Annotated in this window: 51 protein-coding genes and 2 tRNA genes (2 of these 53 running past the window's edge); 22 read left to right on the top strand and 31 right to left on the bottom strand. The window is 61.1% G+C overall.

Annotation, left to right across the window (positions count from 1 at the left end; translation table 11 throughout):
* Window positions 1-44, bottom strand: the 5' portion of a protein-coding gene (gene ccoO / locus JNO51_RS11965) for a cytochrome-c oxidase, cbb3-type subunit II (RefSeq protein ID WP_215777486.1). 571 nt of this gene lie to the left of the window's left edge; only the first 44 of its 615 coding nucleotides appear in the window; its start codon is at window positions 42-44; the stop codon falls past the left edge of the window.
* Window positions 45-64: 20 nt separating this feature from the next.
* Window positions 65-1,489 (bottom strand): cytochrome-c oxidase, cbb3-type subunit I, encoded by a 1,425-nt coding sequence (gene ccoN, locus JNO51_RS11960; protein ID WP_215777484.1) that lies wholly within the window; start codon window positions 1,487-1,489, stop codon window positions 65-67.
* 403 nt (window positions 1,490-1,892) lie between these two features.
* Between ccoN and JNO51_RS11955 the strand changes: the two genes are divergently transcribed.
* From JNO51_RS11955 to aroC, 5 genes are all read left to right on the top strand, one after another.
* Complete coding sequence (locus JNO51_RS11955; protein WP_215777482.1) at window positions 1,893-3,683, top strand: M61 family metallopeptidase; 1,791 nt, start codon at window positions 1,893-1,895, stop codon at window positions 3,681-3,683.
* A gap of 72 nt (window positions 3,684-3,755) precedes the next feature.
* The gene (gene pepN / locus JNO51_RS11950; RefSeq protein WP_215777480.1) at window positions 3,756-6,383 is read left to right on the top strand and encodes an aminopeptidase N; all 2,628 of its coding nucleotides are present in this window, start codon (window positions 3,756-3,758) and stop codon (window positions 6,381-6,383) included.
* A 91-nt stretch (window positions 6,384-6,474) separates the two neighbouring features.
* Window positions 6,475-7,368, top strand: coding sequence for a DMT family transporter (locus tag JNO51_RS11945; RefSeq protein WP_252346077.1), 894 nt, complete (start codon window positions 6,475-6,477; stop codon window positions 7,366-7,368).
* A gap of 118 nt (window positions 7,369-7,486) precedes the next feature.
* A complete protein-coding gene (locus JNO51_RS11940; protein ID WP_215777478.1) occupies window positions 7,487-8,407 on the top strand; it encodes an alpha/beta fold hydrolase in 921 nt (306 codons plus the stop codon).
* A gap of 75 nt (window positions 8,408-8,482) precedes the next feature.
* On the top strand, window positions 8,483-9,571 hold the full coding sequence (gene aroC / locus JNO51_RS11935) for a chorismate synthase (RefSeq protein ID WP_215777475.1): 1,089 nt from the start codon (window positions 8,483-8,485) through the stop codon (window positions 9,569-9,571).
* Window positions 9,572-9,625: 54 nt separating this feature from the next.
* Here aroC and galE read toward each other — a convergent pair whose 3' ends face one another.
* Window positions 9,626-10,639 carry a UDP-glucose 4-epimerase GalE gene (gene galE / locus JNO51_RS11930; RefSeq protein ID WP_215777473.1) on the bottom strand — a complete coding sequence of 338 codons (1,014 nt, stop codon included), beginning with the start codon at window positions 10,637-10,639 and terminating at the stop codon, window positions 9,626-9,628.
* 192 nt (window positions 10,640-10,831) lie between these two features.
* Here galE and JNO51_RS11925 point away from each other — a divergent pair, with 192 nt between their 5' ends.
* Together JNO51_RS11925 and JNO51_RS11920 are read left to right on the top strand one after the other, a co-directional pair.
* Window positions 10,832-11,089 carry a hypothetical protein gene (locus JNO51_RS11925; protein ID WP_215777471.1) on the top strand — a complete coding sequence of 86 codons (258 nt, stop codon included), beginning with the start codon at window positions 10,832-10,834 and terminating at the stop codon, window positions 11,087-11,089.
* 98 nt (window positions 11,090-11,187) lie between these two features.
* Complete coding sequence (locus tag JNO51_RS11920; RefSeq protein ID WP_215777469.1) at window positions 11,188-11,439, top strand: hypothetical protein; 252 nt, start codon at window positions 11,188-11,190, stop codon at window positions 11,437-11,439.
* Window positions 11,440-11,615: 176 nt separating this feature from the next.
* Here JNO51_RS11920 and JNO51_RS11915 read toward each other — a convergent pair whose 3' ends face one another.
* Genes JNO51_RS11915 through glmS form a run of 6 tightly spaced genes read right to left on the bottom strand, consistent with a single transcriptional unit; the run spans window position 11,616 to window position 17,835 of the window.
* On the bottom strand, window positions 11,616-11,933 hold the full coding sequence (locus JNO51_RS11915; protein ID WP_215777467.1) for a DUF4387 domain-containing protein: 318 nt from the start codon (window positions 11,931-11,933) through the stop codon (window positions 11,616-11,618).
* Window positions 11,930-13,300: an acyclic terpene utilization AtuA family protein gene (locus JNO51_RS11910; RefSeq protein ID WP_215777466.1), complete on the bottom strand. Its 1,371-nt coding sequence runs from the start codon at window positions 13,298-13,300 to the stop codon at window positions 11,930-11,932. The genes JNO51_RS11915 and JNO51_RS11910 overlap by 4 nt, the downstream gene beginning before the upstream one ends.
* Window positions 13,297-14,547 (bottom strand): methylaspartate ammonia-lyase, encoded by a 1,251-nt coding sequence (locus JNO51_RS11905; RefSeq protein WP_215777465.1) that lies wholly within the window; start codon window positions 14,545-14,547, stop codon window positions 13,297-13,299. The genes JNO51_RS11910 and JNO51_RS11905 overlap by 4 nt, the downstream gene beginning before the upstream one ends.
* Window positions 14,544-15,992, bottom strand: a complete 1,449-nt coding sequence (locus tag JNO51_RS11900; protein ID WP_215777463.1) for a methylaspartate mutase subunit E — start codon at window positions 15,990-15,992, stop codon at window positions 14,544-14,546. The genes JNO51_RS11905 and JNO51_RS11900 overlap by 4 nt, the downstream gene beginning before the upstream one ends.
* Window positions 15,993-16,003: 11 nt before the next feature.
* Window positions 16,004-17,395, bottom strand: coding sequence for a methylaspartate mutase accessory protein GlmL (glmL, locus tag JNO51_RS11895; protein WP_215777461.1), 1,392 nt, complete (start codon window positions 17,393-17,395; stop codon window positions 16,004-16,006).
* Window positions 17,392-17,835, bottom strand: a complete 444-nt coding sequence (glmS, locus tag JNO51_RS11890) for a methylaspartate mutase subunit S (RefSeq protein ID WP_215777458.1) — start codon at window positions 17,833-17,835, stop codon at window positions 17,392-17,394. Before glmS ends, glmL begins: the two co-directional genes overlap by 4 nt.
* 246 nt (window positions 17,836-18,081) lie before the next feature.
* Between glmS and gcvA the strand changes: the two genes are divergently transcribed.
* From gcvA to JNO51_RS11875, 3 genes are all read left to right on the top strand, one after another.
* Window positions 18,082-19,065: a transcriptional regulator GcvA gene (gcvA, locus tag JNO51_RS11885; protein WP_215777455.1), complete on the top strand. Its 984-nt coding sequence runs from the start codon at window positions 18,082-18,084 to the stop codon at window positions 19,063-19,065.
* Between the two features lie 101 nt (window positions 19,066-19,166).
* On the top strand, window positions 19,167-19,388 hold the full coding sequence (locus JNO51_RS11880) for a hypothetical protein (RefSeq protein WP_215777453.1): 222 nt from the start codon (window positions 19,167-19,169) through the stop codon (window positions 19,386-19,388).
* A 131-nt stretch (window positions 19,389-19,519) separates the two neighbouring features.
* Window positions 19,520-21,115, top strand: coding sequence for an NAD(P)/FAD-dependent oxidoreductase (locus JNO51_RS11875; protein WP_215777451.1), 1,596 nt, complete (start codon window positions 19,520-19,522; stop codon window positions 21,113-21,115).
* 84 nt (window positions 21,116-21,199) lie between these two features.
* Here the strand turns inward: JNO51_RS11875 and JNO51_RS11870 are convergent, their stop codons facing one another.
* The gene (locus JNO51_RS11870) at window positions 21,200-22,051 is read right to left on the bottom strand and encodes an SDR family oxidoreductase (protein ID WP_215777449.1); all 852 of its coding nucleotides are present in this window, start codon (window positions 22,049-22,051) and stop codon (window positions 21,200-21,202) included.
* 88 nt (window positions 22,052-22,139) lie between these two features.
* Here JNO51_RS11870 and JNO51_RS11865 point away from each other — a divergent pair, with 88 nt between their 5' ends.
* Window positions 22,140-22,556 carry a helix-turn-helix domain-containing protein gene (locus JNO51_RS11865; protein ID WP_252346076.1) on the top strand — a complete coding sequence of 139 codons (417 nt, stop codon included), beginning with the start codon at window positions 22,140-22,142 and terminating at the stop codon, window positions 22,554-22,556.
* A gap of 81 nt (window positions 22,557-22,637) precedes the next feature.
* Here the strand turns inward: JNO51_RS11865 and JNO51_RS11860 are convergent, their stop codons facing one another.
* Window positions 22,638-24,002: an OmpP1/FadL family transporter gene (locus JNO51_RS11860; RefSeq protein WP_252346075.1), complete on the bottom strand. Its 1,365-nt coding sequence runs from the start codon at window positions 24,000-24,002 to the stop codon at window positions 22,638-22,640.
* Window positions 24,003-24,227: 225 nt separating this feature from the next.
* On the opposite strand from JNO51_RS11860, the gene JNO51_RS11855 reads away from it, so the two are divergent.
* Window positions 24,228-25,364, top strand: coding sequence for an alpha-hydroxy acid oxidase (locus JNO51_RS11855; RefSeq protein WP_215777447.1), 1,137 nt, complete (start codon window positions 24,228-24,230; stop codon window positions 25,362-25,364).
* A gap of 38 nt (window positions 25,365-25,402) precedes the next feature.
* Here JNO51_RS11855 and JNO51_RS11850 read toward each other — a convergent pair whose 3' ends face one another.
* The 3 genes from JNO51_RS11850 to JNO51_RS11840 form a co-directional block, all read right to left on the bottom strand.
* Window positions 25,403-26,014 (bottom strand): hypothetical protein, encoded by a 612-nt coding sequence (locus JNO51_RS11850; protein ID WP_215777445.1) that lies wholly within the window; start codon window positions 26,012-26,014, stop codon window positions 25,403-25,405.
* Window positions 26,015-26,112: 98 nt separating this feature from the next.
* Window positions 26,113-28,581, bottom strand: a complete 2,469-nt coding sequence (locus tag JNO51_RS11845; RefSeq protein WP_215777442.1) for an FAD-dependent oxidoreductase — start codon at window positions 28,579-28,581, stop codon at window positions 26,113-26,115.
* A gap of 172 nt (window positions 28,582-28,753) precedes the next feature.
* Window positions 28,754-29,260 (bottom strand): phenolic acid decarboxylase, encoded by a 507-nt coding sequence (locus JNO51_RS11840; RefSeq protein WP_215777440.1) that lies wholly within the window; start codon window positions 29,258-29,260, stop codon window positions 28,754-28,756.
* Between the two features lie 115 nt (window positions 29,261-29,375).
* On the opposite strand from JNO51_RS11840, the gene JNO51_RS11835 reads away from it, so the two are divergent.
* Window positions 29,376-30,275, top strand: a complete 900-nt coding sequence (locus JNO51_RS11835) for a LysR family transcriptional regulator (protein ID WP_215777438.1) — start codon at window positions 29,376-29,378, stop codon at window positions 30,273-30,275.
* Window positions 30,276-30,410: 135 nt separating this feature from the next.
* On the opposite strand, the gene JNO51_RS17400 is transcribed toward JNO51_RS11835, so the two are convergent.
* From JNO51_RS17400 to JNO51_RS11820, 3 genes are all read right to left on the bottom strand, one after another.
* Window positions 30,411-31,145: a peptidylprolyl isomerase gene (locus JNO51_RS17400; RefSeq protein ID WP_215777436.1), complete on the bottom strand. Its 735-nt coding sequence runs from the start codon at window positions 31,143-31,145 to the stop codon at window positions 30,411-30,413.
* Window positions 31,146-31,773: 628 nt separating this feature from the next.
* A complete protein-coding gene (locus tag JNO51_RS11825; protein ID WP_215777434.1) occupies window positions 31,774-32,421 on the bottom strand; it encodes a DUF3885 domain-containing protein in 648 nt (215 codons plus the stop codon).
* 574 nt (window positions 32,422-32,995) lie between these two features.
* Window positions 32,996-33,085 (bottom strand) — tRNA-Ser (locus JNO51_RS11820).
* Window positions 33,086-33,272: 187 nt separating this feature from the next.
* Here JNO51_RS11820 and JNO51_RS11815 point away from each other — a divergent pair.
* Window positions 33,273-33,695 carry a hypothetical protein gene (locus JNO51_RS11815; RefSeq protein WP_215777431.1) on the top strand — a complete coding sequence of 141 codons (423 nt, stop codon included), beginning with the start codon at window positions 33,273-33,275 and terminating at the stop codon, window positions 33,693-33,695.
* Here JNO51_RS11815 and JNO51_RS17560 read toward each other — a convergent pair.
* The 9 genes from JNO51_RS17560 to apbC all read right to left on the bottom strand — a co-directional run bounded on the left by JNO51_RS17560 (window position 33,685) and on the right by apbC (window position 42,446).
* Complete coding sequence (locus JNO51_RS17560; RefSeq protein ID WP_371822933.1) at window positions 33,685-34,179, bottom strand: dienelactone hydrolase family protein; 495 nt, start codon at window positions 34,177-34,179, stop codon at window positions 33,685-33,687. The two genes, JNO51_RS11815 and JNO51_RS17560, sit on opposite strands and share 11 nt — an antisense overlap.
* Before the next feature lie 162 nt (window positions 34,180-34,341).
* Window positions 34,342-35,175 carry a taurine dioxygenase gene (tauD, locus tag JNO51_RS11805; RefSeq protein ID WP_215777429.1) on the bottom strand — a complete coding sequence of 278 codons (834 nt, stop codon included), beginning with the start codon at window positions 35,173-35,175 and terminating at the stop codon, window positions 34,342-34,344.
* 13 nt (window positions 35,176-35,188) lie between these two features.
* Window positions 35,189-36,046 carry a taurine ABC transporter permease TauC gene (tauC, locus tag JNO51_RS11800; protein ID WP_215777426.1) on the bottom strand — a complete coding sequence of 286 codons (858 nt, stop codon included), beginning with the start codon at window positions 36,044-36,046 and terminating at the stop codon, window positions 35,189-35,191.
* A complete protein-coding gene (tauB, locus tag JNO51_RS11795) occupies window positions 36,043-36,831 on the bottom strand; it encodes a taurine ABC transporter ATP-binding subunit (RefSeq protein ID WP_215777424.1) in 789 nt (262 codons plus the stop codon). The genes tauC and tauB overlap by 4 nt, the downstream gene beginning before the upstream one ends.
* 1 nt (window position 36,832) lies before the next feature.
* The gene (gene tauA / locus JNO51_RS11790) at window positions 36,833-37,816 is read right to left on the bottom strand and encodes a taurine ABC transporter substrate-binding protein (protein WP_215777422.1); all 984 of its coding nucleotides are present in this window, start codon (window positions 37,814-37,816) and stop codon (window positions 36,833-36,835) included.
* Window positions 37,817-38,004: 188 nt separating this feature from the next.
* On the bottom strand, window positions 38,005-39,234 hold the full coding sequence (locus JNO51_RS11785) for a dicarboxylate/amino acid:cation symporter (protein WP_215777420.1): 1,230 nt from the start codon (window positions 39,232-39,234) through the stop codon (window positions 38,005-38,007).
* Window positions 39,235-39,610: 376 nt separating this feature from the next.
* Window positions 39,611-40,522: a DMT family transporter gene (locus tag JNO51_RS11780; protein ID WP_215777418.1), complete on the bottom strand. Its 912-nt coding sequence runs from the start codon at window positions 40,520-40,522 to the stop codon at window positions 39,611-39,613.
* 83 nt (window positions 40,523-40,605) lie between these two features.
* Window positions 40,606-41,373: a glutamate racemase gene (gene murI / locus JNO51_RS11775; protein WP_215777415.1), complete on the bottom strand. Its 768-nt coding sequence runs from the start codon at window positions 41,371-41,373 to the stop codon at window positions 40,606-40,608.
* Window positions 41,374-41,375: 2 nt separating this feature from the next.
* The gene (gene apbC, locus JNO51_RS11770; protein WP_215777413.1) at window positions 41,376-42,446 is read right to left on the bottom strand and encodes an iron-sulfur cluster carrier protein ApbC; all 1,071 of its coding nucleotides are present in this window, start codon (window positions 42,444-42,446) and stop codon (window positions 41,376-41,378) included.
* A gap of 320 nt (window positions 42,447-42,766) precedes the next feature.
* Between apbC and JNO51_RS11765 the strand changes: the two genes are divergently transcribed.
* The 4 genes from JNO51_RS11765 to JNO51_RS11750 all read left to right on the top strand — a co-directional run bounded on the left by JNO51_RS11765 (window position 42,767) and on the right by JNO51_RS11750 (window position 46,936).
* On the top strand, window positions 42,767-44,008 hold the full coding sequence (locus JNO51_RS11765; protein ID WP_215777410.1) for an MFS transporter: 1,242 nt from the start codon (window positions 42,767-42,769) through the stop codon (window positions 44,006-44,008).
* Between the two features lie 62 nt (window positions 44,009-44,070).
* Window positions 44,071-46,122 carry a methionine--tRNA ligase gene (gene metG, locus JNO51_RS11760; RefSeq protein ID WP_215777408.1) on the top strand — a complete coding sequence of 684 codons (2,052 nt, stop codon included), beginning with the start codon at window positions 44,071-44,073 and terminating at the stop codon, window positions 46,120-46,122.
* 218 nt (window positions 46,123-46,340) lie between these two features.
* Window positions 46,341-46,526: a hypothetical protein gene (locus JNO51_RS11755; RefSeq protein WP_215777406.1), complete on the top strand. Its 186-nt coding sequence runs from the start codon at window positions 46,341-46,343 to the stop codon at window positions 46,524-46,526.
* A 333-nt stretch (window positions 46,527-46,859) separates the two neighbouring features.
* Window positions 46,860-46,936: transfer RNA gene (locus JNO51_RS11750), tRNA-Met, on the top strand.
* A gap of 125 nt (window positions 46,937-47,061) precedes the next feature.
* Here the strand turns inward: JNO51_RS11750 and JNO51_RS11745 are convergent.
* The 3 genes from JNO51_RS11745 to yaaA all read right to left on the bottom strand — a co-directional run bounded on the left by JNO51_RS11745 (window position 47,062) and on the right by yaaA (window position 51,170).
* The gene (locus JNO51_RS11745; protein ID WP_215777404.1) at window positions 47,062-47,415 is read right to left on the bottom strand and encodes a PqqD family peptide modification chaperone; all 354 of its coding nucleotides are present in this window, start codon (window positions 47,413-47,415) and stop codon (window positions 47,062-47,064) included.
* A gap of 13 nt (window positions 47,416-47,428) precedes the next feature.
* Complete coding sequence (locus JNO51_RS11740; RefSeq protein ID WP_215777402.1) at window positions 47,429-49,357, bottom strand: OPT family oligopeptide transporter; 1,929 nt, start codon at window positions 49,355-49,357, stop codon at window positions 47,429-47,431.
* 1,036 nt (window positions 49,358-50,393) lie between these two features.
* Window positions 50,394-51,170, bottom strand: a complete 777-nt coding sequence (yaaA, locus tag JNO51_RS11735; protein ID WP_215777399.1) for a peroxide stress protein YaaA — start codon at window positions 51,168-51,170, stop codon at window positions 50,394-50,396.
* Between the two features lie 78 nt (window positions 51,171-51,248).
* Between yaaA and dtd the strand changes: the two genes are divergently transcribed.
* Window positions 51,249-51,701 carry a D-aminoacyl-tRNA deacylase gene (gene dtd / locus JNO51_RS11730; protein WP_215782716.1) on the top strand — a complete coding sequence of 151 codons (453 nt, stop codon included), beginning with the start codon at window positions 51,249-51,251 and terminating at the stop codon, window positions 51,699-51,701.
* A gap of 58 nt (window positions 51,702-51,759) precedes the next feature.
* Window positions 51,760-52,521 carry an ABC transporter substrate-binding protein gene (locus tag JNO51_RS11725; RefSeq protein WP_215777397.1) on the top strand — a complete coding sequence of 254 codons (762 nt, stop codon included), beginning with the start codon at window positions 51,760-51,762 and terminating at the stop codon, window positions 52,519-52,521.
* Between the two features lie 59 nt (window positions 52,522-52,580).
* Here JNO51_RS11725 and JNO51_RS11720 read toward each other — a convergent pair whose 3' ends face one another.
* Window positions 52,581-54,440, bottom strand: a complete 1,860-nt coding sequence (locus JNO51_RS11720; protein ID WP_215777395.1) for a LysM peptidoglycan-binding domain-containing protein — start codon at window positions 54,438-54,440, stop codon at window positions 52,581-52,583.
* 416 nt (window positions 54,441-54,856) lie between these two features.
* Window positions 54,857-55,627 carry a hydroxyacylglutathione hydrolase gene (gloB, locus tag JNO51_RS11715; RefSeq protein WP_215777393.1) on the bottom strand — a complete coding sequence of 257 codons (771 nt, stop codon included), beginning with the start codon at window positions 55,625-55,627 and terminating at the stop codon, window positions 54,857-54,859.
* A 21-nt stretch (window positions 55,628-55,648) separates the two neighbouring features.
* Between gloB and JNO51_RS11710 the strand changes: the two genes are divergently transcribed.
* Together JNO51_RS11710 and rnhA are read left to right on the top strand one after the other, a co-directional pair.
* Window positions 55,649-56,380 carry a methyltransferase domain-containing protein gene (locus JNO51_RS11710; protein WP_215777391.1) on the top strand — a complete coding sequence of 244 codons (732 nt, stop codon included), beginning with the start codon at window positions 55,649-55,651 and terminating at the stop codon, window positions 56,378-56,380.
* Window positions 56,377-56,389, top strand: the 5' end (the start) of a protein-coding gene (gene rnhA / locus JNO51_RS11705) for a ribonuclease HI (protein WP_215777388.1). 428 nt of this gene lie beyond the right edge of the window; 13 of the gene's 441 nt are visible here — the first part of the coding sequence; its start codon is at window positions 56,377-56,379; the stop codon falls past the right edge of the window. The genes JNO51_RS11710 and rnhA overlap by 4 nt, the downstream gene beginning before the upstream one ends.

The following is a 56,389-nucleotide window of genomic DNA, read 5'->3' as shown; positions in this document are numbered from 1 at the left end:
AGGAAGCCGACATGTTCTTCGACAAGTTTCTGGATCTTATCCATTTTTTATTCTGCCTTTCCGCTCAGTGGCCTTGGCCAGCCAGCGCCGGGATCTTGGCGTCGACAGCCTTGCCTGCATTGATGGTGCGGAACACGTTGTAACCCATGATCAGCATGCCTGCGAGATAGAACAGGCCGCCGAGCGTCCGGACGATCAGGTACGGGTGAACTGCCTTGACCACTTCCACGAAGGCGTAGGTCAGGGTGCCGTCCGGGTTGATTGCACGCCACATCAGACCTTCGGTCACACCGGCAATCCACATCGAGGCGATGTAGAGCACCACGCCGACGGTGGCAATCCAGAAGTGCACTTCGATCAGCTTGATGCTGAACATTTCTTCACGGTTCCACAGACGCGGGATCAGGTAGTAGATGGCACCGATCGTGATGAAGCCCACCCAGCCCAGCGCACCGGAGTGCACGTGGCCGATACCCCAGTCGGAGTAGTGCGACAGGGCGTTCACGGTCTTGATCGACATCATCGGACCTTCGAAGGTCGACATGCCGTAGAACGACAGCGAAACGATGAGGAACTTCAGGATCGGGTCGGTACGCAGTTTGTGCCAGGCGCCGGACAGGGTCATGATGCCGTTGATCATGCCGCCCCAGCTCGGTGCCAGCAGCACCAGCGAGAACACCATGCCCAGCGACTGGGTCCAGTCAGGCAGCGCCGTGTAGTGCAGATGGTGCGGACCCGCCCACATATAGGTGAAGATCAGCGCCCAGAAGTGCACCACCGACAGACGGTAGGAGTAGATCGGGCGACCGGCCTGTTTCGGGACGAAGTAGTACATCATGCCGAGGAAGGCGGCGGTCAGGAAGAAGCCCACGGCATTGTGGCCATACCACCATTGCACCATGGCATCGACGGCGCCGGAGTAGGCCGAGTAGGACTTCAGGAACGTCACCGGGATGAAGGCGCTGTTGACGATGTGCAGCAGGGCTACCGCCAGGATGAAGGCGCCGTAGAACCAGTTGGCGACGTAGATGTGCTTGACCTTGCGGATGGCCAGCGTGCCGAAGAACACGATGGCGTACACCACCCAGATCACGGCGATCATGATCTTGATCGGCCATTCCAGTTCGGCGTATTCCTTGCCGAAGGTAATGCCGAGCGGGAAGGAGATGGCCGCACAGACAATCACGAATTGCCATCCCCAGAAGGTGAAGGCTGCCAGTTTGTCGGAGATCAGCCGGACGTTGCAGGTGCGCTGAACCACATAATACGAGGTAGCGAACAGGCCACTGCCGCCGAAGGCAAAGATCACCGCGTTGGTATGCAAGGGGCGCAGACGACCGAAGTGGAACCAGGGCCCGAAATTGAGCTCCGGCCACACCATCTGGGCCGCGATAATGACGCCCACCAGCATGCCGACTATGCCCCATACAACGGTCATGATGGCAAACTGGCGCACCACCTTATAATTATAAGTGGATTGCGTTTCCATTTATGGTTTTCTCCAAGGTTGCGAACTCAGAACGTGAAAAACACTGCAACGCCGCAGAAGACATCTGACCGGGATTACCCGCGATCCGATGTCCGGCAGATTCCTCGTTGAGACATATCCCTTGGTTCGCCAAGCAGCGAACCGAATTTATCCCGTAATGCCTATGCCGTTATTCTATTAACATTCGCCAAACACCAGCGAATTTCAGTGGTCATGAAAATCGCAAGGTTCATTGACCCCGGCGGCTTGCAGGCTTGCTTTGTTATTAAACTAATACCAACAACATTTGCAGTATAATGTCATGGTGTCGACATTAGTTGACCTGCATCAATTTCTTTTGGCGCCCAGCACAATGCCATTAGCAATGTTAGAATGCCGTTTTTGCATTGCAGGATGGTTTCTCATGTCGGTGCCCGTTCTCTATCGCATTCGTCTCCTGTCGCCCGAAGCACATCTGTTCGAAGTCTCCCTCACCGTCAGTCAGCCCGCCAAAAAAGGTCAGCTGTTCCATTTGCCAGCCTGGATTCCCGGCAGTTACATGATTCGCGAGTTTGCGCGCCATATCGTGACACTGCGTGCCGAGAGCGAAGGGCAGGCGGTGGCGCTGCACCAGCTGGACAAGCACAGCTGGCAAGCCGATCCGGTCAGCGGACCGCTGACCCTGCACTATCAGGTGTATGCCTACGATCTGTCGGTGCGCGGCGCTTATCTCGATCAGCAACGCGGCTTTTTCAATGGCACCAGCGTGTTCCTGTCGGTCGAGGGCTATGAGCAAAGTCGCTGTGAAGTCGACATCGAGGCCCCGCGCGGCAAGGGCTACCAGGACTGGCGGGTCGCCACCAGTCTCACGCCCCGTGCCGACAAGCAAAAGCGCGGCGGATTTGGCCGTTACCGGGCCGAGAACTACGATGAGCTGATCGATCACCCGGTCGAGATCGGTACCTTCCAGACCGTGTCGTTCAAGGCCTGTGGCGTGCCGCATGAATTTGTCATCGCCGGCCACTTTACCGCCGACTTGAAGCGCCTGGCGCGTGATGTCAAGAAAATTTGCGAATGGCATATCCGTCTGTTTGGCGAGCCGGCCCCCTTCGAGCGCTATGTCTTCATGCTGCTGGCCGGCAAAGAGATCTATGGGGGGCTGGAGCACCGTAGCTCTACCGCGCTGATGGCCGAACGCGATGATCTGCCGCAACCCGGGGTCAAGGCGGTCAGTGATGGCTATCTGCGCCTGCTGGGTCTGATCAGCCATGAATATTTCCACTCGTGGAACGTCAAGCGACTCAAGCCGGCCGTATTCCAGCCCTATGACCTGACACGGGAAAATCACACCCGCCTGCTGTGGGCCTTCGAGGGCATCACCTCTTACTATGACGACCTGGCACTGCTGCGCAGCGGTCTGATCGACCGCGAACGCTATCTCGGCCTGCTGGCTGAAACCATCACCGGCGTCCTGCGCGGCAATGGTCGTACCAAGCAGACACTGGAAGCGTCCAGCTTTGATGCCTGGACCAAGTATTACCGCCAGGACGAGAACAGCCCCAACAGTATCGTCAGCTATTACACCAAGGGTGCCCTGGTGGCGCTGGCACTGGATTTGTTGATTCGCGACAAGACCGGTGGGGCCAAGTCTCTGGACAATGTCATGCGCCACATGTGGGAAAAATGGCTACGGGATGGCGCCGGCATTGCCGAGGATGAGTGGGAAAAACTGGCTGCCGAGGCCACCGGCCTCGACCTGACGGACTTCTTCGAACATGCACTGCGTTCGACGCGGGATCTGCCCCTGGCCGAGTTGCTGGCGACCCAGGGCGTGACGCTCAGCCTGGATCTGGCTGCCTCGCCCTCAGACCGGGGGGGCTTTGGTGCAGCTAAGCCGGCACCGGAAACACCGCGGGCGACGCTGGGCATCAAGGCCACGGCCGACGCCCTGGGCGTGCGTCTGCAGCAGGTTTGGGATGGCGGGGCCGCCCAGGCGGCCGGTCTGTCCGGCGGCGATGTCATCGTGGCCGTTGACGGTCTGCGTGTCACCGATGCCGACAAGATGCAGGCCCGTCTGGTGCCGGGTCAGCGTGTCAGCGTGCATGCCTTCCGTCGCGACGAACTGCTGACGCTGAGCGTGACTCCGCTGGCTCAGCAGCCCGATGTCTGCCGTTTGTCCCTGATGAAAAAAACCGGCCCCTGGCCGGCTCAGTGAAATCCGCAGCATAGCGGATGGTTGGCAGCGCATCTGCCCTGCCGTATCGACCTCGTAAAAGTGAGTTTGAAAATGACACTCCAGCCTCAAGTCAAGTATCGCCATGATTACCGCCCGACCGCTTTTCTGGTAGACCGGGTTGATCTGAAGTTTGATATCGAAGACGAGTTGACGCGGGTTTCCTCGCGCCTGGTGATCAATCGCAATCCGGCGGCCGAGACGGCCGCTGATCTGGTGCTCGATGGTTCGGCACGACTGACCGGCGTGGTTCTGGATGGCCAGGCCCTGGGCGAAGACCGCTATCAGCTGGTCGATGACCAGCTGACCGTCCGCAATGTGCCGGACAGCTTCATCCTTGAAGTCGAAACCGAAATCGAGCCGGCCAGGAATACCAGCCTGATGGGGCTGTATGCCTCGAATGGCAATCTGTTTACCCAGTGCGAGCCGGAAGGCTTCCGCAAGATCACCTACTATCTGGACCGTCCCGATGTGATGGCCAAGTTCACCACCACCATCGTGGCTGACAAGGTCAAGTTCCCGGCCATGCTGTCCAACGGCAACAAGGTCGGCGAAGGGATGGTCGACAAGAAGCGCCGCTGGGTGAAGTGGGTTGATCCGTATCGCAAGCCGTCCTACCTGTTTGCCATGGTGGCTGGCAAGCTGACCGCGCTGAAAGACAAGTTCATCACCATGAGCGGTCGGGAAGTGGCGCTGGAAATCTGGACCGAACCGGCGGATCAGGACAAGGTGCTGTTCGCCATGGAGGCGGTCAAGCACGCCATGAAGTGGGACGAAGAGCGCTTTGGCCTGGAGTACGACCTCGACATCTACATGATCGTGGCCGTGGGCGACTTCAATATGGGCGCCATGGAGAACAAGGGCCTGAACATTTTCAATACCAAGTACGTGCTGGCGCGCCAGGAAACCGCCACCGACTTCGACTTTGAAGGTGTCGAGCGCGTCATTGGCCACGAGTACTTCCACAACTGGACCGGTAACCGTGTCACCTGCCGCGATTGGTTCCAGCTGTCGCTCAAGGAGGGCCTGACGGTCTTCCGTGATCAGGAGTTCGGTGCCGACATGACCAGTCGCGCTGTCAAGCGCATCGAGGAAGTCAAGGGGCTGCGTGCCATGCAGTTCCCGGAAGATGCCGGTCCGACCGCCCATCCGATCCGTCCCGACAGCTATATCGAAATGAACAACTTCTACACCATGACGGTGTATGAGAAGGGTGCCGAAGTGGTGCGCATGTACCAGACCCTGCTGGGCCGTGACGGCTTCCGCAAGGGCCTGGACCTGTACTTCAAGCGCCATGACGGCCATGCCGTGACCTGCGATGACTTCCGCGCCGCCATGGCCGACGCCAACGATGTCGATCTGAGCCAGTTTGCCCTTTGGTACAGTCAGGCCGGCACGCCGGTGCTGACGGTCAAGGGCCAGTATGACGCCGCCGCACGTACCTATCAGCTGGATGTCAGCCAGTCCTGCCCGGCCACCCCGGGTCAGACGGACAAACAGCCGATGCACATTCCGCTGTCGCTCGGCCTGATTGGAACGGATGGCAAGGATCTGCCGCTGCAGCTGCAGGGTGAAAGCACCGCCGGTGCCACCACCCGCGTGCTGGACATCAAGCAGGCCGAACAGCGCTTCGTGTTCATCAATGTGCCGTGCGAACCAGTCCCGTCGCTGCTGCGTGACTTCTCCGCACCGGTGAATCTGCACATCGACCTGACCGATGCCCAGCTGGCCTTCCTGATGGCCAACGATTCCGACGCCTTTGCGCGCTGGGAAGCGGGGCAGACCCTGTCGCAGCGTGTGCTGCGTCAGATGGTGGCCGATCATCAGGCCGGCCGCGCCCTGGTGGTGCCGGAGCACTTTACCGCCGCCTTTGCCGCCGTGCTGAAGGATACCCTGGCCGATCCGGCCTTCAAGGCGCTGATGCTGACCCTGCCGGGCGAGGGTGAAATGCTGGAGTGGTTCGATGGCGCCGACCCGGCTGCCAACCACCACGTGCGCGATTTCGTGCTGCGTCAGCTGGCGCAGGCACTGCGTGCCGAATGGCGCTCGACCTTCGAGCTGAACCAGACCCGTGAGTACCGTCCTGCCGATGCCGGCCGCCGTGCACTGAAGAACCATGCCCTGGCCATGCTGTGCCTGCTGGATGAGGCCTGGCCGCTGGAGGCCGCCAAGAAGCAGTTCCTGGCTGCCGACAACATGACCGACCAGATGGGCGCGCTGCTTGCCCTGCGCGATCGTGACTCGACCGAGCGTACCGACTGCCTGCTGACCTTCTCCGAGCGCTGGATCGATGATCCGCTGGTGATGGACAAGTATTTTGCCCTGCTGGCCAGCAGCCAGATTCCTTGCGCCCTGGAACATGTCAAGGGGGCGCTGGAACATCCGGCCTTCTCGATCAAGAACCCGAACAAGGTCTACTCGCTGCAACGGACCTTCGGCCGCAACATCCAGCATTTCCATGCTGCCGATGGCAGTGGCTATCGCTTCATGGCCGACCAGGTGCTGCAGATTGATGCCCTCAACCCGTCGGTGGCCAGTCGCCTGGTGGCGGCCTTCAACCGCTGGAAGAAGGTCGAGCCGCAGCGTCAGGCCCTGATGAAGGCAGAACTGGAACGCATGGCGGCCGCCAAGCTGTCCAAGGACGTGTTCGAGATCGTGTCGAAGAACCTCGAACAGGCATGATCATGCCGCCCCTGCGGGGGCGGCCATCCGGACGGGCGTGCGCGATCACGCCCGTTTTTTCATTCAATGGCAAAGCTTTTGGGGAGATACCGTGAAAACGCCTTCGCGTGGCGCCAGCCTGATGCTGCTGCTCGGGCTATGGCTGGTGTGGGGATACAGCTGGACGGCCAGCAAGCTGGGCCTGCCCTATATGTCACCTTTGCAACTGGCATTCTGGCGCACCTTGCTTGGTCTGGTGACCCTGGGGTGTGCCCTGTTGCTGACCGGTCGCAGCGTGCGGCCGACCCCCTTCTGGCCGACCTTCTGGCTCGGCATGGGGCAGACTGCCGGCTTCGGCGCCCTGGCCACCATGGCATTGCTGGCCGGCGGTGCCGGCAAGGTTTCGGTACTGGCCTACACCATGCCGTTCTGGACCCTGCTGCTGGCGCGCGTCACGCTGGATGAACGTTTGTCGTCCATGCAGTGGGGCGCTGTCCTGGTGGCTGCCGTAGGTCTGGTGCTGATCATTCAGCCCTGGCATTTGCACGGCAGCCTGCTGCCCGATCTGCTGGCGCTGGCCAGTGGTCTGTCCTGGGCGCTGGCGGCTGTTCAAGCCAAGCTGCTGCGCAAGGCCCACCGGGTCGATACCCTGGCGCTGACCTTCTGGCAGATGCTTTGGGGGCTGATCCCGCTGGGGTTGCTGGCCTGGCTGATCCCGGCACCGCCCGTGCATGTCAGCTGGACACTGGTCGGCCTGCTGCTCTACCTCGGCGTGCTGGCCTCCGGACTGGGCTGGTTGCTGTGGATGGTCTTGCTGTCACGGCTGACGGCCGGTATGGCCGGACTGAATGTGCTGGCGATCCCCGCCGTGGCGGTACTGCTGGCCTGGCTGCAAATGGGGGAGGTCCCCAATCCGCCCGAAGCCTCGGGCATGCTGATGATTGGCGTGGCCCTGGCGCTGCTGTCCTGGTTGACGGCAGGGCGTGCCACGCCGTCGTCCCGCTGAGGCGGCGGCCTACGGCCAATGACCATGGCTTGACGTCAGCCGCTGGCTACGGTAATCATTCAAGCGTTTGCTTGAATTGCCGCGTCAGACGGCGATCGAACTTGACCATGGGATGGCCGTGAACAATTTGCAGCAAGACCTCTACGTGCCGGTGACGGCAGACGATACCCTGCGCATCAAACGGATCTACCGCGAAGGGGCCGGTGCGCCGGTGCTGATGGTGCATGGTGCCATGGCCAACGGCCGGATCTTCTATTCCAGCTCCGGCAAGGGGCTGGCGCATTACCTGGCGCGAGCCGGTTACGATGTGTTCGTGCTCGACCTGCGCGGTCGCGGGGGCAGCACCCCGCGGATTGATGCCCGGGCGCGCCATGGTCAGACCGAAAGCATCCGTGATGATATCCCGGCGGCACATCGGGCCATTCGTGCCATCAAGGGCCAGGTACCGGTTCACTGGATGGGGCACTCCTGGGGCGGGGTGCTGATGCACAGTGCGTTGCTGCGTGCCCCGGCGCTGATCGACGATGTCGCCTCCTGTGTTTACTTCGCCTCCAAGCGCAGCGTGCGTGTGCGCAATCTTCAGCGCTATCTCAAGGTGGATCTGTTCTGGAACTATCTGGCGCGTGCCATCGTCTCGGTGGTCGGCTATCTGCCGTCACGCGCCATGGGGCTGGGGCCGGATAACGAGAGTGCCGCCAGCCATGGTCACAGCAATCGCTGGGTTCAGGATGATCGTTGGGTCGATCCGGTGGACGGCTACGATTACGGCGCGGCGGCGGCACGACACACCCTGCCGCCCACCCTGTATTTCGCTGCGGCCGATGATCCCTGTCTGGGGCACCGCGACGATGTGCGACGTTTCCGCGATGAGTCCGGGCCGCACCTGTCCCGTCTGCATCTGCTCGGCCGGGAGACCGGCTACCGCCATGATTATGACCATGCCTCCCTGCTGACACATCCCGACGCGGTCGAGGAACATTTCCCCCTGGTGCTGCACTGGCTGGCCGGCCGCCACGACCAGGTGGCGGAGAATCTGTAAAGATTGCCGACAGGTGTGTGCCGCTCTGCATGCTAGAATCGGCTGAAAACAGATTTGAATCATGGAGAAACCAGGATGTCGGGAAACACCTTCGGCTTGTTGTTTACAGTCACCTCCTTCGGCGAGAGCCATGGTCCGGCCATCGGCTGCGTCGTCGATGGCTGTCCGCCGGGCATGGCGCTTGGCGAGGAAGATATCCAGCTGGAACTGGACCGGCGCAAGCCGGGCACCAGCCGCCATGTGACCCAGCGCCGCGAAGAAGACAAGGTCGAAATTCTTTCCGGTGTCTATGAGGGCAAAACCACCGGGACCCCGATTGCCCTGCTGATTCGCAACACCGATCAGCGCTCGCGCGATTACGGCAATATTGCCGATACCTTCCGCCCGGGGCATGCCGATTACACCTACTGGCACAAATACGGCGTGCGCGATCCGCGTGGCGGCGGGCGTTCTTCTGCGCGTGAAACCGCGGTGCGCGTCGCCGCCGGCGCCATTGCCAAGAAGTGGTTGCATGAACAATACGGCATCGTGATTCGCGGCCACATGACCCAGATCGGTGACATCGAGATCCCGTTCACCGACTGGTCTGAAGTGGCGCGCAATCCGTTTTTTGCTGCCGATAGCGCCACGGTTCCCGCGCTGGAGGCCTACATGGACAGTATTCGCAAGCGTCTGGATTCGGTGGGCGCACGCTTGCGGGTGGTGGCCGAGAAGGTCCCGGTGGGTTGGGGTGAACCGGTCTACGATCGGCTGGATGCCGAGATTGCCTATGCCATGATGAGCATCAATGCCGTCAAGGGGGTGGAGATCGGTGCCGGGTTTGCCAGCGTTGCCCAGCTGGGCAGCGAGCATGGCGACGAGCTGACGCCGCAGGGCTTTCTCAGCAACCACGCCGGCGGCATCCTCGGTGGCATCTCTACCGGACAGAACATCGACGTTTCCATCGCCATCAAGCCGACATCCAGCATCGCCACGCCACGGCGTTCGATCGACAGGCAGGGGAACCCGGTGACGCTGGAAACCCACGGCCGCCACGATCCCTGTGTCGGCATTCGTGCGACCCCGATTGCCGAGGCCATGCTGGCGCTGGTGCTGATGGATCATGCGCTGCGTCACCGTGCACAGTGTGGTGATGTGAAGGTCGATACGCCGCGTATTGCCTGAAGCGATGGTTGAAAATGACAGGGCCGGTCAGTCTGACCGGCCCTTTGGTTTGTCTCAGTTATATCCCTGCGGATTCTGCTGCTGCCAGCGCCAGGCATCGCGGCACATATCATCCAGATCGTATTCCGCCCGCCAGCCCATGAGCTGCTGCGCCCGTGTCGGGTCGGCAAAACAGCAGGCAATATCGCCCGGTCGCCGCTCTGCCACCCGGAAGGGGATGCTGCGGCCGCTGGCGCGTTCGAAGGCGCGGATCATCTCCAGCACTGAATAGCCGCGGCCGGTACCCAGGTTCAGGGTATGGACCCCGCTCTGTGCGCGGATCAGATCCAGTGCCTTGACGTGGGCCCGCGCCAGATCCACTACATGAAGATAGTCGCGTACACCGGTGCCATCCGGGGTGGGGTAGTCATTGCCGAATACCTTGAGCTCGGCCAGCTTGCCGACCGCCACCTGGCTGACGAAGGGCAGCAGGTTGTTCGGAATGCCATTGGGGTCTTCGCCGATCAGGCCACTGGGATGGGCGCCGACGGGGTTGAAGTAACGCAGCAGGGCAATGTCCCAGCCGCCTTCGCTGATGGCCAGATCACGCAGGAAGGTTTCGGTCATCAGCTTGGTCTGGCCATAGGGGTTGGTCGGCCCCAGCGGGAAGTCCTCCCCGATGGCCTGTCCCCCGGCATCGCGATACACCGTGGCCGATGAGCTGAAGACGATTCTCCGCACCCCGGCCTGTTGCATGCAGCCCAGCAGATTGAGCGTGCCGGTGAGGTTGTTGTGATAGTAGCGCAACGGCTGGGCCACCGACTCGCCGACCGCCTTGAGGGCGGCAAAGTGAATCACCGCATCGATGGCATGCTGCTCAAACAATTGCTGCAGTGCCGGACGATCCAGCAGATCCAGCTGCCGGAAGGCCACCTGCTGGCCGCTCAGCTGGGCGACACGCTCCAGAACTGCCGGTTTGCTGTTGCTGAAGTTGTCGACAACCAGCACGCGGTGACCGGCTGCCATCAGCTCCAGCAGGGTATGACTGCCAATATAGCCGGCACCGCCGGTGACCAGAATGCTACTCATGGATGAAGTGTCCTGTCGGGATGAGCCTTGGTTGGCATCGGCCTATTTTACCCGTTCTGTGGGGGCTTATGTAGTCGGAGAGCAGAGGATTGGCCGCAGGTTGCATCGACTTGACGTCGTGGATTTTGCAGTTTTATAACGTCTATGCTTAAACAGTTTGTTTAAGATTGATCTTTAAAAAAGGAGCTGCAAATGAAAAAACTGTCTTGCCTGTTTATGACGCTGGCGCTCTTCAGCGGCGTCTCCCTGGCTCAGGTCCAGGCCAGTGCCGACGAGCTCAACAAACGCAATCTGCAGATCAACCGTCATTGCACCGGTATTGTCCAGGCCCGGCTGAACTATGCCAAGTTGCCCTCGGCCGAGCGCGCGTCGCGAGACCGTGAATTCAGCGAGGTGATCGAGGACTGCTACCGGCGTTACATGGTCGAGCACGGCGCGGCCGCACGCTGATGGCTCACATTCGCCCCGGCCAGGTCCGGGGCTTTTTCTTTTCGGCCACCCGCCGACCCTCGGTGCCGGCAAAGCGTGGCCAGCCTGTGAGTATGATGATGAAACATCTTCAGATGGCTGTGCTGGCCAGTCTGCTTTGGCTGCTGGGTGAGCCCGTGCTGGCAGAGGTTGCCAGTGCCGAGCGTCGCAGCGAATCTGTCCGGCGCTTTTGCCTGCGTTCGGTGCGGGTCCTGCAAGGTTATGCCCATCTCCGCGGGGACGAGCGCGCCGAGCGCGACAGGCAGCATCAGGCGCAGATTGAGCAGTGCCAGTGGCGTTATCTCATCGAGCATGTCCGGCTGAGGGGGTAGGATCAGACTCTTGGATGACAATGCAATCAGTCGGTATGGTCATTGTGCTGCGAGCCTGTCTGCCGGGCATGGAATGGGGCAGGTTTTCCTTGCGGTCATCTTTCTGCCGGGGATGCGGGTGAGACGCGCGGAGGAAACAAAAAAAGCGCGGGCCGGAGAGGCCCGCGCTTTTTGGCTCAGAGCTCGAAAGTCAGCCCGAGCAGGGGGGCATGCTGTTGGGCGCCATAGACATCCGAGTCGCCCGGTGCACCGGAAACAATGCGACGCTGCATCACCACCTTGACCGCATGGGCCGGGGCAAACCAGACGATGTTATGGATATCCTCCGGGGCGATGCCGTAGGCGGCTGCGACGCGTTCCTTGGTGAACTGACGGGTCTCGCGCAGCGTTTCGTAGATGGTGTGATCCTTGAACATCACGTCCAGCACCAGCTCGAATGGTCCGGAGTTCTTCGAGCGCACGACGCGCGCGATATCGAGAATGCCGTGTTTCATGCCGAAACTCCTTGCGGGGTGACCTGTTGCATGTGGAAGGGGAACAGCTCTTCCTGCGGCAGATCCATCAGGTGATAAACCGAGAACTCGTACACCACGCCGGCGCGGATATCCGACGGCGAGAACGGCAGCGCCAGGTTGCCGGCGGTGGCGACACGACCCGGATAGCCGTAGTGCAGCAGCGTGGAACGCGTCAGCGAGCAGACGGTATCGGCCGCTTCCTGTGTCGGCGCAACCACTTCCACGACGATCCCCAGTTCATGCGTCTGGGTCTGCTTGACCGGTTCCAGATCGCCCATCACACCGTTCTTGCCATAGATATGGAAGAACACCCTGGCATCGGCGTTGGCACCGAGGTTCTTTTCGACGCGGGCACGCACGGCCTGCAGGATCTCCTCGATCGAGGCGATCATGATCGGGTCTCGCACACCGGCGATGGCGACGGTGCGGTAGCCGATCGGACGCGAGCCTTCCAGCTTGACCTTGTAGGGGGTGTGTTCGTGGCGCGAGCCGGTGACGCGCACCTGACCATTGCCGATGTCTTCGAACTTGCAGCCCTTGAGGTTCAGCACGCCGCCCGGGCCGGGCAGCAGATAGGGGTCGGATTTCTCGTACAGGGTATGGGCGGCAGCCGATTCCGGGGTGAACTTGCGTTCATCGGAGAAGGTTTTCAGCACAAAGCCGGTTTCGTCCAGGATGCCCATGGCGCAGTCGGAGCCCGAGCCCGGGGTGGCCGCGATGGCGGCACACTCGAGAATCTTGCCGCAATGCAGCGCCAGACCTTCATCGTAACCCAGCATGATCGGCAGGGCGGCGAAGCAGGAAGGATCATAGGCACGACCGCCCAGCACCACCTGTGCCCCTGCCTGCAGGGCCTTGATGAACGGTTCCACACCCATCTGGGCCACCAGATTGGTGGTGGCGTCGATGGCTTCGTGGGTCAGCGGCGGCACGAATTCCAGCGACTCGATCTTGCCGGCATCCAGCGCCGCATGGACGGCCTCCTTGGAGACATCGGTCGGGATCACCGCCATCTTGAAGCTCAGCTGCTCTTCGGCGGCGATTTCCAGGATGATCTGGCGGCACCATTCCAGATGCGGTGCCGCGCCGGACCCCCCGGCGGTGCCGATGACCACCGGAATGCCGTTCTTCACCCCTTCGGTGATCATGAAGCGCAGGTCGCGCTTGACACCAGTGCGGTCGGTAAAGGCTTTGCCCGCGCCCAGATAGTAAGGGCCAGGATCGGAGGAACCGCCGTCAACGGCGATCAGGTCGGGTTTTTCGGCGATGGCACGGCGGAAGCTTTCTTCCGGGAAGCCATAACCCAGAATCGCGGTCGGCGACAGGATTTTGAATGCGGGTTTCACTTTGCGCTCCCTTTTGCCTTGAGCTGGGCAATCGTGCGGTGCATTTCGTTGTAAACGATGTTCAGACCTTCATCGAAGCCCATGCCCGGCTTGACCAGCATGCGCATCGGACGGGCGGCCACGGCGAGGTGGACGCAGGTGCGGGCGCTGACGTCGGTCTCGTTGCAGGTGCCGCCCTGGTAGGCTTCCATACCGTTCTGGTTGCAATACAGCACCGAGTCGACGATGTTGTGGATACCGCCCAGGTCCGGGGTCTTGATCTGAACCATGTGGCAGCACTTGGCATCGGTGAAGTCCACGATATCTTCGTAGGTGTTGCACCATTCGTCGGCCACCAGCTTGACCGGCGAGCCCATGCGGGTCAGTTCGGCCGTGATCTTGGCCATGCACTCGATCTGGGCAGCCTTCTCGCCCATGTCGACCGGACCTTCGATGTACAGCGCCAGACCACCGGCGAAGTCTTCCAGACCGGCAATGTATTGCGCCACGCGGATCGGGTCATTGTCGAAGATCAGGCCGATGGTGCCGTAGACGTCGATATGCAGGGCTGGGCGGTAGCTGTTGTCCGGGGCCAGTTGCTTGACGCGTTCGGCCAGCCACTTGACGTAGGCCTGCAGCTTTTCACCCTTGAAGCCCAGCTTTTCTTCCACATTGTTGATCAGGCCGTGCGGCAGGACATCCACGCCCTTGATGATCATCTTGTCGACGGCGTTGTAGCGGTCGTCGCCACTCTGGCCGAACAGCGGGATCGGTTCGGCGATCACCGGCAGATTGTATTCGGCGCAGATCACTTCAGCCTTCAGGCGGCCGGTCGACAGGGCGGTGGCATCCAGCAGGGCCTGGGTCAGACCGTAGCGGATGGCGGTATGCAGGCGCTTGCCTTCCACTTGCAGGTTGTCGAAGAAGCGCGCGTTTTCCAGGAAAGTGCCGACATCACGGCCTTCCAGCAGCGGCTTGATGTGCTTTTCCAGGAAGGGCACGAACTGTTCGCCCAGGAACAGCGGGTCGCGGCCGCCGGCGCCGGAGTATTGCACGGCGGCGCAGTCACCGACGGCCATGGCGCCGTTTTCCAGTTGCAGCAGGACCGAGACACATTCACCCGCCTGACGTACGGCGCGGAAGCCCGGGGTCACCGGTGCACCGGTGTAGTTGAAGCCGTCATGACCGGCACCATTCTTGATGGCTTGCTGGTCGTCGAAGTAGAAGGAGGAATAGCCTGCTACAAACAATGCGCGAATAATTTTCATTTTGCCGGTCTCCCGATCAGGGTACTCTTGGAAATAGCGTAAATATCGTCAACGACCATCTGGAACGACGGGTCACGGCCTTCGGCACGGGCACGTTCGGCAATCAGGTCGCGGTGCAGGGTCAGTACGTCTTGCGGCAGCGGCACATTGCCGGCTTCAAAGACACGGACCGCACCGTGGTTGTCGCGCACCGGCAGCAGTTTGCCGGCATTGCAGGCGGCAGGGGCGAAGGGCACGTCGATCACGCCGGCTTCGAAGGCACGCACGGTACCGACGGCCAGGTCGCCTTCACCCAGTTCGAATACCTTGCTCATGACCGCGCGCACTTCGCGCTTGATCAGATCCACTTCGAAGGCCAGCGCATCACTGTTCGGGAACACCTGATCCTGCACCATGTTCAGAATCTGGCGCGTGGCGTTCAGACCGGCGCGGTTGGCTTCCATGGTCGGAATGCCGCGGGCTTCGTGCGGGGTCTTGACGATGACCTTGGTGGCACCCGACAGGCCGGCAATGGCGCCGCCCCAGGAGATCACCGAGAAAGCCATCGATTCGTTTTCCGGGAAACCGCCCATCCACTGGTGGAACACCGTGGTCAGTTCGAAGTCGTCGAAGCCGGCGGCGCGGAAGTATTCGTCAGCCAGTTCGCGCAGGGCGCGGATGGCGGCGATGTCCTGCACCATGTTGCCGACCTGGCCGTAGCCGACGGTGATCGAGCGCACGCCCTGTTCCAGCGCCAGCAGCCCTTCAATGATGGCCACCGAGTGCGAGATGAACGGCGGCACCAGGGTGCCGGACAGCGGGCCGAACGGTTCGCGGTTGATGCGCACGCCATGTTCTTCATACAGGCCGACCAGACGGTCGCAGTATTGCCAGTCGCGGATCGACTTCTCCAGCGAGACTTTCTTGGCGTAGGGGATGTTGTAGGAGATACCACCACCCTCGTAGGCGCTGAAGCCACCGGCCAGGGTGATTTCCGCCAGCAGGCGGGCATCCGGGGTGCCGTGGCGCACTTGCACCGGTTTGTCGACCGCTTCGACCACACGGCGGCATTCTTCCAGACCATGGTTGACCGCCGGGAAGCCGTTGAGCAGCGAGGTGCCGGCTTCGCGCGACTTGGCGATGCCCTTGGCGGCTTCGTCGTAACGGTTCAGACGGGTATAGGCATCGATGGTGGAGGGCAGCAGATCGCAGGCGGTCTGCAGACCTTGCAGCAGCGCGATGTGCTCATCAACCAGTGCCACGCCGGCACGCGGTTGCGACAGGGTCTTGCCCTCGTCGTCGGCCTTCTTCAGGACCGCCGCGAAGCGCTTGTGCTCCGGCAGCGATTGCTGGTACTTCACGCCATCAGCGAACTTGACGTCCTTGCCGGTCGGCCAGGTCATCAGCACCTGTTCGCGTTCTGCCAGGAAGTCCGACAGCTCGATTTTCTTGTTGATCAGTTCCATGGTGTTTCCCATCATGATTGCGCCAGCATGCTGACACCGGTAAAGGCGGCAGCCTCTGGGTAGTTTCTTGCCACGTTGGCAAGCAACGGAAAGAGATATTGCTCGTCGCGGAAGTACTCGACCTCGGCCGGCAGCAGCACGGTCTTGCCCTTGCTGTCGACCTTGCGTTCGCGGATCCACTCGCCGACATTGAAATCCTTGCTGTTCGACAGCCAGCCACCGGAGCCGATGACCTTCTTTACGCCGGTCAGATCACGGCCGGTCTGCACGTCGACCGTGCCTTCCAGCGTGTAGACCTGGGTCGAGCGCCCGGCATGCCGTTCGCAGGCATAGGCTGCGCAGGCTCCTGCCAGCAAGGTGTCAAAACGCTTGCCCGTGGCGTCGTCCGGCAGGTAATCCGGTTCGGCGGTCACCTTTTCCACATAGTCGTGGAAGGCGGTGATCAGTGCCGGATCATGCTCCAGATGCTCGGCAATCAGCGCTTCGCCGGTTTCGCTGGCGGCCTCGGCCGACACCCGCATCCCCAGATCGCCTTCCACCGTGCGCTTGATCAGCGGTTCCGGCAGACCGCGCTGGATCGCTCCCGGCGGCGGGCACTGGTTGTGCGAAGAGTAGACGTCGGTGGTGGCCCCCCCCATGTCGAGCAACATGAAGTCGTTCCAGCCCGGGACGTTTTCCTGGATATGCCGGGTGAACTCATATACGGCATAAGGCGTCGGAACCGGTTCGGAGCCGGTGGCGGCAATGATTTCGTCCAGGCCCTTGCCCTTGACGATGCGCGACAGAAAGATCGAACGCATGGCCTCGCGGGCCGGATCCGGGTTTTGCTGATCCAGTGCCGGCAGCACGTTTTCCACCACCACCAGATCCTTGTCGCCGAGCAGGTCGGTGACTTCGTCCTGTACCGCACGGTTGCCGGCGTAGACGATAGAGCAGTCCAGCGCGGAGGCAGCCAGCAGCGAGGCATTGTGGCGAATGGTGTCAAAGTGGCCGCCATCCGTCCCGCCGGCAAACAGCAGGATGTCCGGCGGATTCTGTTCCAGCGCGCGGATGTCAGACCGGTTCATGCGATAGGCAAAAACCTGGGTGATCTTGGCACCGGCGGAGTAGGCGGCGACCCGGGCCGATTCAAGGGTGATGGCCGGTACCAGCCCGAGGGCTGCCACCGCCAGGCCACCCTTGGCCGACGAGGAGTAGTTCAGCGTGATTTCACCCGAGCGGATGCGTTCGATGGCGTTGTCGTCATTCAGCAGCTCATTGAGCACCTGATAGAAGCCATTGGCCAGATGTTGCACGGTGGTCGGATGGACCGTCCGTTTCAGCAGTTGCAGCTTTCGATCCCCGACCTCGAACAACGCACCCTTTGTCCAGGTGGAGCCGATATCGATGGAGACGGTTTTCATGCTGCAGCCTCAACAGCCAGATGTTCGCGGGTGTAAGTGGCGATGTCCTGGCGCAGGAACTGAACCACTTGTTCCAGATCGACATCCGGGCCGAAGACGCGGTCAAAACCCATGCCCTTGAAGATCACTTCCACATCCTTGAATTCGCGCTTGCCGATCACCAGGTTGCCACCGACAAACAGCGGGATGCCGTCCAGACCGCGTTCGGTACAGCGGTCGCGCATGCCGATGCAGTCGATTTCGCCGTGACCGTAGATCGAGGAGATCAGGATGGCCTTGGCGTTGGTTTCGATGGCAGCGTCGATGTATTCATCCTGGCTGACCATCACGCCCAGATTGATGACGTTGAAGCCGGCGCGGGCGAACACGTTTTCCAGAATCTTGTTGCCGACAGCGTGACAATCGGAACCGATAACGCCAATGACGATGGTGTCTTGCATGACAAATCTCCCTGTGATGTGTCTGGCTTCTGTCGGTCGGCTTGTGTCGGACCGGCAGGATGCTGATAATTCCTTTGCATCCGGGTTTGCGCGGGTGATGCCTAATTTGCATGGGTTAGTGCGTGCGGCGCATCAACTCTGTATGAGCAAACTCGAATACTTCTGTTGCTCCCATTTTTATTAGTTCCCGCTTATGAAGCAAACGATATAAAATCACTACATAGTGCATTTTTGGAATGAACTGCCATGCGCCGCAAAATCCCTGGTACAGATGTGCTGATCGCTTTTGAAACGGCGGCACGCCATCTGAGCTTCACCCGCGCCGCTGCCGAGCTGAACCTGACCCAGAGCGCGGTTTGCCGCCAGATCGCCGGGCTGGAGCAGTATCTCGGTGTGCCGATGTTCAACCGCATCAAGAAGCGCATCAGCCTGACCGATGCCGGGCAGCAATACGCCAAACAGATACGCGAACACCTGGCCCGGCTGGAGCGCGACACGCTGTCGGTGATGGCGCATGAAGGGGCGGGCGGGGTCCTGGAACTGGCGGTCATTCCCACTTTTGCCACACGCTGGCTCATTCCACGCCTGGGCGAATTCAACAGCCTGCATCCCGAAATCACCCTCAACCTGACCACCCGCGCAGAACCGTTCATGTTCACCGATACCCCGTTCGATGCCGCCATTCACTTTGGCGATCCGGTCTGGCCGGGGGCCGTGGCCGAATTCCTGTTCGGCGAAGAGATCGTGCCGGTATGCAGCCCGAAGCTGCTGGAAAAGGAAAAGCTGCCGCTCGACCCGCACGACCTCAAGCGCTTCACCCTGTTGCACCAGTCGGCGCGCCCGGATGCCTGGCATCAGTGGTTCGACATGCTGCACATTGCCGACATCAATGCCATGCGCGGCCCGCGTTACGAGCTGTTCTCCATGCTGGTAGAAGCCGCACGGGCCGGACTGGGGGTGGCGCTGGTGCCGCGCTTCTTCGTGTTGGGCGAACTGGCCTCGGGGGATTTGCTGGTGCCCTGCACCCATTCGATGAAGAGCGAACGCGGTTACTACCTGGTCTATCCGGAGCGCAAGAGCACCTCGGCCGCATTGCAGATCTTCATGCAATGGCTGGTGGACAAGGCGCAGCGTTACCGTCAGGCCACCCCTTGCGTGGCGGTCATGCCGGGTGAGGAGGGGGAAGGCGGCGTGGAAGCGGGCTGCGGGGTGGTGGTTGCCGGGCGCTGAACACCTGCAGCAAGCTTGATCCACTGCAGTAAAACGTCACGAACAACCGTTACAATGGCGAGGCGGCGCTTTGGGCGCCGCCTGTTTTCACTGGAGCCCCCATGACGCAATCGCATCCCGCTGGCAAGCCGACCTTCCGCTTTTTTGTCCTCAAGCACTTCGTCATCCTGAGCCTGCTGTTCATCGTGCTCAACGGTGTCACCCTGTGGCGGGCCGGCAGCGCAGTGCAGGGCATCGACGTCGTGCGCATGGTGGTGGCGTCCATGGTCGGGGGATGTCTTGGTGCCGTGGTGATGTGGTTCCTGCCGGGGCGCAAGCGCTGACACGGGTCCCTGAGCCGACAGCACTTCGGGCGGTGAGATGACCGTGCCGGGCAGCAAGAGCATTTCTCTTGCTGCCGCAGCCAGCTACAATGACGGGTTGTTGAATAGCTACCAACCCGTTTGGACAATCCATGTTACGCATTACCGAATTGAAGCTGCCGCTGGAGCACCCGGCGGAGGCCCTGCAGGCCGCCATTCTGACCCGCCTCGGCATTCCGGCCGCCCAATTGCACGACTTCACCGTCTACAAGCGCAGCTACGATGCGCGCAAGTCGATGATGATGCTGACCTACATCATCGATGCCCGCGTCGAGCACGAAGACAAGCTGCTGGCCAAGTTCCAGGGCGATCCGCACATCCTGCCCACTCCGGATACCAGCTACCACTTTGTCTGTCAGGCGCCGGCACAGATCGAACACCGCCCGGTGGTGGTCGGCTTTGGCCCCTGTGGCATCTTTGCCGCCCTGATCCTGGCCCAGATGGGCTTCAAGCCGCTGGTGCTGGAGCGCGGCAAGAAAGTGCGCGAACGCACCAAGGACACCTGGGACCTGTGGCGCAAGAACAATCTGCATCCCGAATCGAACGTGCAGTTCGGCGAAGGCGGGGCAGGCACCTTCTCCGACGGCAAGCTCTACAGCCAGGTCAAAGACCCGCGCTTCCTCGGCCGCAAGGTGCTGACCGAGTTCGTCAAGGCCGGTGCGCCGGAAGAAATCCTCTACATCGCCAAGCCGCACATCGGCACTTTCCGTCTGGTGAGCATGGTGGAAAAAATGCGTGCCGAGATTGAGTCGCTGGGCGGCGAGATCCGCTTTCAGCAACGCGTGACCGATGTTCTGATCGAAGACGGCAGGGTGCGCGGCCTGACCCTGGCCAGCGGTGAGCAAATCCGCGCCGATCACGTCGTGATGGCGCTGGGACACAGTGCGCGCGATACCTTCGAGATGCTGCATGAGCGCGGTGTCTTCATGGAAGCCAAGCCGTTCTCGGTTGGCTTCCGCATCGAGCATCCGCAATCGCTGATCGACAAGGTGCGCTGGGGCAAGTACGCCGGCAACGAGATTCTCGGTGCGGCGGACTACAAGCTGGTTCACCATGCCGCCAACGGCCGCTCGGTCTACAGCTTCTGCATGTGCCCGGGGGGACAGGTGGTGGCAGCCACCTCCGAACCGGGACGGGTGGTGACCAATGGCATGAGCCAGTACTCGCGCAACGAGCGCAACGCCAATGCCGGTATCGTGGTCGGCATCACCCCGGATGACTATCCGGGCGGCCCGCTGGCCGGCATCGCCTTCCAGCGCGCACTGGAAAGCCATGCCTATCAACTGGGGGGCTGTACCTACGAGGCGCCGGGCCAGCTGGTCGGTGACTTCCTGGCCGGGCGCCCCTCCACCAAGCTTGGTGCCGTGATCCCGTCCTATCAGCCCGGCGTGCACCTGACCGACCTGTCCACCGCCTTGCCGGACTATGCCATTGCCGCCATGCGCGAGGCCCTGCCGGCCTTTGACAAGAAGATCCGCGGCTTTGCCATGCACGATGCGGTGCTCACCGGGGTGGAAACCCGCACCAGCTCGCCCTTGCGCATCACCCGGGGCGAAGACTGCCAGAGCCTGAACGTCAAGGGACTGTACCCGGCCGGAGAGGGGGCGGGTTACGCCGGCGGCATCCTGTCGGCCGGCATCGACGGCATCAAGGTCGCCGAAGCGGTGGCGCAGGCAATCACGGCCTGATACGACCGAACCTAAAGACGGGGTCAGGTCTTGAATTTTGCGTGAATGCAAGATTCAAGACCTGACCCCGTCTGTTGATGTGGTTCAGGACAGCGCTTTAGTGACTTCGCTTTGCCAGGCGGTGGTCGGCCGGCCGATCAGTTGGCTCAGTTGGCGACCGGCATCAAACAGTCCCCCTTTGGCCACACCGGCATCGGAGTCGGCCAGCAAGCCGGCCAACGGTTCAGGCAGGCCGGCCCCCAGCAAGGCTTGCTTGTAATCCTGCTCCGGCAGGTTGACATAGGGGATGCTGCGGCCAGTCTGCTGCGAGATTTCCGCGGCGAAATCACCCAGGGTATAGGCCGTGTCACCGGCCAGTTCATAGACCTTGCCTGCCTGCTGTCCGCTGCTCAATACCACGGCAGCCGCTTCGGCATAGTCGGCGCGGCTGGCCGAGGCAATCCGTCCCTCGCCCGCGCTGCCGTACAGGGAAGCCAGGGCCAGCGCGGCGCCAATTCCCATCGCATAATTCTCGGTATACCAGCCATTGCGCAGCAGGACGAAGGGCAGACCGGAGGCGCGGATCGCGGCTTCAGTGGCGCGATGCTCTTCGGCCAGTCCCAGCGGCGAGCTGTCCGCATGCAGCAGGCTGGTGTAGGCCAGCAATTGGACGCCAGCTTGCCCGGCGGCATCGATCACATGGCGGTGCTGCTGTGTGCGTTGTCCCACCTCGCTGGAGGAGATCAGCAGCAGTTTTTCCACCCCTTGCAGTGCATCCGGCCAGCCTGCGGGCTGGTTGTAGTCGGCCTGGCGCACGGTGACGCCGAGGGCGGCGAGATCGCGCGCTTTGTCCACATTGCGCACGATGGCGACAATCTGCCCGGCAGGCACTTTGTCGAGCAAGGCGCGGATTACGAGTTGGCCGAGCTGGCCAGTGGCACCGGTAATGGCAATCATCTTGTTTTCCTTTTTGCGTGTTGAAGTGAACACGGCCAGCATATCGGCTATACTTTCAAAAAGTAAGTACGCACAAAAAGGTAAGTATATGGAAGACCGACAGTCAGGGGTGCTGGCCGCCGCCATGCGCCGGGGCAATGTGCTCGCGGCGGAGTGTCCGTCGCGCGATATTCTCAAACATGTGACCAGCCAGTGGGGCACGCTGGTGCTGATGGCGTTGATGGATGGCGTGCACCGTTTCAGCGAACTGCGGCGCAAAATCGGTGGCGTGAGTGAAAAAATGCTGGCGCAGACCCTGCAGCAGCTGGAGCAGGACGGCTTCGTCCGGCGGATCTCCTTCCCGGTGGTACCGCCGCATGTCGAGTATTCGCTGACCCCGCTGGGCGAGGGTATCGGCCTGCATGTCCAGCAACTGACCGACTGGATCGAGCACCACTTGCCGCAATTGCTCGACGCACAAGGACGCCAGTCTGCCGCCATGACGGAGGCGCGGGTCGAAGCCTAAAAACGCACAGGGGGTCAGGTCTTGTTTTTTGCACTACATGCAAAAAACAAGACCTGACCCCCTGTGCTTGGTCAAGCGCGATCAGAAACGATAGTTGTACTGCAGACCGAGCAACTGCAGCGAGGTCTTGTAGGTCCCGCGAGTGGTTTCGCCATTGCCGGTGCAGGCGGTGACTGCCGCCGCCTGGGGGGCGCAACGGTCGCTGTAGTTGACGGTCGCGTCGCGGAAGAACACGTAGCTGTAGGCAAAGTCGAGCGAGGATTGCTTGTCGAGCCGCAGATTGGCACCCAGTGAGATCCAGTAGCGATCGCTGTCCGGCAGGGCCGGGTGACGCAGGGTATCGTCCGACACCGGAGACTGATCATAGGCCACGCCGGTGCGCAGCATCAGGCGCTCATTCCACTTGTAGTTGGCACCCAGCGCATACAGCCAGGAGTCGCGCCACTGCTGATTGATCACCATATCGCCCTGGGTGGTGCCCGGCAGCTTGATGGTGATGCTCTGCATGTCCGAGTGGCCGGTCCAGGTGATATTGCCCATCACAGCCAGCTTGTCGGTCAGGTCGTGATAGAAGTTGGCACTGGCCGAGGCCGGGGTGGTGACATCGGTGGTGGCGGACGAATCCGGGTGCCAGGTACGTCCCAGTGTCTGGATGAAGTTCGGATTGCCGGAGAAGTCCCAGTGTGCCGAGCCACTCAGCGCTTGCTTGATGCGCGAGCGGTAAGCCAGGCCAAAGCGGGTGTGATCGTCCAGTTCGAACAGATAGCCCAGATTGAAGCCATAGCCCCAGGAGTCAGCCGAGAACGAGGCCTGCCCATCCTGGGTTGCCAGCGGGGTCAGGGCCGCCAGATCGACGGCCTTTTGCAGATGGGCCCGCATGTATTGTGCCGACACGCCGAGGGCGACCGACTGACGTTCATCCAGCTTCAATGCCAGCGAGGGATTGAAGTTTACCGACTCCAGCTTGACGCTTTCCATGGCGTAGCGGCCGACCCAGCTGCTGCCGTAGTTGAGCTGGGCGCCATAAGGCACAAACAGGGCAAAGCCCAGGTGCAGGCGGTCGTTGACCTGGTGTGTCAGATAGAAACTGGGGACGGTGACCGATGACGGGGCAAAGTGGCCGCCGTTGTCGCCGGTTGCCGCGGTTTGCTGCTGTGTGCCGCCATGGAAGACCGGGTAGGTCGAGCCATGATCTTCATAGCTGGTTTGCGGGATGACGGTGGTCATGCCGAAGCTGAGCTGATCGCCGGCCAGGCGCGTCATGCCGGCCGGGTTGTAATACAGGGTCGAGGCATCGGCGGCTTCGGCGCCATTGGCATGCGAGCTGCCCTGAGCCGACACGCTCTGCGAACCGAAATTGTAACCGGAGGCCAGGGCGCTGCCGGACAGCAGCAGGGCCAGCATGCCGACGCGCAGACGCGGCAGGCACTGTTGTGGGTATGACATCTGTTTTCTCTCGTGAAGGAATGCTTTTTTAGTTATTTATTGGATTTTGGCAGTGCAAATCAGGGGAGGGATGGTAGCAGAAGGCGGGGAAATCACCAAAAAATACTCTTCTGTTAAGTGTCTGAACGGCAGGCCGAATGGGTGGGAAAAGTCGCTTGATGCCAATGGAATGGCGGGTTAAGGTCATGGCTTGGCCAGTGTGGCATTTTTATCCGGAGGATGGTGATGGCCGTGATGACTTGCATCGAAGATTTGCGCCGGCTGGCGCAGCGGCGCGTGCCGCGCATGTTCTACGACTACGCGGACAGTGGTTCGTGGACCGAGTCGACTTATCGTGCCAATGAGCAGGCCCTGCAGGCGATCCGTTTCCGCCAGCGGGTGGCCGTCGACATGACCGGGCGCAGCACGGCCGGCACGATGATCGGGCAGCCGGTGGCCATGCCGGTGGCGCTGGCGCCGACCGGTCTGGCCGGTATGCAGCATGCCGACGGCGAGATCCTCGCCGCCCGGGCCGCGGCAGCGTTTGGTGTGCCGTTTACCCTGTCGACCATGAGCATCTGCTCGATCGAGGACATTGCCGCCAACAGCCCGGAACCGTTCTGGTTTCAGCTCTACATGATGCGCGACCGCGAATTCATGGCACAGCTGATCGCGCGTGCGCGCGCGGCCAACTGCAGTGCACTGATGCTCACACTGGACCTGCAGATCCTTGGTCAGCGTCACAAGGACATCAAAAACGGCCTGTCCACCCCTCCCCGGCTGACCCTGGCCAATCTGTTGCATCTGGCTACCCGGCCGCGCTGGTGTCTGGGCATGCTCGGCACCCGCCGGCACAGCTTCGGCAATATCGTCGGCCATGCCAGGAACGTCACCGACCTGCGCTCGCTCAGCGCCTGGACCGCCGAGCAGTTCGACCCGACCCTCAGCTGGGCCGATGTCGAGTGGGTCAAGCGTCAGTGGGGCGGCAAGCTGATTCTCAAGGGCATCCTGGATGAGCGCGATGCCCGTCTGGCGGCCGACAGCGGCGCCGATGCCCTGGTGGTGTCCAATCACGGCGGGCGACAGCTGGACGGGGCGCCGGCGTCGGTCGAGGCCTTGCCGGCCATTGTCGAGGCGGTCGGGCGGGACATCGAGGTGTGGATGGATGGCGGTATTCGCAGTGGTCAGGACGTGCTGCGCGCCCTGGCGCTCGGTGCGCGTGGCACCCTGATCGGACGCAGTTTCCTGTACGGCCTGGGGGCACTGGGTCAGCCCGGGGTCAGTCAGTGCCTGCACCTCATCCAGAAAGAGCTGGAAACCAGCATGGCGCTCTGCGGCGTCACCCGGATTGATCAAATCGACCGTGCCATTCTGTGGGACTGAGCCTGCCGTGCTTTCAATCCGTGCCGCAAAGCCGTGAGTCAGAACGGGGTCTGCGCCAGCAGCCAGCCTTTCAGCGTCATGTCCAGACCGGGCAAGACCAGCAGCGCCAACAGCAACAAGGTGCCGCCCAGCCAGCGCGGTCCGGCCGGCGCGGTCAGACCCAGTCGCGACACGGCGGACAAGCCCCACAGCGGCAGGGCGGCACTGGTGCCGAAGACCAGCATCATCAGCAGCAGGGACAGCAGGCTCTGGCCCTGGCTGACCAGCACCATGGCGATGCCCAGTGTGGGACTGATGCTGGGTGGCCAGGCCAGACCGAGCAGCAGGCCGATCAGCCAGGGGGTTGCCTGCGACAGGCCCGGCGAGATCTTGCTGCGCAGCAGACACAGCCCCAGCCCGCCCAGCAAGGTGGCCGCCAGCAGGCGGCAGAGCGCCGGATCAAGCAGCAGCACCGTGCCGCTGCGTACCAGGCTGGCACTGCTCAGGGCGTCAGTCAGGGCCAGCGCGGCCAATAGCCGCAGCACCCGCTGCGGAAAGGTGCGTGCGGCGGCCATGACGACCGGCAGCATCGGCAGGGAGACAGGCGAGAGTGTCGAGAGCAAGCCTGCCTGCAGGGTAAGTGCGCAGGCGCTCAGGCTGAATGCCAACATGGTGCAGTCCGTTTGCTTGGCCGGTCTGTGCCGGCTGATCGCCTGATGGTCGCCTGTCGCCGCCGAGAAATCAATCTGAATCTGGGCGCCGCCGTGCCTCAGATGAACAGCGAGGTGGCTGACTCGCTGGCTTCCCCGAGGAAGGTGGCCACGCCGCCCAGTTCCACACCGTCGATCAGCTCTTCGTGACGAATGCCCATCACATCCATCGACATCTGGCAGGCAATCAGCTGTGCCCCGCCTGCTACCAGATCCTGCAGCAGCTTGCCCGGCAGGTCGACCTGCTTGTCGCGCATCACCTTGCGGATCAGCCCGGCGCCCAGACCACCGAAGTTCATCCTGCTGATCGAATTCAGCCGCGCGGCGCCGCGCGGCATCATGGCGCCGAACATCCGGTCCATGAATGATTTGCGCACGGCTGGCGGCGTCTCCTTGCGCAGCACATTCAGCCCCCAGAAGGTGAAGAACACGCTGACCGGCTTGCCCATGGCCAGGGCGCCATTGGCAATGATCAGGCTGGCCATGACACGGTCCAGCTCGCTACTGAACACCACCAGGGTGGTCTTATCGCGGGAGGTGACCCCGGGCAGGGTTTGCGGCAACGCTTCGGGCTGTCCCTTGCGCAACAATGCCGTTACCAGCCCTTCGGCCCGCGAGACCGACAGCAGCTGATGGCCGGTCTGTTCCGCCCAGCACTGCACATCGCGGCCAAAGGCCGGGTCGGAGGCCGTGACCTGCAGTTGTTCGCCATCCTGCAGTGCTGCCATGGCACGGTTGGTCTGCATGATCGGCCCCGGACACTGCAAGCCGACCGCGTCGAGTGTATGCGGTGTGGGGTGGGTCATCGGTGGTGCCTCCATGGTGTTTGCTTGTGCCGCCGCGGCCGGCAGAGGGGCTGGTTCGGGTGGCTGCGGATTGTGCTGTGGCACGCTGGCCAGACGCCAGGTCTGGTAGCCGCCGCTCAGGTTGCGCACCCGAAAGCCGTGTTGCTTGAGAATGCGGTAGGCCAGGTAGCCGCGCAGACCGACCTGACAGAACACCACCACCGGTTTCTGCCGGTCCAGCTGATTGAGTTGTCGGCGCAGCTGATCCAGCTCGAGATGGCGTGCCCCGGGAATGGTGCCCAGCTGGTGTTCTTGCGCCGTGCGCACATCCAGCAACTGGACGGCATCCGCCGGCAGGGCATTCAGTCCGGCCCAGTCGATGACCTCGTGCCGGCCCTGCAGGGTATTGAGTGCCACCTGTCCGGCAATATTGACCGGGTCCTTGGCTGAGCCGAAGGGAGGGGCATAGGCCAGCTCCAGATCGGCCAGCTGCCCGACGGTCAGACCGGCATGCAGTGCCGTGGCGATGACATCGATGCGCTTGTCCACCCCCTCGATACCGACCACCTGCGCGCCGAGCAGCTTGCCATCCGGCGCATACAGCAGCTTGATGCTCAGCGGGCGGGCCCCCGGGTAATAGCTGGCATGCGACTGACCATGAATCATGGTGCTGTGCCAGGGCAGACCCAGTTTGCGCAATTGCTTTTCATTCAGCCCGGTACTGGCCACTGCATAGTCGAAGACCTTGAGAATGGCTGTCCCCTGCGTGCCGCCGTACGTCTGCCGATTCCCCTGCGACATATTGTCGGCTGCCAGCCGTCCCTGGCGATTGGCCGGGCCGGCGAGGGGAATCAGCGTCGGCTGGCCACTGACACGCATTGTCACTTCCACAGCGTCCCCCACGGCATAAATGTCCGGATCACTGGTTTGCAGCCAGCCGTTGACGGCAATGCCGCCGGTACTGCCGAGCGTCAGGCCTGCCTGGCTGGCCAGCGTGGTTTCCGGGCGCACGCCAATCGCCATGATCACCAGATCGGCGGCCAGCCTTTGGCCACTTTGCAGCACGACCACAGCGTGGTCTGGCTGCTCTTCCAGGCGCTCGATGCGGTCGGACAGATACAGTCCGACCTGCTGATCGCGCAGATGCTGGTGCACGATGGCGGCCATCTCCTCATCGATGGGGGCCAGGATTTGTGGTGCGCCCTCGACGATGCTGGTCGCGATGCCGCGCTGGTGCAGGTTCTCTGCCACCTCGATCCCGATGAACCCGCCACCGATCACCACGGCACGGCGCGGCGACTGGTCTTGCAGATAGCCCATGATGCGGTCCAGATCCGGCAGGTTGCGCAGGCTGAACACACGGGCACTGTCGGCGCCCGGCAGCCTGGGACGGATCGGCTCGGCGCCCGGTGCCAGCAGCAGCTTGTCGTAGGATTCGTCACGCTCCTCACCCGTTGCCAGATCACGCAGACGCACGGTTTTGGCCTGCCGGTCGATGGCCAGGGCCTCGGTACGGCTGTGAACGGTCAGCGCATAACGCTGGCTGAAGGCGGCTTCGGACGTCACCAGCAACGCGTCGCGCTCGGCGATGACCCCGGACAGATGATAGGGCAGGCCACAGTTGGCAAAGCTGATGTAGGGGCCGCGCTCCACCATGACAATCTCGGCCTGCTCGTCGTTGCGGCGCAACCTGGCCGCCGCCGTGGCCCCGCCGGCCACCCCGCCAATGATCAGATATTTCATGGGTTCCTCCCGAAGTTTTATTTACTATAGTCGTATTCAACTAAATAGTAAACTAAGGAGTGAAATCTCCGCGATGGGGGCCAGGCCGGAACGGTCGTGCATGTGACCAGGCCCGCAGATGGCGGGCCTGGTCATGGGGTCGTTTTGCGCAGCATTCGCCGGACGGCGCTGCTTACTTCAGATTGTCCGGGAAGTTGGCCGGCAGCTCGCTGGCGGGGCAGTTGATCACCGTGTCGTCGTCCATTCCGCAATCGCGCACGAAGGTGATGGTGGCAAATTCATCAATCACCTCGGTCGGGTAGGTCGGGCCGGCGGTGCGATAGGCTTCCATCTGGGCAAGGTGATCATTCTGGAAGCAGACCGTCTTTTTCGGGTCATTCATCACCCAGCGCGGGAAGAAAATTGTGCCGTGGTAGATCATGTCATCCAGATTGGCGATCAGGCTGACATCGGTGCCGGTGGGCTCCGTCCAGGAAATCTTCCAGGTATTGATGCCAACGCGGGCGATGAACACGCGCTGATCTTTCACCCAGCGGTTGCCGACGATCCCGCTGTGGATGCGGTAATCGATGGTGTGATCGTTCTTGATGTAGACCTCGTACTGCCAGCCATTGTCGTAGGTGTAGACGATATGTTTGCCAACGAAGGCGGAGAGATCCTGCGTGTCGAACGTGGCCATGGTGTGCTCCGGGATATGAAGGATAAGTGCCACCATTTTATGAGCTAAAATTAGTGATATTGACGCTGATTTTTGTGATAAATGTTCTGATTTTTTGAACGATAGGATGACATTCATGATGCCCGGAACCACCGTCGAACAATGGGTCGTGCTGCAGACCGTGGTCGAGGAGGGCAGTTACGCCCGGGCTGCCGAGCGCCTGTGCCGCAGCACCTCTTCTGTCAGTTATGCCCTGTCGCTGCTGCAGGAGCGGCTGGGGGTCGAATTGCTGCAGATCGTCGGGCGCAAGGCAGAACTCACCGAAGATGGCCGCCTGATGTTGTCGCAGGCACAACCCCTGCTCGCCGCCTTCCGCCAACTCGAATCACTGGCTGCCGGCCTGCGCGCCGGGGTGCGTTCCCACATCTCGCTGATTGTCGATACCGCTTTCCCCAAGAAAATGCTCTTTGCTGCCCTGCGTGCCTTTCAACTGGACTGGCCCGAGGTGCAGGTGCATGTGGCCGAGGTATTGCGTACCGAAACTGCGACGGCGCTGGCCCGGCAGGAGGCCGAGCTGTATATCACGACCCACCGCCCGGCGAACGAGGCCAACGCTGCCGACCTGCTGATCGATATCGACTTTGTCGCCATGGCGGCGGTCCATCATCCCCTGCACCAATTGCCCGGACCGCTGACGGCCGCGCAACTGGAGCAGTATCCGCTGGTGGTCATTACCGATCGCACCATCCAGCGCATCCAGATGCGTGCGACCCGCTCCGTCTGGTCGTTCACGACCATGGAGGCGGCCATCGAGGCCGTGGGGCACGGCGTGGGGTATGGCTGGTTGCCCCTGCACAGCGTGGGAGCGCTGGAGAAAAGCGGGGTATTGCGCCGCTTGCCGCTGGCGGCCGGGCAGGTGCGCAAGACGCCGCTGTATCTGGTCTTTGGTGAGGAGTGTCTGCAGTTCGACCCGGCGGTGATGGCGCTGGCCGAGAGCTTGCGTCATCAGACCCGACTGCAGCGGGAAGCGGTGTGAGCCGTCAGGTCGCGAACTGTCTGTCCCGCATGACGCGGGTGCCCGTGGCCTGCTGCATTTTGCTGCGGTCATCTGCCGTATTGCCAGGCAGTGCAATCGTGTCCGGCTGCGCTGCCTGGCAACAGGGGGGATGTCTTACAGCGACGGCATGGTATAGCCTTCGATGTTGGCCGCTTTGACCAGGCCGCTCAGGTACTGATGCATTTTCTGGCTGCTCGCCATCTGGGTCAGGTATTGCTGCAACCGTCCCTTGACGTCGTCAAAGCTGATTTGTTCGCCCGGGTGACGCTCGTTGACCTGGATGATGTGGTAGCCGAACTGGGTCTGAACCAGGTGAGGGGTGATCTGGCCGGCCTCGGTGCTGAACACGGCCTGTTCGAATTCCGGCACCATCTGGCCACGGCCGAAGCGGCCGAGGTTGCCGCCTTGCTTGCCGGACGGGCAGGAGGAATGCTGTTCTGCCAGCGAAGCAAACAGCGATGGCGCGGCTTGCACTTCGCCCAGCACGCCTTCAGCTTTGGACTTGGTCAGCATGTTGGACAGCTCGTCCCCTCCCGTCAGCGGGAACAGGATGTGGCTGGCCTCGGCGGATTCGCCGCTATTGAAGCGTTCCGGATATTGTTCGTAGAACGCGCGACAGGTGGCCTCATCGACCGGATCGACTTGAATTTCCTTTTCCATTAGCGCGCCAATGGCGTCACTGACATTGCTGGTGTCCTGCCCCGCTTCACGAGCCTTCTGCAGCAACAGTTCACGCAGGATCAGTTCCTGGATGATGGCCTCGCGCGGCTCCGGCGCATCGGTATGGAGGTTCTGTTCAGCCTGAATCATCTCTTCGGTGATTTCGACGCCGTTAACGAGAATGGACATGTCTTTTTCCTGAGTGAAAGGTTGGTACGCAGCAAGGGTTTACGGCGTGTTGAATAAACAACTTAGATGAAGCCAGTGCGGTGAATCTCAAGAGGTGCGCGCAGAGATTGCGTGGCTGTCTGCGATGGCAGGGAGGGGCTGCGCAGCGACAGGATGCTGAGCTGAGTCGGCAATACCCGAAGTGCAGATGGTCAATCCGCTTCATGATGAAGCACAAAAAAGCCCTGACAAGTCAGGGCTTTGATGTAGGGTCACTGGCGGAGAGGGTGGGATTCGAACCCACGTAGGACTCGCGTCCTCCACGGATTTCGAGTTATGGCGTAAATGGTACAGAATCAGTAGGTTATCCGATGATGGCTTCTAATATTTTCCTGTTTTTATGGCTTGGAAGTGCCGGAATTGCTAAATCGACTGCTGTTTATTAGAAGCTTGTTTTGACTTGAGTGAGTAAATTTGTGGATCTGAGTAGAGCTCGTCAGCGTTGGGCAAGAGAGAATGTACTGCGGACAACCTCTTCTTTGTGATGTTGTATCAACCCATTGATCCCCGCACTGCAATCGGTGCAGTCATTCCGACACTATGTATCTAATGACCTAAATTCAGTCTTGGCAAAACCTGCGCCATCGCCTCACGAGTTTTCATGCTTTTGGTTGTTCGTTGTTTTAAAGCTCTTGTCCATTGTCGAACGGTCATAGTCTAGGAGCATTGAATTGAACTGAGCATAGAGCTCAGAGAGGCGCTGAGTATTAGGTCCAATGATATCCATTCCTCTATCGTCATATGGATGCGCCAATAGGCGTTGTTTAATGTCTATAACATACACCGAGCAATGTGGATTGGGATGAAGTTGCGGAAAATCTGTGGCGACGGCACACCAGATGAGAGGCTCAAGTTTGGCAACGGGCAATTCGAATGCGAGATATGCGTACCACTCTTCCGTATTTTCGTCGAACCTATCCTTAGGTGCGATCGATTCCAACCAATACTCACGATTGGCAGGAATCGAGATATCCGCGATCTCTAGTTCGCGCAGAGCCGAACGAAGCGAATAGGGGCTTTCCCCCATGAACCGGCGCAGACACACTAAAACCTCGTTGCTTGGGGTGAAAGTAAATTCAAAGATCGCCTTTGCTTTCCAAAGAGCGCCCAAAACCATCTCCATTGATGTGCCGCTCTCTGACAGTTCAAAGCGTAGCCCGCCAGGAAAGCGATAAAACAGTCCGTCGCTACAGGCCTCGTGGCCGAATGTTTTTTCTATTTGGTCTTTGAGGGACATGTAGTGCTCACAAGGATTGGCAAAGACGATGTAACTCAAGTCAAGGGAGGGCTTTGGGCTGAAGGCTTGATGCTGAATGCCTTAGCCATGGTGGCCCAAGTGTCTTCAGATACGATCCCTATACGGCAGCGGCAACAGATTAGTACCAGCGTGTGCGATGGTCAACGACTACTCTCCCCAATTGAGATGATGCCCGGCGGCCTTGGTTATTTCATTTTACTGTGTGGCGCCATTTTGCTCGGGGCGATTCACTGCGGTGGGAAACTGGTGGTGCTTGAGACAGTTTAGTGCCTCTGTCTCGCTCATGCTTCAAGCTGCTTGGGCATCCCAATGAATCGTATTAGAGGCCAAGTCAGCGGTGTCAATGTCAATGTGTGAAAGTTATTTTTAATAGAATTAATGGCTTAAAATGTTGTCTTTGCGTGAGCCATGTCAGCTGAGGGGGGGGGGGAACGGCGTTTTATTAGAAACAAATCCAAGATATTAGAAGAGTAGTCAGCGCCGTTTCAGCAGCAGTCGCAGAAGAGGAAAAACAAAAAAGCCCTGACAAGTCAGGGCTTTGATGTAGGGTCACTGGCGGAGAGGGTGGGATTCGAACCCACGTAGGACTCGCGTCCTCCACTGATTTCGAGTCAGGGCCGTTAGGCCTCTCCGGCACCTCTCCGCTGCTCAGTGAGATGCGAATTCTACGGACGCCTTTTCGCCTTGTCAACGAATTTTTCTGAGGGAAAACGCCTGTTCTGGCTGTGCCACGGGTTTTTCTCCACTGATGTTGAATAGAAGCACCATGGCAAGCAAAACATGCTGTTGTAATGTATGGTGAAAGTTGTCTTCAGCGTGGGGAATGACCGATGTTTCAGGGACTGCCGGAACCAAGTCTTGTCAGTACCCGCTTCAGTGCCAATCTGGCCTGGCTGTTTGTCGAAGGGCCGTGGGATGCGGAGCGGGTCCGGCTGGCGCGGGATGTATTCGAGGAGGCGCGTGCGGTGCAGCCTTTGCATGCGCCCTGGGGGCTGATCGTGGTGGTGCTGGGCAGTACGGTGTGTGCGCCTGATGCCCTGCTGTCACTGCGCGCGGCGGCTCAGCGCGATACCCGTTCGACCGGCCGGGTGGCCACCGCCTGGGTACTGGCGCCCGGTCTGGAAGGGCGCAGCGTGATGGAGGTGGTGCTGCATACCGTGTATGAAGACGTCGGTCCGCTGGAGGTGTTTACCAGCGAAGCCGCCGCCGAGGTCTGGATTCGCCAGCACCTGCAGGGGAAGCTCAAGGGCTGAGATGCTGCTGCCACCCGGCCAGTGAACGTTGCCAGGCGTCGTCTGCTGCCGCCTGGTTGGCCGCGCCCGTTTCGCGCTCGAAGCGGTGTCCGGCGCCCGCATAGATCTGCAGCGGCTGCGCCAGTTGCAGCGCCAGTGCGGCTGGCAACGCATTATCCTTATCGCCATGCAGGACCAGTACCGGGCTGCTGTGGCGCTCAAGCACCGCGGCAAAGCGCCTCAGGTTTTGATCTGTGCCGGCACCGCTCAGCACACCGTAGTAACAATTCTCCGTCCTGACCCGGCCGGTGGTGGCCAGCCACAAGGCAAAATAGCCCCCGCTGGACAACCCGATGGTGCCCCGTGGTCGTCCCGCGACCTGGGGCTGCTGGCTGAGTTGCGTCAGGCTGTCGGCCAGATCCTGGTAGAGCGGCTGGGCGCAGCGGGTGAAGGCGTCGCGCCGGGTCTGTGCCGTGATGCCGTCGGCGTCGAGAAGGGCCGGCAGCAGGACGGCATCGCCCTGATCGGCCTGGCGGCGGGCGTAGCGTTGGTCGGCTGTTTGAGGTCGCCGCTGGTATGCAGCAGCAGGATGTCCGACCAGGGGCCGTCGCCCTGATCGGGGGGAGAAGCGGGGCCGGCAGCTGTGGCTGCCGACCGTGGCGGAGGCTCAGTAGGGGCGGTCGCCCAGGATGGTGGCGCGATGCATGATGCGGCGTGCCGGGCGATAGTCGTCGATGGCGTAGTGGATGGTGGAGCGGTTGTCCCAGAAGGCCACGTCGCCGGCCTGCCAGCGCCAGCGCAGGCCGAATTCCGGGCGGGACTGATGGGCAAAGAGGAAGGCCAGCAGGGCCTGGCTTTCTTCTTCCGGCAGTTCATTGATGGCGGTGGTGAAGCCGGCATTGACGAACAGGGCCTTGCGGCCGCTTTCCGGGTGGGTGCGTACCACGGGGTGGCTCAGCGGCGGGTGGGTGCGGCGGGTTTCCTCCCAGCGTTCGCGGTCGGCCGTGGTCAGGCCGAAGCGTTTCAGCGGGAAGGTCTTGGTGAAGTCATGCGTCGCCGTCAGGCCATCGAGCAGGGTTTTCAGTCGGTCGGACAACGCATCCCAGGCGGCAAAGCCGCTGGCCCACAGGGTATCGCCGCCCTGCGGGGGCAACTGGCGGGCGGCCAGCACGGCACCCAGGGGCGGGGTCTCGATGAAGGTGACATCGGTGTGCCAGATGGCATTGTCCTTGAGGTCGAAGGCTTCGGTGTCCAGCACCATGATCTGCCGGGCATCGGGGTGTTGTGGGTAAATCGGGTGGGTGTGCAGGTCGCCGAAGCGGGCGGCGAAGTCGCGCTGGGCCTGCGGGCTCAGGTCCTGGCCGCGAAAGAACAGTACCTGGTGTTCGACCAGGGCCTGGCGCAGTTGCTGCAGGGCTGGCGCATCCAGCGGTGCCGCCAGGTCGATGCCCTCGACGATGGCGCCCAGCGCCGGGGAGAGACGGGTCAGGGTAAGGCTCATCATGGGTCCTTGTTCAGTGTGTGCGCCGATACCACGGCGAGAGGGTGTTTTGCAGCAGGCGCAAGGCCAGTTCCAGGGCGAAGGCCACCAGCGCGATCACCAGAATGCCCAGTACCACGACGTCGGTGACCAGGAATTGCGCGGCGGATTGCACCATGAAGCCCAGGCCGCGCGTGGCGGCGACCAGTTCGGCGGCCACCAGGGTGGACCAGCCGGTGCCCAGGCCGATGCGGATGCCGGTCAGGATGTGGGGCAGGGCCTCGGGCAGGGTGACATGCCAGAGCAGCTGCCAGCGGCTGGCGCCGAGGGTCAGGGCGGCGCGGCGGCGCTCGGGGTCGGCATGAGCGACGCCATGGGCGCTGGCAATGATGACCGGTGCCAGAATGGCCAGGAAGATCAGCAGGATCTTGGACAGTTCGCCGATGCCGAACCAGATGACGATCAGGGGCAGGTAGGCCAGCGGCGGCACCGGGCGCCAGGCTTCGACCAGCGGGTCGAGCAGGGCGCGAGCCAGCGGGCTGGAGCCCATCAGCACGCCCAGCGGAATGCCCAGCAGGACCGCGGCACTCATGGCCAGCAGGATGCGTTGCAGGCTGGCCCAGAGGTGTTGCCACAGGGTGGCGTCCATGAAGCCATGGCTGGCGACCAGTTGCAGTTTGCTCAGCACGGCCTCGGGGGAGGGCAGGAACAGCGGGGCGATGCGACCGCTGTGTGCCAGCAGCCACCAGACGGCCAGCAGCAGTGCCAGGCTGGCGGTGCTCAGCACGGCGCCCGGCAGGGGGCGCCGTGGTTTGGCCACCGGGGCCGGCGTGGCGCTGAGCGTGGCCAGTGGCGCTCCTTCTTGCGGATAGGGGGTTTCCAGCAGATTCATGCGGCCTCCGCTTGTGTCGCCTGACGTTGACCGAACAGCGTGTCGAGCAGGTGTTCGCGCAGCGCGATGAACGTCGGGTCGGATTTGATGGCGCGGGCGGATTCCCCATCGCGGAAGCGCTGGCTGAATGTCGGCCGCAGGGTTTCGACCACCCGGCCGGGGCCGGGCGACATCAGCAGCAGCTCCGTTGCCAGGAACAGGGCTTCTTCGATGTCATGGGTGATCAGGAAGATGCGCCGGCCGCTCTGTGCCCAGACCTTGAGCAGCAGTTGTTGCATCTGCTCGCGGGTGAAGGCATCCAGGGCGCCAAAGGGTTCGTCCATCAGCAGGACGCGCGAGGCGCTGGCCAGTGCGCGGGCGATGCCGACGCGCTGGCGCTGGCCACCGGACAGTTGCCAGATCTGACGATCGCCGGCACCGGCCAGATCGACCAGTTGCAGGACCGATTCGGCTCGCTGGTGGCGCTGCGCACGCGGTACGCCCTGCAGTCGCAGGCCGAAGGCCACGTTGTCGCGCACATTCAGCCAGGGCAGCAGGGCATCGTGCTGAAAGACCACCGCGCGTGCCACATCCGGGCCGAGTACCGGCCGGCCGTCGAACTGTACCTGGCCCTGGGTGGGCTGCAGGAAGCCGGCCAGCAGGTTGAGCAGGGTGGTTTTGCCGCAGCCCGAGGGGCCGATGGCGACGGTCAGGTCCCGCTCGCCGATGTCGAGCGAGACATCGGCGAGCGCGGCCTGTGCCTGGCCCGGGTAGAAGACACTGGCGTGTCGGACGGAGAGGCTCATATCAGCGGGCTGCCTTGACGAACTGGCTGTTGATCCAGGGACTGTAGTCGGACTGCAGGCTGTCAACCTTGCCCTGGGCCTTGAGGAACTGGGCGGTATGGGTGACATCGCTGACGAACTGCTTTTGCAGGCGGACCAGCTGTTCACGTTGCCCCAGGAAGCGGTTGCCCTTCAGGCCGGCAATGACATCGGCCGGTGCGGCACCAGTCAGACGGCTGATTTTCTCCAGATTGGCCGTGTTGGCGATGAAGGCCTGCGGGTTGGCCTGATATTGGGCAATGGCGTCCAGCGAGACCTTGGTGAAGCGCTGGACGATTTCCGGGTGTTGCTCGGCAAAGTCCTTGCGCACAATCCAGATATCGTAGGTCGGACCTCCCCACTGGGCGACCTGGCTGGAGCTGGTCAGGACTTTTCCGCTGACCTTGACCTTGCCCAGTGCCGGGTCCCAGACATAGGCCGCGTCAATGTCGCCGCGCTGCCAGGCGGCGGTGATTTCGCTTGGCCGCAGGTTGATGATGTTGACCTTGCTGGCGTCGATGTTCCAGTGCTTGAGGGCGGACAGCAGGCTGTAATGCGCCGTGGAGACGTAGGGGACGGCGACTTTCTTGCCGATCAGGTCCTGGGGCTTGCTGATTTTGCTGCCGTTGCGTACCACCAGGGCTTCGGCATCGCCGATTTCATCGGCGACCAGGAAGGCCTGAATCGGCAGGCCGCGGCTGGCGGCGGCGGCCAGGGGGCTGGAGCCGATGTTGCCGATGACGACATCGCCGGAAGCGACGGCGGCGATGACTTCGGCGCCGCTTTCGAATTTACGCCAGTTGATGGTGCTGCCGGTGGCTTTTTCGTAGGCGCCATCGGCTTGGGGAATCTTGGTCGGGTCAATGCCGGTTTGATAGCCGACGGTGATGCTGTCGCCGGCGGCGGCCAGGGTGGTGCTCAGGCTCAGTGCGCCGAGCAGCAGTACGCGGGTAGTCCAGTGCCTCATTCTTTCTCTCCTTGCTGGGTTTTATTGTGACGACTGTGGTCAATCTAGCAACCAAATGATCTAAAGAAAAAGAACTTAATCTCATTTGCTTATATAAAACAGTGGGACATGGCAGGAGGAGGGCGGCGGCGGGCAAAAAAAAACGCCATGCCGGCAGGCATGGCGTGTCAGTGTCGCGTTTCGGATACTCAGTGCTTGAGCTCGTTTTCCCACTTGGCCACGACGGCGGTGGCAATCGAGTTGCCCATCACGTTGGTGGCGGAGCGGCCCATGTCCAGGAAGTGGTCGATGCCGAGGATCAGCAGCAGGCCGGCTTCCGGGATGTTGAATTGCGGCAGCATGGCGGCAATCACCACCAGCGACGCGCGCGGCACACCGGCCATGCCCTTGGAAGTCACCATGAACATCAGCAGCATGGTGATTTCCTGGGTCAGGGTCAGCGGGATATTGAAGGCCTGCGCCAGGAAGATGGTGGCGAAGGTGCAATACATCATCGAGCCGTCAAGGTTGAACGAGTAGCCCATCGGCAGCACGAAGCTGGCGATCTTGTTGGAGACGCCGAAGCGTTCCAGTTGCTCGAGGGTCTTCGGATAGGCGGCTTCGGAGCTGGCGGTCGAGAAGGACAGCAGCAGCGGTTCGCGGATCGAGCGCACCAGGGTCAGGACGCGCGGGCCGATGAACAGGAAGCCGATGAAAATCAGCAGGGTCCACAGCAGGCCGATCGACAGGTAGAACTCGCCGAGGAACTTGCCATAGGTGCCGAGGATGGCCAGGCCATCCTTGGTGACGGTGGCTGCCAGGGCGGCGAAGACGGCGACCGGGGCCACGGCCATGACGTAGCCGGTGACTTTCAGCATGACATGGGCGGCAACGTCCATCAGATCGACCAGCAGCTTGGCGCGTTCGCCCAGGGCGGCGCAGGCGGTGCCGAAGAACAGCGAGAACACCACGATCTGCAGGATTTCGTTGTTGGCCATGGCTTCGAACACGCTCTTGGGGAAGGCGTGGGTGATGAAGTCCTTGACGCTCATGGCGCTGGCTTTGATGCCGGCATCGGCGTGCAGGTCAGGCAGCGGCAGGTTGACGGCCACACCCGGCTTGAACAGGTTGACCATGATCAGGCCCAGGGTCAGCGACAGCAGCGAGGCCGAGATGAACCACATCAGGGTCTTGGCACCGACGCGGCCCACGCTCTTGCCATCGCCCATGCGGGCAATGCCGGCCACCAGGGTGGTGAAGACCAGCGGGGCGATGATCATCTTGATCAGGCGCAGGAAGATGTCGGTCAGCATGCCGACGTTGTCGGCGAAGGACTTGAGTGCAGCAGGGTCCGTCGTGCCGGAGCGGACGAACATCCCGGTCAGGATGCCCAGTACCATGCCGAGCAGGATGAACAGGGTGAGTTTCTTTGACTTCATGAGTGTGTTGTGTCCCTTGAGATAGCATGTTCCATTAAACGTCGTTGCCTGGAGCTGGCTGTTATGGTTATGGCGCTGTCTGGCGCTGTGGCAACGACGAACCGTGCCTCGGTCAATGTATTGATATTGTTCTGATAAGAGGCGAGGAAAACTCTGAAAGAGCTAGGGGGCGATTATAGACATCCTGCTGCGAGCTGTCTTCATATCTGGTATGGCAACCATACTTTTATGCATAACCTGCAGTTTTTTTGCCACGAAGCCCGCTTTCTTGGCATGAAAATTACTCAAATGGCATTGCCGGGGAATATTCGATTCGAATAAGGATTTTTGAATGCATGCCTCCCCCTGCGGCGCCCGGCACCGCAGGGGGGAGAGGTCATCGTTTGAACCAGCGACGCAACAGGGCCGGCTGGTTGAATACCAGCGCCGAAGCAATGAACAGCAGGGCAATCCAGGCGTGCAGGCCGACGCGCTCGCCGCCAATGAAGGCGCCGATCAGGACGCCGACCAGCGGTACCAGGTAGTTGGTCAGTGAGGTGAAGACCGAGCCGGCCATCTGGATCAGGCGGGCAAACATCAGATAGACGATGCCGGCGCAGAAGACGCCGAGAATCAGCAGGGACAGCAGGGTCTGATGGCTGACATGCAGCTGCCAGGGCCGGTCGATGATCAGCGCCAGCACGATCAGCGGCAAGGCGGCCAGCGCCAGGATGTTGCGCACGGTGATGACCGGCGACAGATTGCCCAGGCGGTTGAACATCAGCAGGCTGACCGAGACGCTGGCGGCAGAGCCCAGCACGGCCAGTTCGCCCAGCAGGTTGTCTGCCCAGTTGCCCGACAGGCCGGGGGCGACCAGGATCACGATGCCGACAAAGCCGGCGGCCACGCTGGTGATCGAGGACAGGCTCCAGTGTTTGCCCTGGACAAAGGCCGGTGCCAGCAAGATGGTGAAGATCGGAATGGTGCCCATCAGGATCGAGGCCACGCTGCTCTCCACGCGTGCCTGGCCCCAGCCGAGCAGGAACAGCGGCAGCAGGGCTTCGAAGAAGGCCAGCAGCAGATAGGTGGGCAGCAGGCGACGGGCTGCCACGGCGGCGTGGCGGCGCTCATCCGGCATGAACAGGCCGATGCCGGCCAGGGTCAGGGCACCGATGGCCGCCCGGCCGGCCGCCAGGGTCAGCGGCGGCAGTTCGTGAATCACGATCTGGTTGAAGATGAATTGGGCCCCCCAGATCAGGGCAATGGCCATCAGCATCAGGTAATGCATTGGGCTGGGTGTTTTGTGCATGAAAGGCTTTCTCGCAAAAAATGAAAAAACGCGCCCGCCCTCCATGTTGCCACAGGGAGGGTCGGGGGCCTTCCGGTTTAATCTCAGATGCCGGCTTGCTGCACCGGGTACGGTTGTCCGATCAGAACCGGTAATACGTCGGACATGTCGGCCGGATTGGCCGTGGTGTAAAAACGGTAGTCATGGGGCTGGGCAGGCATCTTGCCAGCCAGCAGCGCCACGGCGCGGCGGGCAATGGCGTCCGCCGGGTCATCCAGTATCACGTCGGGGCCGGCGATCTCGCGGATCAGCGGTGCCAGAAACGGATAGTGGGTACAGCCCAGAACAATGTGGTCGACATTTTCTGTCAGTAAAGGTTCGATCACCTGGCGCACGGTGTCTCGCGCCTGTGCGCTGTCGAGGTCGCCGGACTCGACCTGTTCGACCCAGCCGGTGCCGGGACGGGGCAGGACTTCCACCTTGCCTGCATGGCGCTGCAGCAGGGAGCGGAAGCGGGCACTTTTCAGCGTGAATTCGGTGGCCAGCACGGCAATGCGACCGGTGCGGCTGGCTGCGGCCGCCGGCTTGACCGCCGGCTCGATGCCGATGATCGGCAGGGGCAGGGCCTGGCGCATGGCATCGACGGCGGCGCTGGTGGCGGTATTGCAGGGCACGATCAGAATGGCCGCGCCCTGATCGGCCAGGAAGCGGCCGATGCGCAGGCTGCGCTCGGTCAGTTGCTCGCGGGTTTTTTCGCCGTAGGGCAGGTAGGCCTGGTCGGCGAAATAGCTGACCGGCCACTGTGGCAGGGCCCGGGTCACGGCACGCCAGACCGAGAGCCCGCCCAGGCCGGAGTCGAACATGGCAATCATGGTCAGTTGTGCTTGATCACGATCTTGGGGAACTTGCTGCTGAAGTCCTGCGCCTGTTCGCCGACCTTGACGGCGACACGCTGCGCCAGCTCGCGATAGCTGGCAGCGGCGGCGCTGTCCGGGGCGCTGACCACGGTCGGGCTGCCCTGGTCGGTGGCGGTACGGATGGCGATATCCAGCGGCAGCGAGCCCAGCAGCTCGACGCCATATTCGCTGGCCATGCGCTCACCGCCGCCGCTGCCGAAAATGTGTTCGGCGTGGCCGCAGTGCGAGCAGACATGAATGGCCATATTCTCGACCAGCCCGAGGATCGGCACGCCGACTTTTTCGAACATCTTGAGGCCCTTGCGGGCATCGAGCAGGGCAATGTCCTGCGGGGTGGTGACGATCACGGCGCCGGTGACCGGGACTTTCTGGGCCAGGGTGAGCTGGATGTCGCCGGTACCCGGGGGCAGGTCGATCACCAGGTAGTCGAGGTCGTCCCACTGGGTGTCATTGAGCAATTGCTGCAGTGCCTGCGAAACCATCGGGCCGCGCCACACCATGGCCTGGTCGGTGTCGACCAGGAAGCCGATCGACATGACCTGCACGCCATGGCTGAGCACCGGCTTGATGTGCTTGCCGTCCGGCGACTCGGGGCGACTGCCGGTCACGCCCATCATCAGCGGCTGCGACGGGCCGTAGATGTCGGCATCCAGCAAACCGACGCGAGCGCCTTCGGCGGCCAGTGCCAGCGCCAGGTTGACGGCGGTGGTGGATTTGCCGACGCCGCCCTTGCCGGAGGCCACGGCGATGATGTTCTTGATGCCGGGAATCAGCGGCACGCCACGCTGGGCGGCATGGCTGATCACCTGGCTGCTGACGTTGATGGTCAGCGGGCGTCCTTCCGCCACCTCGGCCAGTGCGGTCTCGAACTGCGCGCGTACTTTGCCCAGGCGGCTGTTGGCCGGGTAGGGCAGGACGACATCGAAGCGGATGCCTTGCGCGTCGTGCTGCAGGTTCTTGCAGCGGTAGGCTTTGCGGGTAATCGGGTCGATCTGGCTGGCCAGAATGGTATCGATCTGCTTGCTCATGGTGTGTGCTCGGTGCCGTGGACGTGTGGTGTAATACCCGAGTATTTTACTCAAATTATTGCGTTGCGTCAGGCCTGATTTTAGCGCGATTCAGCTGGCGTTCGCTGCCATTTTGTCGGACTTGGCTGAATGACGGCGGGTCTGGCCGGAGGCAAGATGGGGGTGACTGCGTTGTCTGTCGGACAGTATATCGTCGATTCGTTTGATGTGATACAATCTAAGTCGTTGAATTTAAGCGTCATGCCCGGTTTTTGCTTCGGGCACGCTGGAGGCCGGCCCGGAGGGGAGCGGCCTCTTTGTTCTTTTTCGAAAGGTTTGTCATGCAGAAACACGCGGCGCTCTCTCCCGCTACCCTGTTGTTCCCGCTCGCTCTGGTTTTGTTCGAATTCTCGGTTTACATCGCCAATGACATGATTCAGCCCGGCATGCTGGCCGTGGTGCGTGAATTCGGTGTCGATGCCTCCTGGGTGCCGACCTCGATGACCGGTTTCCTGCTCGGCGGCGCCTTGCTGCCCTGGCTGATGGGGCCGCTGTCCGATCATATCGGCCGTCGTCCGGTCATGCTGTGGGGTGTGGCGTTCTTTATTCTCGCCTGCCTGGGCAGCCTGTGGTCGCATGACATCATCAGTTTCATGGTGCTGCGCGTGTTGCAGGGTATGGGGCTGTGCTTCATTTCGGCAGTCGGCTACGCCACCATTCAGGAAGCGTATGAAGAACGTGCCGCAGTCAAGGTGACGGCGTTGATGGCCAATGTGGCGCTGATTGCGCCGCTGGTTGGTCCGGTAGCCGGTGCGGCCATGGTGAATGTCTGGCCCTGGCGCGCCAGTTTCCTGGTGATTGCGGTTTTCGCGGCGATTTCGTTCGTGGGCCTGATTGCTTCGATGCCGGAAACCGTGGTGCGCGGCGAGCAGGCCTTCAGTGCCGGCAAGCTGGCACGTGATTATCGCACCGTGTTCGCCAATCGCCGCTTTGTCGCCTCTGCCCTGTGCATTCCGCTGCTGGCGCTGCCGCTGCTGGGCTGGATTGCGTTGTCGCCGGTGATGCTGGTGCAGGATGCCGGCATGTCGATCCTGCAGTATGGCCTGTGGCAGTTGCCGGTGATCGGCGCGTTGATCGCCGGCAATCTGTTGCTGGTCAAGTTCGGCGACCGCTGGCCGCTGGGCCACTCGGTGGCCGTTGGTCGTCTGCCGGCCCTGGCGGGGGTGGCAGTGATTGTGGCCGGGGTCTTGTTTCCGGCCGTGAAGTTCTATTTCCTGATTGCCGGCATGAGCCTGATTACCCTGGGTGAGGGCCTGGCTTTTGCCGTACTGTACCGTTTTGCCCTGACGGCGACGGATATCGCCAAGGGGGCCGTGGCAGCCAGCATGACCATGATCTCGATGGCGGTTTACGCCTGCGGGATCGAGGGGCTGAAAAAGGCCTATCTGCAAGGGGGCTATGCCGGATATGCCCTGCTGGTACTGGTGCTGGCGCTGATGTTCTTCCTGCTGTCGCGCCGCATGGTGGGGGTGGCCATGGCCGACCGCGCACCGGGCGGTCGTCTGGCAGAAAAGGGCGCGTGATCGGTGCCTGCCGCTGCTGTTATACTGGAACGCTGTAAGTTACCGCTAAAAGGACGAAAACAATGACAAGCAAACGCAAGATTCTGGTGACCAGTGCACTGCCCTATGCCAACGGTGCCATCCACCTCGGTCATATGGTCGAGCACATCCAGACCGATATCTGGGTTCGGTTCCAGAAGATGCGTGGCCATACCTGTCACTATGTTTGCGCCGACGATACGCACGGTACGCCCATCATGCTGGCGGCCGAGAAACAGGGCATGACGCCGGAGGCGCTGATCGAGCGCGTGCGCGGCGAGCACCTGGCGGATTTCAGCGGTTTCCATATCGGCTACGACAACTATTACAGCACCAACTCGCCGGAAAACAAGGCGTTTGCCGAGCAGATCTATCTGGCACTGCGTGCCAATGGCAAGATCGCCAGCCGCACCATCGAGCAGCTCTACGATCCGGAAAAGAACATGTTTCTGCCGGACCGCTTCGTCAAAGGCGAGTGCCCGAAGTGTGGCGCCAAGGATCAGTACGGTGACAACTGCGAAGTGTGCGGCGCCACCTATGGCCCGACCGAACTGAAGCATCCCTATTCGGTGGTTTCCGGTGCCAAGCCGGTGCTGAAGAGCTCGGAGCATTATTTCTTCCGTCTGGGCGATTGTGCCGACTTCCTGAAGAAGTGGACCGCCGGCAGCTCGCGTCTGGCCGATGGTCGCGAACTGCCGCACCTGCAGCCCGAGTCGCTCAACAAGATGAATGAGTGGATTGAAGGCGGCCTGCAGGATTGGGATATTTCGCGTGACGCGCCGTATTTCGGTTTCGAGATTCCGGATGCGCCGGGCAAGTATTTCTATGTCTGGCTGGATGCGCCGATCGGCTACATGGCTTCGTTCAAGAATCTGTGCGATCGCAGCGGTCTGGACTTCGACGAGTACTTCGGGCCGGATTCCAAGGCCGAGCTGGTACATTTCATCGGCAAGGACATCCTGTATTTCCACGCCCTGTTCTGGCCGGCGATGCTGAAGTATGCCGGTCTGCGTGCGCCGACCAGCGTTTTTGCCCACGGCTTCCTGACCGTGGATGGTCAGAAGATGTCCAAGTCGCGCGGGACGTTCATTACCGCCAAGAGCTATCTGGATTGTGGTCTGAATCCGGAGTGGATGCGCTATTACATTGCCGCCAAGCTCAATGCCCGCATCGAGGACATCGACCTGTCGCTGGAAGATTTCATTGCCCGCGTCAATTCGGATCTGGTTGGCAAGTACATCAACATCGCCTCGCGTGCTGCCGGTTTCATCAGCAAGCGCTTTGCCGGCAAGCTGGCGCCGTCGCTGGCTGATACCGCGCTGCTGCAGTCCCTGCAGGCGGCCAGCGAGGAGATCGCCGCCGCCTTCGAGGCACGGGAGTATGCCCGTGCGCTGCGTGACATCATGGCGCTGACCGATCAGGTCAATGGCTATGTGGATGCCAACAAGCCCTGGGAGCTGGCGCGTCAGGAGGGCAGCGATGCCCGTCTGCACGAGGTGTGCAGCGTGCTGATCAATGCCTTCCGCCTGCTGAGCATCTTCCTCAAGCCGGTCCTGCCGAAGCTGGCGGAAAACGTCGAGGGCTTCCTGCAAGTGGCGCCGCTGCGCTGGGAAGATGCGGCGACCCTGTTGCTGGGGCATGAGATCCGTCCGTATCAGCATCTGATGACTCGGGTGGAGCAGTCGCAGATCGATGCCCTGATCGTGGCCAACAAGCAGTCGATCGAGGCGGCCAAGCCAGCGTCCAGCCTGGAGCCGCTGGCCCCGACCATTGGTATCGAGGATTTTGCCAAGCTGGATCTGCGCGTCGGCAAGGTGCTGGATTGCCAGTTTGTCGAAGGCTCCAGCAAGCTGCTGCAGTTCACCGTCGACCTCGGTTTCGAGCAGCGCAATATCTTCTCCGGTATTCGCAAGAGCTATGCAGATCCGGCTAAGCTGATCGGCCGCAATGTGATCGTGGTCGCCAACCTGGCGCCGCGCAAGATGCGTTTCGGGGTGTCGGAAGGGATGATTGTCTGCGCCGGGCTGGACGAGGAGCATGACTTCCATCTGCTGGATGTCGATGCCGGCGCCTTGCCGGGCTGGCGTCTCAGTTAAGTTTGTGCCGCACGAAGAACAAAAGCCCTGGCCTTGTGCCAGGGCTTTTGTTATTTGATTTGTCAATTTGGCACAATCTTGCCGTCACATTGTTTGATTATGCTTATATTAGAGCTAAATGGAACTTGACTTGAAGCTTGATGTCGAATTAGTTTAAGCGTTGAGTTCAACGATCGTAAATACACAGTTTTTGATGGACCATAATAAAAAGGTGAAATATGAAAATCAGCCAATTGCAACCCGGTCACAAGATTCTTGAGCATCGCGACAGCGGTGAAGTGATTCATTACGAAGTCGTCAGCGTCTCCCAGGTGGGCAAGATGTTTGAAGTGACCTTCCGTACGGTTTCCGGTCTGGCATCGGCCTTGTATCCGGCCAACGCATTCATTTCCGCGGCCGCCTGAGCGACCGTCGCGACCGACCGCTCCGCGTCGGTTTTTCCTCCGTTTCAACCGTCATCCCGTTCTCCCCTCCCGGCTGCTGTCGCGAGGGGATTTTCATGTCGTACAGATAAAAAAATGGCCGCGCGTGGCGGCCATGACAAGAGGGTTACTACGGATGCAGAGAGATAACAAGCGACCTCACGCCTCCCGAGAAATCCGGTGAGCCGATGTCACTGTCTCCAATATAGGGGGGCACTGTTGCTGGATTATGTAGCCCAAGTAAACGTCAGGTAAAAATAAACCAGATATTTCTGGACAGTCAGATCCTTCAATGTTAAGATGATTTTCTTCTGACGCGGGGTGGAGCAGTCTGGTAGCTCGTCGGGCTCATAACCCGAAGGTCGTAGGTTCAAATCCTGCCCCCGCAACCAAGAATTCCAAAAAACCCGTTACGCTTGCGTAACGGGTTTTTGCTTTTGTGTCTCTGCAAGGGCAGGCAGGCAAGAAAAAAGCGGATTGTCCGGGGACAATCCGCTTTGCTCGTCTGGCGGGGCATTCAGTCTTGCTGAACAGCCTTCCGGACAATGAAGCGTTCATTCTTCTCGATGTGATTCAGGAACATCAGCAGGCGTTCGTACAGCGGATTGGCCTGATCGCCAAACCTTGCTGCCATCAGCTCGCCAATTTCCTGCACCGTCCGCGTGCCATCAATGCTGAGAAACGCATGGCTGGCCTGGTCATCCAGCGAAGTGCGGCGATAAGCCGGAATCTTGAATTTCAGCTTGCGTACGAAACGCTGGATCCAGTGATCCTGCTTGCGCAGGATCGTGACGATGCGGCGGTCATCGATCTCGTAATCCAGTCCGGCCTTGATTTCGTAAACCACGTCCAGTGGATTGTTGTGTTCCATGACCGCCTCCTGCTTACTTCTCAGCCTGATGATGCGAGGTCTTGGCGAGTACCAGCGGCAGAACCGTCAGCACGCACAGGACCGCCAGCAGCACGATGGCCATTTCATTGCTGGCCACAAAGCCCACCGGATCCTTCAGGTTGATGATGCCGGATACCTGCAGGATGATGCCGATCAGACCGATGATCGAACCACCGGCTACCAGGCCGGACGACAGGCTGACGCCGTGCGCCACCTTGGCATCTTTTTCTGCTTCGCTCTTGGCGGTCTTTTCGACAATCACGCGCAGCAGCGAACCCACCAGGATGATCGAGGTGGTGGAGATCGGCAGGTAGAAACCGATGGCGATGGTCATGATCGGCAGTTCCAGGAAGAACAGTACCAGTGCCATGAACACACCGACGAAGATCATCACCCACGGCAGCTTGCCGGACATGATGCCCGAGGTCAGGGTGGCCATCAGGTTGGCTTGCGGCAGACCGAACTGGGCATCCGCGCCCGTGTTGGCCAGCTGCTTGGACAGCACCATGATGGTACCAACGACCACGATGACACCAACGATACTGGCCAGCGCGTAGAAGCGCTGCATTTCGTTCTTGCTGCCACCGATGATGTAGGTCACCTTCTGGGTCTGCATGTAGCCACCGGCGATGGAGACGGCCACAACGATCAGGCTGCCGAACAGCAGCAGTGCCTTGTTGTCGGCCAGGCCATGCCAGCCCATGCTGACGAAGGTCATGGTGACGATCACCAGCGAGGCGATGGTCATGCCGGATACCGGCAGGTTGGAGGTACCGATGGTACCGGTCAGACGACCCGAAACGATCACGAACAGTACCATCAGGATCAGGCACAGTACGGTACCGATGATGGCCATGGCCACATTGCCTTCGGAGCCGACGAAGCCGGCCACAAAGGAAATCACGGCACCGGCCAGCAGGATCTTCAGGAACTGGGTGTCCTTGCTGTCACCGGCACTGGTCTTGGCGCCCAGGGTTTCCTTGATGGAGCCGACGATGACCGGGATCAGCTTGATGGCACCGATAATGCCACCGCACAGCATCATGCCGGCGCCGATGTACTTGACGTACGAGCTGGCAATGACGCCAACCGGCATGCCTTGAACGGCCACATGACCCTTGTTCCATACCATCAGACCCGGGGCAGCCATGTCAGAGAAGTAGCCGATCAGCGGGATGATGGCGAAGTTCGACATGATCGAGCCGGCGAACATGGTGAGCGAGATCTTCAGACCGACGATGAAGCCGATACCCAGCAGCAGCGGGTTGACTTCCATTTCGAAGCGGTACTTGTAGGCCTGGGTGCCAATGTAGCTCATGACATTGTTGACCCAGCCGAAGACTGCGCTGGTCACGGCGGTGATCACGCCACCGATGCCGAAGCCGATACCCATGTACTTGAGCGATTCACCACCGGAGTCAGATGCCACCAGGGTTTCCGAGATGGCCATCGATTCCGGATACATCAGCGAGCCATGCTCGTCGACGATCAGGTAGTTGTGAACGATCGAGGCAACACCAATCCCGAACAGTACACCGCCCACACCGGCCAGCAGGCCTTCGAGGAAGGAGAACTGACTGCCGATCAGCAGGATCGACGGCAGGACGAAGATCATACCGCTGGCAACCGATTCACCCGCGCTGGACATACCTTGAATCAGGTTCTTGCCCAGGATGCCGTTCTTTCTGGCGAACATGTTCACCAGACCGGTACCCAGAATGGCGCCAGGGATCCCCGCCGCGACGGTCAGACCGGCCTTCATGCCCGAGTAAGCCGTCGATGCAGCAAAGACGGCAGCGAGAATCAGACCGATGATGAAGACGACCATGCCTCCACCGAGCGTGGAGGTGCCTGTGACGTAAGGAACATAGTCCTTACCGGCCATGCCTCCATATGCACCTTTCGGCAGCTCTTTTTTCATTTGTGACTCCGTGATATCCAAACAATTGAATGAGCCAGGCGACAGGGGCATCTCATCTGGGGCAGCGGCTGGTACGGCTGAACCGCTGACCTGTGTATCAGTAAAGCTTCCCTGTGCCAGTGTGTTGCCTGGCTAGCCGTGATGGGGCAGACAGCGAGTACGGCCACTACCCCATTTCGGACAGGTGCGATGCTAACGCGCTTTGGCCGATTCCGACAGCCGTGGAAAATCCTGTCAGTCAGCCTTTGGCGAAGAATTTTCCCTGTCGATTGGCTGACCGTGCTGCCAGCCCGGCGAGTAGCGGACCCGGCCGCGGTTCCGCTGCCAGGCGCTGTGGGCTCCCCATGTCAGATCAGGCGTGCGTGTAATGCGCCCAGCGAATTTTTGCATGCGTTTTTTGCATGAATGTCACCGCTTCACCAGACCGCCGCCTGCGGCGCGTGACGGTCAATGCGTTGTTTTGCAACTTTATGAATTTGAAAGAGAAATTTGAATTTTTTGCCTTGGGGTCGTGGCAGGGAAGGCCGTTTGTCTGACACGAACGGCAGCGAGAGGGCCGGGAAATATGATTAATGTCAGATGTTGGTGACATGACGCAGCGCCATGCCGACAGGATCAGTCTCTGAAAGTTCACCCTGCACAGGGCGAGACCACGATGATCATCCGTTTCCGGGCGCCGATCCGCGCGTGGAGCATGCCGGGTTTCCACAGATGGGGGCAGTGTCTGCGCCGTACCAGTCTGCCTTGCTGTCATGGCTCAAAAATGAACCTGTATGTCGCAAAAACATAAATCGTTTTTTGATTATGTTGCATGGAAGCCGCGTATTGCTGTCTCTGCGGCTCGCCGATGAAATCAACCAGATGATTCCCCTCCCTTGGTAGCATCTGGCCAGATTAATCAATTGTTTGGCAGGATGCTGCGCAATGCCTGCCTTGGTGCGGCGAGGGGCGAAATGCCCGCGGCGCATATCGGGCGGTTCGGGAGGGGGGCACCGGATGTCAGGACGATCAGATGTTGTGTGGCGGGTGATGCCGATCAGCCCGCGTGGTCGCGGCGGAAAACCCACTGATCGTCGTCAGACGCGGCCTGGCAGAAAGCATAGCCTTCGGCATCGAAGGCTTTGAGTTGCTCCGGATCGTCGATCTGGTGATCTACCGCCCAGCGCACCATCAGGCCGCGTGCGCGCTTGGCATGGAAGCTGACCACCTTGTACTGCGCCCCCTTCAGATCCTGAAAGACCGGTGTGACGATGCGCACGCCCAGTTTGGCGGTTTTGACCGACTTGAAGTACTCGTTGGAGGCCAGGTTGACCAGCACCGGCACCGGGTCCTGCGCCAGGCGTGCCTTGAGCTGCTCGGTGATTTGCTCACCCCAGAAGGCGTACAGATCCTTGCCGCGCGGATTGGCCAGCCGGGTGCCCATTTCCAGCCGGTAGGCCTGCATCAGGTCCAGCGGCCGCAGGCAACCGTACAGACCGGACAGAATGCGCAAGTGATCTTGCAGCCAGCTCAGTTGCTGCTCATTCAGACTGGCGGCATCCAGCCCCTCGTAGACATCACCCATGAAGGCCAGTACAGCCTGCTTGGCATTTTCCGGGGTAAACGGGGGCTGCCAGTCGTGGAAGCGACCGACATTCAGCACGGCCAGGGCATCGCTGATCGACATCAGTGCGGCCAGGTCAGCCGGAGACAGGGTACGCAGAACGCGGATCAGTTCCGCGCTCTGGTTCAGCAGCTCGGGCTGGCTGAATTGTGCAGTGTGGGCGGGCGTATCGTAGTCCAGGGTTTTGGCCGGAGAAATCACCATTAACATGGTTGGGTCCTTCATTGGATTGACTGGCAAACTGTCTGGCATTCTATAAGCTGTTTCGATTTGGAAAAAGGATTAATGATGCGGGCATTGCTGCAAAGGGTGTCGTGTGCCTCGGTCACCGTCGATGGCCGGGAAACTGGGCGGATCGGCACGGGGCTGCTGGTGCTAGTCGGTATTGAAGCGGCGGATGGCGAGGCGGATATCGACTGGCTGTGCCGCAAGATCAGCCAGCTGCGCATCTTCAATGATGAGGCCGGCGTGATGAATCGTTCTGTGCAGGAGGTGGGGGGCGATGTGCTGGCGGTCAGCCAGTTCACCCTGTATGCCAGTGTGCACAAGGGGAATCGTCCTTCCTATTCGCGAGCCGCTGCACCGGATATTTCCTTGCCTTTGTTTAACCGTTTTGTCGATGAGATGTCCCGTGTCCTCGGGCGGCCGGTACCGACGGGGGTATTTGGCGCTGACATGCAGGTGGCGTTGGTCAATGACGGGCCGGTGACCATTTGGCTGGATACCCGGCAGAAAGACTAGAAATATTGAATTTCAAATTGGTATGCCATACTTGAAGTCATCGCCCGGATGGACCGCCATGACCCGATATCTGCGCCGTGTGCTGCTTTGCTGCGGGCTGTCGCTGATGACTGCCGCATCGGCCGATCCTGCGCGTCTGGTTCGACTGGCCACGCTGGAGTGGCCGCCGTATAACAGTGCAGCCTTGCCGGCCGGGGGATTCAATACGGCCCTGGTGCGCGAGGCCTTGCGTCTGTCGGGCTATCGGCTGGAGGTGGTGACCCTGCCCTGGAACTCGGCGGTCTACAAGGGGCTGCACGATCCGCGTTTTGACGGCTATTTCCCGGAGTATGTCTCGCCAGCCGTGCGCCGCAACTGTTTCCTGTCGGAGCGCGCCGGCGAGAGCCCGGTGGTGCTGGCCAAGCGCACAGGCAAAGACTACCTCGTGCGCGGGGTGACGGATCTGCGGCATTATCTGGTGGGGGTGGTGAACGGCTACAACAATACCGAGGCCTTTGATGCCAATGTGGCCAAGGGCGTGCAGCGCGTCGATGTGGCCGCCTCCGATGAGCAGAATCTGGTCAAGCTGGTGCATGGCCGGGTGGATCTGATCATCATCGATCGTTATGTGATGCAATGGCTGCTGAGCAACAGCGCCCGACTGGCCGGCATCGGCAGCAAGGTGCAGACCATGGAGCCGCCGCTGCAGGTACAGGGCTTGTATGTCTGCTTCAAGCGGGAGAGCCGCGGACAAAAGCTGGCCGACCGCTTTTCTGCCGGCTTGAGGCAAATCGATGTCGATCGGTTTACTGCCGATTATCTGGCCGGCCTGCCGCATTGAGGCGCCGCCAACAAAAAAGGACTGCCAGGCAGTCCTTTTTTGTTGCGCCGACCGGCGGGTCACAGGCCGTTGATGACCACGACCTGACCTGGGTGCAGTCTGTTGAGCTGATCGGGGTCGTTCAGCTTTTGCAGCTGGGTCCGGTCAATGCCGAAGCGCCGGGCGATGCTGTAGACCGTATCACCACGCTGCACCACATACTGTGCCGGTTGTGCCGAGGCCTGGCTGTTGCCGAGCGTGACGGCCTTGTCGGCGACATTGTCGCTGACCTGCTGACTGGCGCGGGATTTCAGCTGCAACACTTGCCCAAGGCGGACATTGTTGCTGGTCAGGCCATTGAGCAGCTTGAGGTCGGACACGGACAGGTTGTTGCGGCGAGCGATGTTGTAGAGGGTATCGCCGGGCGCCACGATGTGCTGGCTGGCCGATGCCTGTGCCATCTGCGGAACCGGATCGGCCATGGCCACGCGGATCACGTTCGGGCTGGCCGGCCGGTTGCTGCCGGGGTTGTCAGAGGGGGGGGAGACAGGCTCAGCGGCCAGCGCTGCAATGGCATCCGTCGTGGCGACCCGGGCCGGGGCGCTTGCGGCGGCGGGGGCCGGGCTGCTGACGTTTGCTGACGGGACCACGCTGACCGGCGCCGGGCTGGTGGCCTGAGCGACCAGCAGCGGCGGCGTGGCCTTGACCGGCGGCGCGACATTGACGGCCTGCGGCGCAGCGTCAGTTGTCGTGGCCGGTTCGTTCATCGCCAGCTGGGTGTCGGCGACCGGCAGAGGCTGCAGGTCATTGACGCCACTCTTCATCGAAATCAGTACCGGGCGACCTGCCGGCAGAGTACTGCTGCTCAGGTGGTTGACACTGAGCAGCTGCGCGCTGCTCATGCCGGTACGACCGGCCAGATCGACGACCGACTCGTCGCCGCTCGGGGTGTACACCTGCCAGCTCAGCAAAGGTTTGTCCCATTTGGCCAGGTTGGCCTGGAAGCGATCAACGGCATGCGTGGGCAGCAGCATCTGGCGCCCGGTCTTGTAGGCAAACACCGGCAGATTGAAGGCCGGGTTCAGCTCCATGAATTCGCTGACCGAAATGCCGGCGAGACGAGCCGCCAGATCGATGTCCATGTGGCGGCCAGGGCTGACCGCGACGAAATAGGGCTTGTAGGGGAATTTGTCCAGACGGACGCCGTAACTGGCCGGATCGGCCAGCAAATCGCGGATGGCCAGCAGCTTCGGTACGTAGCTGCGGGTCTCGGCCGGCATGCGGACGTTTTCATAGGTGACCGGCAAGCCGGCTGCCTGAGTCCGGGCAATGGACTTGGCCAGGTTGCCCTCCCCCCAGTTGTAGGCGGCGAGCGCAAAGCTCCAGTCACCGAACTGGGCATACAAGGTTTGCAGATAATCCAGTGCGGCATTGGTCGCGGCGGTGACATCGCGGCGACCGTCATACCACCAGGTCTGCTCCAGACCATACTGACGGCCCGTCATCGGCATGAATTGCCAGAGTCCGGCGGCACCAACCGGTGAAGTGGCGGAGGGCTTGAAGGCACTCTCCACCATGGGCAGCAGGGCAATTTCAGTCGGCATGCCGCGGCGTTCAACTTCGCTCAGGATGTAGAACAGGTACTTGTGACCACGGCTGAGGGTGCGTTTGAAGGCGTCGGGGTGGCTGGCGTAGTAGGCGGTCTGGCGTTTGATCAGGCTGTCATTGACTTCCGGCATCTGGAAACCCTGGCGCAATCGCTCCCAGACATTGTTGCCGTTTCGCAGCATGCTGGCGTTTTGCAGCATCATTTCCAGCCCGGCGGCCAGCCCCTGGTCGGCACCGGCTGCCAGCGGCGGCGTGTCTGCTGCCGCCTTTGCGGCCCCGGAGGCGGCAAAGAGCAACGACAAAGCAAGTGCCAACGGTTTGAATCTTTTCATTTGGCGGGCCCAGAATCTCTCATTTTTGGCCGATGCTAACCACCGTAAATGGGTGTGTCAACCTGAAAAATGCAAACAATTTCATAAGGTTTTAGCATCTGCTGGCGCAATAGCAAGCAGGACGGGCATTCCATCATTAAAAGTGTGGTATTTATCCGATAAATATACCCTCGCCGAGGGCGTCAATTTGCTTCGGACAACTTAAGAAATATTCTCGTTTGGCTGTTTAACCTGCTTCACAGATTAACCGGTGGTCTGCGGCAAAATTGTACAAATCACCGTGATTTGCCTGCGCGGGCCTCCAGGCGCGGGCCGACCGGCGCGGAGTCCGGGCCAAAGCCTTTTCCTGCCTGGCTTTCTGGCAGGGAGGGGGCCGGAGGGGAGCGGGGCGCTCTTGTGTCCGGCTCGGCAGGAGATCAAACATCTTGGCTTTTGAAGCCGTCTTTCCAGCGGCGCAATGCCGCGAATATTTCAACCTCGCTGTCCATTTTCCTGTTTTCCCGCCGTTCAATCTGCTCGCGTATAGACGGTGTGTGGCAGCGCAAAAATGGATTTGTCGCCAATTCAAGCGAGAGTCGCGAAGGTAATGTCGGCTGAGCCTGATTCCGTCGAGCCTGATCATTGGCAAGTCTTTGATTTATATCTTGGTTGAATGGCTCAATGTGCTTGGCGAATTGCAGGTTGGATAAGGTATATTCGTGCGCCGGGCACACCAGGGTTTCCGGCGGCAGGCCGGCCAGCTGGCTCAGCGAGGCGGCCATCTGGGCAGGACTGCCCTCGAACAGACGGCCACAGCCGGCGCCGAACAGGGTGTCGCCACAGAACAGCCAGGGGGCAGCGTAATAGGCCAGATGGTCCAGGGTATGGCCCGGTACCGCCATGACGGCAATGTCCAGGCCCAGGGCCCGGATCTGTCGGCCGTGATCGACGGCCAGGTCGACGCCGGGCAGGGTGGCGGGGCCGATCAGCTGCATGGCGGGAAAATGATTGCGCAGCATCGGCAGACCGCCGACATGATCGTCGTGGCGGTGTGTGATCAGGACGGTCTGCAGTTGCAACTGTTGTTGCTGCAGAAATGCCAGCAGGGGGCGCGCATCGCCCGGGTCCACCGCAAGGGCGTCCGACCCGTTGTGTAAAACCCAGATATAATTGTCGGAAAACGCCGAGACAGGAGAGAGCACAAGCATGGTGATCAGAGACCTTTCGCGATGATCAAGTCATTTTCCCAGTGGCTGACACAAAGCGAGCTGGGCCGGTATCTGCTGGCAAAGGAGCAGACGTATTTCGATCGTGCCGTGGCCGATGTGTTCGGCTATCATGCCGTGCAGATCGGGGTGCCGCAGGTCGATTTTTTACGCGAAAACCGTATCCCCTGGCAATGCCATGCCGGCCGGGACCCGGGGGCTCAGGTCGTCTGTGATCCGGCGCAGCTGCCGTTTGCCAGCGCCAGTCTGGACCTGCTGGCGCTGCCGCATGTGCTCGATTTTACCGATCAGCCGCATCAGGTGCTGCGTGAGGCCGAGCGGGTGCTGATGCCGGATGGCCGCCTGGTGCTGACCGGTTTCAATCCGGTCTCGCTCTGGGGCGTGCGCCGCATGATACAGGGGCGGTTTTATTCGCCCTGGAGCGGCAACTTCCTGCCGCTGCCGCGCATCAAGGACTGGCTGGCCCTGCTCGAACTCGAGCCGGGCGGGGGCGCTTTTCTGGCCTATGCTCCCCCCTTCGAGCGCACCGACTGGCTGGAGAACTGCCGCTTCATGGAGTCGGCCGGTGACCGCTGGTGGCCGCTGGCCGCGGGGGTTTATGGCATCGAGGCCGTCAAGCGGCGTCGCGGCATGCGCCTGATCATGCCCAAGTGGCGCAAGACCAAAGCCGGACTGATGGTGGCCGGCAAGGACCACCATCAACCGGTATCCAAGCAATCAGACAAGATCGCATGACACAACATC

It is taken from the genome of Paludibacterium sp. B53371, from assembly GCF_018802765.1.
In the GTDB taxonomy this organism is placed as follows: Bacteria; Pseudomonadota; Gammaproteobacteria; order Burkholderiales; family Chromobacteriaceae; genus Paludibacterium.
This window is presented reverse-complemented; position numbering and strand designations above follow the sequence as displayed.

Bases quoted from the DNA above. Each gene is read 5' to 3' on its own strand.
- JNO51_RS11755 (WP_215777406.1), top strand. From the start codon at position 46,341: ATGAAAATCAGCCAATTGCAACCCGGTCACAAGATTCTTGAGCATCGC.
- JNO51_RS11865 (WP_252346076.1), top strand. From the start codon at position 22,140: ATGGAAGACCGACAGTCAGGGGTGCTGGCCGCCGCCATGCGCCGGGGC.
- JNO51_RS11825 (WP_215777434.1), bottom strand. From the start codon at position 32,421: ATGTCCCTCAAAGACCAAATAGAAAAAACATTCGGCCACGAGGCCTGT.
- JNO51_RS11765 (WP_215777410.1), top strand. From the start codon at position 42,767: ATGCAGAAACACGCGGCGCTCTCTCCCGCTACCCTGTTGTTCCCGCTC.
- JNO51_RS11835 (WP_215777438.1), top strand. From the start codon at position 29,376: ATGATGCCCGGAACCACCGTCGAACAATGGGTCGTGCTGCAGACCGTG.
- JNO51_RS11900 (WP_215777463.1), bottom strand. From the start codon at position 15,992: ATGGAACTGATCAACAAGAAAATCGAGCTGTCGGACTTCCTGGCAGAA.
- JNO51_RS11780 (WP_215777418.1), bottom strand. From the start codon at position 40,522: ATGCACAAAACACCCAGCCCAATGCATTACCTGATGCTGATGGCCATT.
- JNO51_RS11815 (WP_215777431.1), top strand. From the start codon at position 33,273: ATGTTTCAGGGACTGCCGGAACCAAGTCTTGTCAGTACCCGCTTCAGT.
- galE (WP_215777473.1), bottom strand. From the start codon at position 10,639: ATGAGTAGCATTCTGGTCACCGGCGGTGCCGGCTATATTGGCAGTCAT.
- tauD (WP_215777429.1), bottom strand. From the start codon at position 35,175: ATGAGCCTTACCCTGACCCGTCTCTCCCCGGCGCTGGGCGCCATCGTC.
- ccoN (WP_215777484.1), bottom strand. From the start codon at position 1,489: ATGGAAACGCAATCCACTTATAATTATAAGGTGGTGCGCCAGTTTGCC.
- JNO51_RS11860 (WP_252346075.1), bottom strand. From the start codon at position 24,002: ATGTCATACCCACAACAGTGCCTGCCGCGTCTGCGCGTCGGCATGCTG.
- aroC (WP_215777475.1), top strand. From the start codon at position 8,483: ATGTCGGGAAACACCTTCGGCTTGTTGTTTACAGTCACCTCCTTCGGC.
- JNO51_RS11845 (WP_215777442.1), bottom strand. From the start codon at position 28,581: ATGAAATATCTGATCATTGGCGGGGTGGCCGGCGGGGCCACGGCGGCG.
- pepN (WP_215777480.1), top strand. From the start codon at position 3,756: ATGACACTCCAGCCTCAAGTCAAGTATCGCCATGATTACCGCCCGACC.
- JNO51_RS11925 (WP_215777471.1), top strand. From the start codon at position 10,832: ATGAAAAAACTGTCTTGCCTGTTTATGACGCTGGCGCTCTTCAGCGGC.
- JNO51_RS11880 (WP_215777453.1), top strand. From the start codon at position 19,167: ATGACGCAATCGCATCCCGCTGGCAAGCCGACCTTCCGCTTTTTTGTC.
- gcvA (WP_215777455.1), top strand. From the start codon at position 18,082: ATGCGCCGCAAAATCCCTGGTACAGATGTGCTGATCGCTTTTGAAACG.
- tauC (WP_215777426.1), bottom strand. From the start codon at position 36,046: ATGAATCTGCTGGAAACCCCCTATCCGCAAGAAGGAGCGCCACTGGCC.
- JNO51_RS11745 (WP_215777404.1), bottom strand. From the start codon at position 47,415: ATGGAACACAACAATCCACTGGACGTGGTTTACGAAATCAAGGCCGGA.
- JNO51_RS11915 (WP_215777467.1), bottom strand. From the start codon at position 11,933: ATGAAACACGGCATTCTCGATATCGCGCGCGTCGTGCGCTCGAAGAAC.
- JNO51_RS11905 (WP_215777465.1), bottom strand. From the start codon at position 14,547: ATGAAAATTATTCGCGCATTGTTTGTAGCAGGCTATTCCTCCTTCTAC.
- JNO51_RS11710 (WP_215777391.1), top strand. From the start codon at position 55,649: ATGATCAAGTCATTTTCCCAGTGGCTGACACAAAGCGAGCTGGGCCGG.
- JNO51_RS11855 (WP_215777447.1), top strand. From the start codon at position 24,228: ATGGCCGTGATGACTTGCATCGAAGATTTGCGCCGGCTGGCGCAGCGG.
- gloB (WP_215777393.1), bottom strand. From the start codon at position 55,627: ATGCTTGTGCTCTCTCCTGTCTCGGCGTTTTCCGACAATTATATCTGG.
- glmS (WP_215777458.1), bottom strand. From the start codon at position 17,835: ATGCAAGACACCATCGTCATTGGCGTTATCGGTTCCGATTGTCACGCT.
- JNO51_RS11720 (WP_215777395.1), bottom strand. From the start codon at position 54,440: ATGAAAAGATTCAAACCGTTGGCACTTGCTTTGTCGTTGCTCTTTGCC.
- JNO51_RS11740 (WP_215777402.1), bottom strand. From the start codon at position 49,357: ATGAAAAAAGAGCTGCCGAAAGGTGCATATGGAGGCATGGCCGGTAAG.
- tauA (WP_215777422.1), bottom strand. From the start codon at position 37,816: ATGAGGCACTGGACTACCCGCGTACTGCTGCTCGGCGCACTGAGCCTG.
- JNO51_RS11955 (WP_215777482.1), top strand. From the start codon at position 1,893: ATGTCGGTGCCCGTTCTCTATCGCATTCGTCTCCTGTCGCCCGAAGCA.
- dtd (WP_215782716.1), top strand. From the start codon at position 51,249: ATGCGGGCATTGCTGCAAAGGGTGTCGTGTGCCTCGGTCACCGTCGAT.
- JNO51_RS11840 (WP_215777440.1), bottom strand. From the start codon at position 29,260: ATGGCCACGTTCGACACGCAGGATCTCTCCGCCTTCGTTGGCAAACAT.
- JNO51_RS11850 (WP_215777445.1), bottom strand. From the start codon at position 26,014: ATGTTGGCATTCAGCCTGAGCGCCTGCGCACTTACCCTGCAGGCAGGC.
- murI (WP_215777415.1), bottom strand. From the start codon at position 41,373: ATGATTGCCATGTTCGACTCCGGCCTGGGCGGGCTCTCGGTCTGGCGT.
- yaaA (WP_215777399.1), bottom strand. From the start codon at position 51,170: ATGTTAATGGTGATTTCTCCGGCCAAAACCCTGGACTACGATACGCCC.
- JNO51_RS11875 (WP_215777451.1), top strand. From the start codon at position 19,520: ATGTTACGCATTACCGAATTGAAGCTGCCGCTGGAGCACCCGGCGGAG.
- JNO51_RS17400 (WP_215777436.1), bottom strand. From the start codon at position 31,145: ATGTCCATTCTCGTTAACGGCGTCGAAATCACCGAAGAGATGATTCAG.
- apbC (WP_215777413.1), bottom strand. From the start codon at position 42,446: ATGAGCAAGCAGATCGATACCATTCTGGCCAGCCAGATCGACCCGATT.
- JNO51_RS11870 (WP_215777449.1), bottom strand. From the start codon at position 22,051: ATGATTGCCATTACCGGTGCCACTGGCCAGCTCGGCCAACTCGTAATC.
- JNO51_RS11725 (WP_215777397.1), top strand. From the start codon at position 51,760: ATGACCCGATATCTGCGCCGTGTGCTGCTTTGCTGCGGGCTGTCGCTG.
- JNO51_RS11785 (WP_215777420.1), bottom strand. From the start codon at position 39,234: ATGAAGTCAAAGAAACTCACCCTGTTCATCCTGCTCGGCATGGTACTG.
- JNO51_RS11920 (WP_215777469.1), top strand. From the start codon at position 11,188: ATGAAACATCTTCAGATGGCTGTGCTGGCCAGTCTGCTTTGGCTGCTG.
- metG (WP_215777408.1), top strand. From the start codon at position 44,071: ATGACAAGCAAACGCAAGATTCTGGTGACCAGTGCACTGCCCTATGCC.
- glmL (WP_215777461.1), bottom strand. From the start codon at position 17,395: ATGAAAACCGTCTCCATCGATATCGGCTCCACCTGGACAAAGGGTGCG.
- tauB (WP_215777424.1), bottom strand. From the start codon at position 36,831: ATGAGCCTCTCCGTCCGACACGCCAGTGTCTTCTACCCGGGCCAGGCA.